Genomic DNA, 57,671 nt, shown 5'->3' with positions numbered 1-57,671 from the left:
AGCCGATTAGTTCGCGCGATTCGCAAGGACACACGGCAGCTCTATACTGGCATGAGTGAGGTCTCTCGATCCCTGAATGATGGGGCCCGTCAGGTGGATACCATTGTCGAAGGGCTCAACCGCCGCCTTCTTATCCGCACGGGCCAGTTCGTTCAAACGCCTGTGGAAGAAGCTCTAATCGCCCGTGTAGTTCGTGACCCCGGCATTCGCGTCAAGTTCCTTTGGAGAGAGAACACCGAAAACGCGGCGTTCTGCAAGCGGGTGGGCCTCGCGATCGGCGAGTGGGTCGACGAGATTCCAGACGTTCCTGTCGCTCAAAAGGTAGCTGCCGCCCTGCGTCCTGCCAGCGTCTCGCCCACGAACGTATCAATCTCGGCTCAATTGGCCCTAGTTCGGGTCCCACAACAAGAAGTGGGGCGCGCTATCGGAAAGCGCGGCAGCAATGTTTCCCTTGCCAGCCGCCTTGTGGGTGTACGCATTAAAGTGATTGGAGAGGACCGCGCACATGGCTGACAGAGCTTCCTTCGAATTTGGCGAAATCCTCTCAGCAACCCGGCAACTTCAGAGTGATCTGCGCGCGGCCACCGCGTGCTCCGAGGATCCAAAGGTCAAAGCTCTCGAACGCGAGGTGGATGAGGTTCGGATCACTGGGATGTCGAGCGACGCGCCCCCTCTTACCATAGCCTTCGTCGGCCAGTATAATGCGGGAAAGTCAACGATCCTTCGCGTCCTCACTGGCCGCGAGGACATTGTGATCGATTCTGACGTCTGCACCGACGCAGTCACAGCTTACGACTGGAAGGGTGTCCGGCTCCTTGACACACCGGGTGTACATGCGGGACACCCCGACCACGACGAGAAGACCTATGCGATCATCGATCGCGCCGATCTCATCGTGTTCGTCGTTACGAACGAGCTGTTTGACGACACGATCGGGCGGCACTTCCGAGAGCTCGCATTCGCGCGTCAGCACGCGCGTCGGATGCTCCTTGTCGTAAACAAAATGGGCCAAGATCCAGGCTCACCTGAGACGAAGCAAGGCGACATCGAGAAGGTCACGGCGCCGCTCGTTCTTGAGGATTTCCGCGGTGTCTTCGTCGACGCCCGGTCATGGATTGAGGCACAAATCGCTGACGAAGAGGATCGCGTGGACCTCCTCGAACTTGCCAACGTCGGAGCGCTTACGGATGCGCTCAACGGATTTATAGCGGAGCGTGGTTTGACAGGTCGCTTGTCGGCACCGCTCTTCACGATGCGTGGCATTGCAGAACAAGCGTCGGCGCTGCTGTCAACGGATTTTCCCCAAGAGCGCGCCGCGCTCGAACTCCTCCACCGCAAGCGAAGCATCTTCCTAGCGTCGCGAGGTCGCTTGCGCACAACGATGAGTGGTGTCATCGCAAGAGCTGTTGTCACCATCGGGAGTTACGGCGACGAGGTCGCGGAGTCGATCGAGCCAGGCAAAACCGAGAAGGATGTCGAAGCACTCCATACCCGTGCCCAAGCCAATGCCAGCGCTCGCAGTAAGGCGCTTTCTGACGAGGCCCGCTTATGCATCGAGACCGAATTTAGCGAGCTTCGCCGTCAGTTGGAGGCCCTTCGTGATGGCGTACTCGCGCGTGAACTGACTGGACAGGTTGAAAGCGGAACACCTAGCGACGTCGGGCTCGGCGACTTCGCATCGCTCGCATGGCACGCGCGTTCAAAGGAAGAAGGTCTTGCCGATTGGCCCGCCAAGGCAAAGAAGGTCGGGAGCATTGCTAAGGACATCGGAAATTGGGCAGCTCGATGGGCCACGGGGCCTGCTGCTGAGGGAGCTTCTGCATTCAGTGCCACGGCGGCTCGCGGGAGTGACGCGCATACGGTTGTCTACAACGTTGGGAAGTTCTTTGGCGTGAAGTTCCAGCCTTGGGGAGCCGTCAAGGTAGCCCGAACAATCGGAAATGCCGGCCGGGTTGTTTCCGCAGTCGGCGGTGTCCTGGCAGTCGTCGCGCAGATCGCTGAGGACCGTCAGCAGGAACGATACCACCTACAGCTCCGCGACGCACGCGACGGCGTGCGCTCTGCCTATCGGGACTCTGCTCTATCAGTTCAGACTGCCTTCTGGGAGCAGTTCGAGTCATTTTCCAAAGACTTTTATGACTCTGAGTTGCTTGCCATCGATGAGACCGTCGAAGATCTCATCGGAAAGCGCAGTGAGCGGAAGTCTGGAGCGGAGGGTTTCCAGAATCTGGAGCGACGTGCTGAAAAATTAATCGAATTGATTACTTTGAGGCGATTGCCGGCCCCATAGCGCAGTGTTGTGCAAGTCCAATTACAGCATTCGAGGACTAAAGTGCCCAAGGCTCAGGTCTCATAGCCAGAACATGACGGTTGCTGCGAGACAGATAGCTGAGAAGAAGCCGGTCGGGCATCTGTCGTAGCAGGTGGCGACACGCCGCCAGTCCTTGAGCCTGCCGAACATGATCTCGATGCGATTGCGGCGTTTATATTTTCTCTTGTCGTATCTGACCGGTTTTTCGCGAGATTTCCGTCCTGGAATGCAGGGCTTTATACCTTTCTTTTCTAGGGCGTCCTTGAACCAGTCGGCGTCATACCCGCGATTTCCCAGTATCCATTGTGCAGCAGGAAGACTGTCCAGTAGGGCAGCGGCACCGGTATAATCGTCGATCTGTTCAGCAGTCATAAAAAAGCTCAGTGGTCGTCCGTTCTGATCCCCGCGCGTGCGAACGCAGCCTTGCCACAAGGTAGAAGCGGACATTCCGTCCCAATTGTCATTTTGACCGCCATCTTGGCTACGTGAATGTACGTCTATCCACTAATTCACACGACTATGCGCAAGACGACCTATTGATAACCGTCGATTATCACTCTACGGTTTCAGCAATGGAGGAGCAGACGTGACCCATCCCGGAATCCTTGTTCGCCAAGAGTGCCTTGATCCCAACGGCTTGTCCGTCACCAATGCCGCCCAGGTGCTCGGGTGCAACCGTCAGACTCTCAGCAACCTCCTGAATGGGCGGTCCGGCATTTCGCCGGAGATGGCGCTACGCCTTGAAAAGGCATTCGGCACCTCCGCCCGGTCCTGGATGGAACGGCAAATGGACTACGAACTGGAAACGGTCATGGCCCGCGCCCATGAAATCGAAGTCCGGTCATTTACAAGGCGCTCCTCATGCACATGAACCGCGCGACAATTACAGCAGGCAGCAAGTGATCACAGGCACAATCAAAGCCCAGATCGACCAGATCTGGAACGCGTTCTGGTCCGGCGGGGTCTCCAACCCGCTTTCCGTGATCGAACAGCTCACCTTCCTCATGTTCATCAAGCGGCTCGACGACCTCCAGACGGTCGAAGAGCGCAAGTCAGAAGACCTCGGCCTCCCCATCGCCCGCCGCATTTTCCCCGAAGGGGCCGACGATAAGGGCGAGCCCTACGACAATCTCCGCTGGTCCCGCTTCAAGCATTTCGAGGCCCGAGAGATGATGCGCATCGTGGATGAGCACGTCTTCCCCTTCCTGCGCCAGCTAGGTGAGGAAGGATCATCCTACGGCACCCACATGAAGGACGCGCGGCTTGGTTTCTCCAACGCCAACCTGCTGGCCAAGGTCGTGCAGATGCTCGACGACATCCCCATGGACGACCGTGATACGAAGGGCGACGTCTACGAGTACATGCTGGGCAAGATCGCCAGCGCAGGCACGAACGGCCAGTTCCGCACGCCCCGCCACATCATCGAGCTGATGGTCAGCATCATGAAGCCTCAGCCCGGCGACACCATCTGCGACCCGGCGGCTGGCACCTGCGGCTTCCTCGTGGCAGCGGGCGAATACCTGCGCGACTACCACCCGGAGATGTTGCGAAAAAAGCAAACCCGCGACCACTTCCACAACGGCATGTTCCATGGCTTCGACTTCGACGCGACCATGCTGCGGATCGGCGCGATGAACATGACCCTGCACGGGGTCGAGAACGCCGATGTCTCCTACCGCGATAGCCTGGCCGAGGAACATGGCACCGACGAGGGCGCCTATTCCCTGATCCTTGCTAACCCGCCCTTCGCCGGATCGCTCGACTATGACACCACGGCCAAGGACCTTTTGAAGATCGTCAAGACCAAGAAGACCGAACTTCTCTTCATGGCGCTGTTCCTGCGGCAGTTGCGGATCGGTGGGCGCGCAGCGGTGATCGTGCCGGATGGGGTGCTGTTCGGCTCTTCGACCGCCCACAAGGACATTCGCAAGATGCTGGTCGAGGATCACAAGCTCGATGCCATCATCAAGCTGCCCTCGGGCGTCTTCCGCCCTTACGCCGGTGTGTCCTGCGCCATCGTGATCTTCACCAAGACTGGCGTCGGCGGCACCGAGGGCGTGTGGTTCTACGACATGACGGCGGACGGCTTCAGCCTTGATGACAAGCGCACGCCGCTTCTGGACGCCGAAAAGCTGGGCGTCTGCCCGACGCAGGCGCTTTCGCCTGAGGAGCATGCGAAAAACAACCTGCCCGACATCCTTGCCCGCTGGGGCGATTGGGAAGCCGAGACCGCGCGGCCCCGCACCGCGCAAAGCTTCATGGTGCCCGCAGAGGACATCATCGCCACCGGATCATGGGATCTGTCGCTGAACCGCTACAAGGAGATCGAACACGAGGAGGTCACCCACGCCGCCCCCGCGGACATCATCGCCGAACTGCGTGCGCTGGAGGCCGAGATCGCCGAGGGCCTGGATCGGCTTGAGGGGATGCTGGGATGAACTGGCCGGTAGTATCCTTTGGAGATGTTCTGACAGACGCCACAGGCGGCAACGTCAAAACCAAACAGTCCAACTACTTAGCAAAAGGGCTGTTCGCAATTGTAGATCAGGGGCAGTCGAGAGTCGGAGGCTACACCAACGACGCATCCAGTCTTTGCAAGATGGACGGCCCTGTCATCATATTCGGTGACCACACAAAGTCTCTCAAGTATGTCGACTCCCCATTTTGCTTAGGGGCTGACGGAACCAAGGTTCTGAAACCCAAGCCCGGTACACATCCGAAGTATCTCTATTATGCGCTGCACCAGGTGCCGATCCCCGAGGCCGGGTACAGTCGACATTTCAAGTATCTCAAGGCAGGCGAAATCCCCCTCCCGCCGCTGGAGGAGCAGAAGCGGATTGCGGGGATACTGGATCAGGCAGCAGAGCTCTGCCGCCTCCGCACCCGCGCCCTCGACAAACTGGGCACTCTCGGTCAGGCCATCTTTCATGAGATGTTTGGGGACCCGGTCACACACGCCACTGCCACACTGGTCGACATTGTGACGAAGGGTGACAAGATCAATTACGGCGTCGTTCAGCCGGGTGACGATGTCGTGGAAGGTATCCCACTGCTTCGGGCTGGCGACATCCTTTCACCCGGGCTGGACCCGAAGGACTTCCGCCGGGTGGCTGCGGAGGTTGATGCCAAACATAAGAAGTCGCGACTGAAGGGCGATGAGATATTAATCGCGTGCGTTGGCTCTATCGGTTCAGTAGCGCTCGCGCACCAAGGCTTGAAAGGCGTGAATATTGCTAGGGCTGTCGCGCGAGTGCCTGTCGATAAAAAGGTTGCGAACCGAGTTTTCATCGCCTCTCAGCTCAAATCTCAGGCTGTGCAGAACTACTTTCAACGTGAAATCCGGCTCGTCGCTCAACCCACGTTGAACATCAAGCAGATCACTGAAGCCCCTATCTTCCTGCCAAGCCTAGCTTCGCAAGAAAAGTTTGCGGCGCGCTTGTCCGCGCTTGATGGCAATATTGGAAAAGCGGTCTCTTCTCTGCGGCGAGCAGAAGCCCTCTTCGCTTCCCTCCAACACCGCGTCTTCCGGGGAGAGCTTTGATGCGTGATGAATTTCTGGGTGTCCAAAGTCTGCTGATGGCCGAGGTCTTCGAACCTTTGTTTGAGTTCATTGAAGAGAACGAAATCGAGGTCGAAGACCTTTGGCTGGACATTTTTCAGTCGGCATTGCCAAGGCCCGCGCCACCAGTCGAACCAACCTACCAAGATTATAATGATACCGGCGCAATTTATCTGCCTGAAGATATTGATAAATGGATCGCATTTGAGGAGGCCATGGAGCGATATCGGGCTGCTCTCGAACCCTTTAACAACTCCAACCCAGACGACGAGCTCGCCCGGGATTATATCTGCGATTTCTTCAACGACGCCCCCTCGGAGTACGCCATCGTCGAAACTCTGGAAAAGGCCTTCAAACCCTTTGACGACGCCGGTGGTGATCAACTGTCGAACACGTACTTCGTTGCCGTCCAGACTTTCATTGAGAAGTTCAGCCTTCGCTACGACGTCCGCCGACCGTCCTTCAACCGTAGGATGTCGATATATCCAACGCTTCCAGGGCTATTCACAAAGATGCTGCGAGATCTGAGGTTATCCAGCGCTCAAGATGCCGCTCTGGCCGAGCTAATGGCTTCCTTCGAGGAGACGATCCGAGATCTGCACGATGAGCGGTCGCCTCGAAGAGTGAAGCAATGCATTGCGGCTCAGTTCAATCTGCTCGAAGCTATGTTATCCCAGCACCCAAATATACTTGCCTATAATGCCGCTATGGAAAACCGCATTCCGCAAGGCCAGAAGGCGAACACCTTCGGTGCAATGTGCAACAAGGCGGGTGTGTGGCCTCACAACAAGGTCATGGAGTCCGCAAAAGCCATCTATAGCTTTGCGTCCGACTATCCCGGAATTCGTCATGGCGGTAATCCGGCCAACCAATTGCGTGAAGTTGATATGCGCGATCTCCTTTCGATATCTGTGATTTTGACAGGATTTTCCCCTTATTTGAGTCCCACCATGGATCCAGAGAAGATTTATTTGGATTGAGGATTGCATGACCACCAGTTTTACCAGTGCCACCAAAATTTATTCCATCCAAAGAGACATGCGTCAGCTCGTAACCACAGGAGCCGATTTCTCTCTTGATCAAGCTATTCTGGGTGAAACGGAATTCGATTTTCAGAGGGCTAATACATGAGCCAGTTCAGTTTTCTGTCAGCAGACTTTCCAGCCCTCTTCAAAACGGCCAGCAAAGCCGAGACACATGCGCTGTCCGACCCGCGGGGAGCCTGCTTCTGGGCGCGGCTGACGCTTGAGACGGCGCTGAAATGGCTCTACCGGACCGACCCGGCGCTGCGAACCGTCTACACCGATACACTGGCCGCGATGATTGCTGAGCCGAGCCTGCAGGCGCTGACCGGCCCCGCCATCGTCATCAAGGCCCGCTACATCAAGGACCAGGGCAACCGCGCCGCCCATGACACCGGCAAGCCGCTGAGCGCCTACGATGCCAGTGCCTGTGTGCGAGAGCTGTTCCATGTCTGCTACTGGATTGCCCGGACCTACGCAAAGATCAAGCGCCCGGACCCGGCGCTGACCTTCGACGCCGGGAAGTTGGAAAAGTCGCTGACAATCACCGCCAGCACCGTGGCGCAGATCCAGAAGGTCGAGGCGGACATCAAGGCCGAGCGCAAGCGCGCGGCGGAGGCCGAGGAAGCCCTTCGTGCCTCTGAAGAGGGACGCGCCAAGCTGGATGCGGAGCTAGCCGCCGTTCGGGCGGAGATGGCCGCACTGCGCAAGGCCAACAGCACGGTGCAGGACGACCACGACTACGGCGAGGCCGAGACCCGCGACAACTTCATCGACCTGCTTCTGAGCGAGGCGGGCTGGCCTCTCGATCAGGAGCGGGACCGGGAGTTCGCCGTGACGGGCATGCCCAACCAGAGCGGTGACGGTTACGTCGACTACGTGCTCTGGGGCGACGACGGGAAGCCACTAGGTTTGGTCGAGGCCAAGCGGACGAAGAAAGACAGCCGAGCGGGGCTGCAGCAGGCGAAGCTCTACGCTGACTGTCTGGAGAAGCGATACGGTCGCCGTCCGGTGATTTTCACCAGTAACGGCTATGAGCACTGGATCTGGGACGACCAAGCCTATCCACCGCGACGGATCTCAGGGTTTCTGAAGAAGGATGAGTTGCAACTGCTCTTGCAGCGTCGCGAGAACGTCCGCCTCTTGGCGAAAGTCGATATAGACCCGGAGATTGCGGGACGCCATTACCAGCAGCGGGCTATTCGCCGTGTGGGGGAGGCCATCGAACGCGACGCTCAACGCAAGGCCCTCCTCGTCATGGCCACGGGCAGCGGTAAGACCCGGACCGTCATCGCCCTGATCGACCAACTGATGCGGGCCAACCGGGTGAAGCGCGTGCTCTTCTTGGCCGACCGGATCGCGCTGGTGAAGCAAGCACACGGGGCGTTCAAGACGCATCTGCCCTCGACGCCCTCGGCCAACCTGCTTGAGCGACACGACACCAAGAAGAACGACCACGCCGGAGCGCGTGTCTGCCTATCGACCTACCCGACAATGATGGGGCTGATCGAGGAGAGCAAGGGCGGCGAAAAGCGTTACGGCCCAGGTCATTTCGACCTGATCGTGATCGACGAGGCGCACCGGTCGGTCTACCGCAAATACCGGGCGATCTTCGAATACTTCGACAGCCTGCTGGTCGGGCTGACCGCGACACCGCGCGATGAGATCGACAAGGACACCTATTCCCTGTTCGGGCTCGAGAAGGGTGTGCCAACTGACGCTTACGACCTCGATGATGCCGTGGGCGATGGTTATCTCGTGCCACCGACCACCATCTCCGTACCGCTGAAGTTCCAGCGCGACGGCATCGACTACGATCAGCTGACCGATGAAGAGAAGGAAGCCTGGGACGCCATCGAGTGGGACGAGGAAGGCACAGAGCGGGACCGCGTCGAAAGTGCCGACCTGAACAAGTGGCTTTTCAACAAGGACACGGTCGACAAGGTGCTGGAGCACCTGATGCGCAACGGGATCAAGGTCGAGGGGGGCGACCGGCTGGGCAAGACGATCATCTTCGCCAAGAACAGCAAGCACGCCCGGTTCATCGTCGACCGCTTTAATGAGGCCTATCCGTACTACAAGGGGCAATTCGCCCAGCTGATCGATTACAGCGTCAGCTACGCCCAGTCGCTGATTGACGACTTCTCCGAGGCGGAGCAAGCCCCACACATCGCGGTTTCGGTCGACATGCTGGATACTGGCATCGACGTGCCCGAGGTCGTGAACCTCGTCTTTTTCAAGATCGTCAGGTCCAAGACCAAGTTCTGGCAGATGGTCGGTCGAGGCACCCGCCTGTGCCCCGATCTGTTCGGGCCGGGTGAGGACAAGCAGCAGTTCGTCATCTTCGACTACTGCCAGAACCTTGAGTTCTTCCAAGAGAACCTCAACAAGACTGATGGTCCCACAGCCAAGCCGCTAGGCGAGAGACTATTCGGCTCACGCGTCGAACTGATCGAGGCCTTAGCAGACGCTGGCGAGCCGCACGAGGCGCTAATCAAGGACATCAAAACGCGGCTCCATGACGAGGTACTTGGCATGCCGCTGGGCAACTTTATCATCCGGGCCAAGCGGCGGAGTGTCGAGAAGTTCCGCGACCCGAGGGGCTGGGACAACCTGACCCTTAACGACCAGCTGACACTGATCGAGGAGATCGCCGGGCTGCCAACGGCCTTCGAGGATGGCAACCTATCCGCGAAGCAGTTCGACCTGTTGCTTTTGACCACACAGCTAGAGCTGCTGAAGCAGACCGGAGCCTTCACCCGGCTCCAGAGGCGAATCATCAGCTTCGCTTCAGCGCTGGAAGGCATCGACAACGTGCCTCTCGTAGCGAAGGAAATGGAGCTGATTCTCGACATTCAGACTGACGCCTTCTGGGAAGACATCACACCTGAGCTTCTGGAGAGGGTGCGTCGACGCCTTCGTCACCTAGCTGAGCTCATCAAGCCTGTGGAGCGCAAGGTGGTCGTCACCGACTTCGAGGATGAAATCGGCGAAGGGACCGAGCTCACCATGCCGGAGGTGGGCAGCGGCGTGGATAAGGCGCGCTTCAAGATGAAGGTTCGTCGCTTCATTGACGATCATCGTGACCACATCACCCTGATCAAGGTCCGCCGAGGTGAGCCCCTGACCAAGCTGGATCTCGAAGAACTTCAGCGCATACTAATCGAGCAAGAGATCGCGACTGATACCCTCCTCGCTGACCTCGACGAGGAAGGAGGCCTCGGGCGCTTCTTGAGGTCACTGACCGGCTTGGACAAAGCTGCCGCGAAGGAAGCTTTCAGCACATTCGTGGGGCAACATCAGTTGAACGCCGACCAGACCGAGTTCCTCGACTTGGTTATCAATAGCCTGACGGAGTCAGGGTATGTCGACCCGGCCAGCTTCTACGAGAGTCCGTTCACCGATCTGGACGACATGGGCATCGCCGGCATCTTCGATCGAGATCAGGCTAAAGAGATTATTCAGATTGTAAGAACTCTGAACGACGCTGTTGCTGCGTGACGAGCTATTTCTCATTGTCGCGTATCAAAAACACATCTCTCATGCCCACCAAAGCAGCTGCCCCTAGATGTAAATTCTGGGGCTATTCACTGTGACACATCGATGCGACGCTCATAATCACGCACGAATTGGCGTCAGAGGGTCATGTTAGGCGGGTAGCGTTATAGGATGATGATCGCATCATAATGACGAGACGTTTAGCGTCCGCAGGTGACATTTCGGGTCTCTCCATCTGCCCTGTCGTGCGTTCAGTTCCTGCAATGTTGCCGCGCAGAAATCTACCCATCGATGTCGGCTTACGGGAACGTCGCTTACGGACGGAATGTCTAGGATGAGGCGAAAGTGGACGAGCTAACGTTTAAAGATGAGTCTCTGCTCATCTCTCGGGAATTGCTAGATCAAGCGTCTCGTAACTGATCGCTTCGACGACACGCTTGAGGTTGGGGACGTCAATCGCAGAGGTGTAGTTCATGGTCCCCTGGCTGCGATGCGTCGCTTCATGCCCTAGGAGACGATCAATCCAGATCTCCCGTAGTTCATGCCCGGTATTGCGCAGTTTGGTCGAGACTGTGTGACGGAAGCTGTGGAAACAGACTTCCCTGGGGAGACCGGCTCTGCTTCGCAGGCGCGCAAAGGCCTGAGAGAAGCTTGCCGAACGGTCGCCGGTTTTTGTGACGACCAGATCCGGAAACAGCCAGACCTGATCGGGCTTCATGAAAGACAGAATACCCTTTGCAATCAGCTCAGGGTGGATTGGTACGATACGTGTGCCGGCCTGTGTCTTTGGGGACCATCCGCTCTCGCTATGCGGGCGAATCTGGAAACAGGCGACACCTTCCATCATCTCGATATCGGCGCATCGCAGGTTGCAGATCTCGCCCAGTCTCATGCCTGTATAAGCAGCAATATTGATGATCGCGGCTGCAGTGCGTGCAGAGGGCGTGCGGCTCGCCCATGACGTCGCGTTGAGCTGCGCCAGCTCAGCGTCGCTGAAGCAGCGTCGTTCGACCTTCTTCGTGACATGGTAGTCCCAGCCTGCCCAGACATTGCGTGATACCAGATCACGCTGCAACAGGAGCGCCCAAAGAGCGGAGAGACGAGAGAAGTGGTTCTTGACTGTCTTGGCGCTGATGGTCTCGAGCTTCTCGGTTTCAGCGCGCGCGACCTCGTCACGGATTGAGCGGCCGTTGCGTTCCTTGCCGTGGGTGGAGGGAAGACGGAAGAGGAGATCACGGAACTCGCCAGCCGTCTCGCCGGTAATCCGTTCAGCCTCCATGTCGCCGAAGGCATCGATGAACAGGTTAAGCGCTTTGCGCGTGCCGCGTTTCGTATCCTCTGAGCGATTGGTATCTGGGTAAATAAAACGCTCTGCAGCCATGCTGACCGTCAGAAGCTTTGCGCGGGAGCCGGAGCTTGCCAGCTTTTTCTTTGGTATGGTTGGTCCGCGTGGGTCTGGTTCAGCAGTCAGCGGCACTGGGGCGATAGGTTCGCTCTTCCTGGCCGTTCCAATGTCGACGACGATGCTTTTCAGGAGATCGACCTGAGCGGCCAGATTAGCGGCCTCCGCACGCGCTTCAGGCAGATCCTTCTTCACGATTTTCCGTATCGTTTCGAGCCGCTCGGTATCCTTGGCAAGATAGGGGCCGATGATGGAGAGAAAACGCGTCACAAGGTTATTGAACTCTAAGAAGCGTACCTGAACCTCTGTCATTTCCCTCTCATGCTTGAGTTCGAGCAGGCGCATTTCGACGGCATGGGCAGACTCGGTATCGCGAACGAAGCTCTCATAAAAAGTGATGATCTCGTCCGGTGTGGGCGGTCGGGCTTTCGAGTCACTCATGGCGCGCACCTTGTCGAAGAACTGTCCGGTCCGGTCATATAGCTGTGCCGCCCGTCTGCGAGCCTCGAGTTTAGCCGAAGTATCAAGCGAAAGGGAGATCTCGGACCGCCCCATGAGAGGCTGGATATCCTTCGGCACGGCCCTGCGAAAATGATAGCGGGACCCGATCAGACGCAGCATCAAACTTTCCCATTCTGGGAAGAATTCCGGGGAAACCCCGGTTTGACGCGTTGAGAGCCAAAAAACCTATCATTTTCAATGAGATAGTGGTGCGAACTATGGGACTCGAACCCATACGCCCTTACGGACTCGAGATTTTAAGTCTCGTGCGTCTACCATTCCGCCAAGTTCGCACAGCACGGCACTGGCTCTAGCACGGGGGGAGGGGAGTGAAAATCCCCCGGCGGTCATCGGCTTGGTCCCGTATTCAGTTCAGAGCTAGCAGGGTGCTTCCGTGGGCCTTCAGCCACGCCTGTGCAGCAAGCCGGTCCGGGTGGAAGCGATCAACATGTGCCCAGAAGGCGCGGCTATGGTCGAAATGGGTCATGTGCGCCAGTTCGTGGATCATGACGTAACGCTTCACCGGCTCAGGCATCAGGATCAGGCGCCAGTTGAGCATGATCCGCCCGCTGCGGGTGCAACTCCCCCAGCGTGTTCGAGCATTGCCACAGGCAATGGCGCTGGGCTTACAGTCCATGTAGTCAGCGAGCGCCAGAAGTTCACCCGGCAGATCAAGTCCAGCCCGCTTTCTGAGGAAACAGAGCGCACGTTGCTCGAAGCGTTCGCGGTCACCGCCAATCGTCAGGCATGTGTCCTCCAGACGTGCGGGTTGCCGCTGGTCTGGCGCGTGGATGAGCGTCACGGACCGCCCGGAGAATGGCAGGCTTGCTCCCGGCTGCAGCAGAAAAGCGGGAGGCAAATCCGCCAGCCTGTCCTTTACCCAGTCCCGATGCGCGTCGAGAAAAGCCTCAGCGCGCTTGAGCGAAACTGTGTGAGGATAGGTCACGACCACCTGACGTCGCGCCGGATCAAGACGCAGGGAGAGGCGCTTTGCCCGTTTGGTACGGCGCCACAGGACGGGGCAAGGGCCGTCACTCATCAGCGACGTCTGGGGCGTTTTCGCCGCTTGCGGGCCACACCTGCCGGGATCTCGGCAGGCCACTCCACCAGATGGTCCTCAAGCAGCCCGGCATCGCGCTCGCTGATCATACGCCCCCTGCCGGATATGCCTGCCTCATGTACTGAGTCAGGTGAGCCGGAACGCAGAGGATGCCAGTCCGGCAGATCCTGCCCGTCACGTATCAGAATATAGGCGCAGCTCGGTGGGAGCCAGTCGATATCCGCCAGAACCTCAGGCGTCAGAGAGACGCAGTCCGGCACTTTGCGAAAGCGCGTGGCGTAACTCGAGCACTGACATGAGTTCAGATCGAGCAGCCGGCAGGCAACATTGGTGAAATAAATCGCATCCGTGTCCTCATCGCGCAGCTTGTGCAGGCAGCATTTGCCGCATCCATCGCAGAGGGACTCCCACTGTTCGCGGCTCATATCCGCCAGAGAAACTGTCTGCCAGAAAGGGCGAGGCGTATCAGACATGAGCATGTGGGGGTGTGAAAAGGCACGCCACGATCCCGACGGCTAGGACCGCACAGGAGACAACGAAAGGCAGGCGCAGCAAGGGAGCCCAGAGATAGCGCAGCCTGGCCGAGGGGCTCGCGCCCAACCCTGCCGCCGCACGGGCTGCGCCGGCCACGCGTTCACCTGAGAGGCGCAAAACGACTGGCAGCAGGCTCAGCGGTGCGATCAGAAACCCGGCGATCATCCAGGACCCATATTCCCAACGAACGGCAGAGGCATGATGCGCCCAGATTCCCCCCATGAAGGCTCCCGAGGCACAGAGCTGAAGCATAAGAGGGAAAAACGACGCAAGGATCGGACGGATGGCCAGCAGAAGGCCGAGGCACAGCCCCGCTCCACCAAGAAAGCAGAGGATATCAACGATCATGGGGCAGAGGTCAGCCAGGCCTGAAGCCGCTTTTGAAGCGCATCGAAGTTGAGGGCCCAGAACGTGTCATTCATTGACAGGACGCGGACGTCACGCCCGTCCTGAGGGGCATCCTGAGTGTCGTCATGCAAAGGCGTCTGGTCACGCAGCATTCTGATCACCGTATCGGTCTGCTCGGCGGGGACATTGCGAGGGATCGCCCATGAGAGCTTTTGACGCAGGGACTGACGCCATTGCGCCGCGAAGGAGATACGCGGCCCCAGATCGGCCAGGCGGTCATAGGGCGTCGAGAGCATGAGCGCCGCGCCGCTATTCATAATACGGCTCGCCTCTTCCGGCGTGCGCCACCAAACAAGATAGGGCCTCAGCTGTTCGAGCTTTCGAAAGGCGCGATCCACGCCAGCCGGTGTGGCCAGGATGGTATAGACATCTCCCGGTGCCACGCCGTCGGCCATGAGGGCGATCTCGAGCGTGCCGCGCGGGTCGAGGCGCAAGGCACGCTTGCCCGGATGGCGCGCAATATCCCAGAAATCGCCCCAGTCCGGCGCTGCATCTCCCAGGCGGCCGCGATCCCAGGCGAGGACTATCGATTCCTCTCCTGCTTGAATGCCGCAGGGCGATGAGGGCGCAGGTCGCGCAGGCGCAGCTTGGGGTGGGGCAGGCAGGGTCTGTACAATCCCATCACGACAGGCGGCGTAAAGTGTTGTGTTATCAACCATCGCCGCCAGCCAGGGCGAAACACGAGCCGTGGCAGCGTCACGAAGTGCCGAAAGGCTCCCATCCCATTCCTTGAGCGGATAGGGCTGGTCGGGCATCAGAAGCGAATGGGCATCGATGCTGCCCGATACCACAGCAAGCACCGATTTGGGTGAAGCGCTTTTTGCAGGCTTCACCGCATGGGCGTGATGGGCGCTGTGATGGGCATGATGGGTGGTCGCATGTGCAGGCAAAGCAAGCAGGGGCAGGCACAACGTCACCAGCAGCACCCGTGACACGCGTAGGCGCGCACCATGAGAGCCGTCATCCGGTTTTGTGAAGGGGGGGGACGCGTGCAGGAACTGGCCTTTCCGGGCTTGGTTGAGCGTGAGAACGCCTCTTATAGATCGTCTTTCATGGGAAAGGCCACAGCCTGACTGGCCTGCCATGCAAGTTGCAGCGTTGCGCCGGGCTTGATGACCCGCGTGGATTGCAGCAGCGGACGTCGCATATCGATCTCGGCCCCATCGGCAAGACGCAGCCTGAGCCGGATCTGATCGCCAGTATGAAGCACGGACTGGATACTGGCCATGAGGGGCGGCGTTTCGTCATCACCCGCTATCGACGTCCCGAAAAGAGGGGTCATGCGATCAGGACGAACACAGAGTGTGCATAATGAGTCGGCTTCCAGCGCTTCGTCGGCCATGGCCTCCACCACCCCGCCGCAGGCGAGATGGATGCGGGCAACATCGTCGTCGATACTCAGAACGTGCCCAGTCAGGAGATTGGCTTCTCCGAACAGCCCTGCGCTGCGTGCATCGCTCGGGCGTTCGAGCAAGGTGGCGGCGTCGGCGCATTGCACAAGGGTTTCCCGGTCGAACAGGGCAATCCGTCCTCCAAGCCAGACCGCATCTTCACGCCCCCGCGCAGCGTAGACCATGCTCAGCCCGAGAGCGCGTTGAAGGTTGGAGAGGAGTTGACGTGCCTTGGCAGCCCCTCGAAAATCGAGACCGGAAAGCACGTCGTCCAGCACCAGAACGCGCGGAGCATAGGCCAGAGCACGTGCGAGTTTGAGACGCAGATCCTGCTCTGGCGTGAGCCGGTCGGCGCGTGTTGTCGCCAGAGCTTCCAGCCCCGTCAGAGCCATCACGCGCGCTGTGCGCGACCTGATCGTGTCAGTGGCAGCGCCCTGGACGCGCAACGGGAAGGCGATATTGTCCGCCACGTCGAGATGCCCGAACACGGGGTCGCGGGGGGACACCAGCGCGATCGGGCGCCGCTCAGGTGCCGAAGTGGTGATATCCTCACCGGCAATCAGGATGCGGCCCTGAACGGGGCTTCTGAACCCTGCCAAAATATCGCAGAGTCGGCTGAGAACCCCCGGTTCGCCTCCCATCAGGCTCAGAGCGTCGCCCTCGTTTACTGACAACGAGAAGCTATCGCTCCCGTAGAACAGGCAGAGATTATCAAGCAGCAGCACGGGTACGCCCCCTCGCGCAGAAATCGCCATGAAACCTCGCCTCTCCTCCATGCGTTTGTTCCGGAACCACTAATCGCGGCATTGACCGTGCAAGGAGTTGTGACATGAGCAAATCAGACGTCAAGAAATCTCTCGATGTTGCCAACAAGTCTGCACAGGACCAGATCGACACGCTCAAGGCGCAGCTTGAGCAGCTTCTGAAGGATCGTATCAATCCTGCCCTGCTCGATGTTGCCGAACGCGCGGATAATGCTGTCGCGAATGCCCGCGAGATCAAGGATGTGCAGCTTCACAACGCTGAAGCACGCGTGCGCGCCCGTCCGATCGCGGCGGTTTTGATTTCTGCAGTCATTGGCTTTATTGCTGGACGTGTCTCCAAGTAGGCTGTCTCCTGTCTGAAGCAAGGCGGCCTCTCGTTCCAACCCGCTTCGAGGGAAGGGCCATTATCATGGGCATTTCTCCCGCTCTCCTGCCTTTCCCCGCAGCGATCATACGATAAAGGCTAGCAAAACTTCATGAAGGTCATCGACGTCGGGCAGGAAGCCCTGCAGGCTCAGGGCGAAGTCATACAGCGCGTCGCAATGCGAATTGGCCGCCGCGTCGCCTATTTCGTTATCGCAGCCATTTTCGGCCTTTTCGCTTTGATCTCGTTCCACGCCGTTCTGTGGGCTTTTGCCTATAGCGTGCTGCATTTCTCCGCCTTCGCGGCAGCCTGTTCGGTGCTGGGAATCGACCTGCTTTTCGTGATTATTTTCGCCCTGCTGGGCACCCGTAATATCGCGGACCCTGTCGAGTTCGAGGCGCGGCTGCGTCGTGACCGCAAGTTCGGCGAATTCAAGCAGACGCTAGCGCTGTCCACGCTCACGGGGCTGCTGATCGGGCCTGTCGGCCGGTTCACGGGCAAACAGCTTTTCACGGTCCTGCGCAACATCTTCGCGCGCAAGTAATATATCTGACCATGTTGTGACGCCCGTTCTCTGAAACCTAATTTAAAATTCAGGTTTCCCCGCTGGCGGCACTCTGTAGTTTCCCCTATGACCGTCCTGTCACTGCTCCGGGCTTTTGCGCGGAGCTTCTCCGGGATCGGTCGGACCACCTGATGTCTGCGCCCTGGCATCGAAGGCGTGTCATGATCCGCCCTTGATGCCATTGGGCCCTGCTCTCCTCCTCCTGATTCCAACCGGTCGACCCAGGAAGGATGAGGGAGGACGATGCTCGCAGAATTCGATCTTTTCGGCGTCTTCATTTCTCCCATCGCAATCTATTCGGTGGCGGCTATTCCGGTCACGCTGCTCATTCGCTTCCTCCTCTGGCGAACTGGGGCCATCGAATGGTTCTGGCACGTGGCGCTGTTTGAGGTGGCGCTCTATGTCTGCGTGCTCTGCCTGATGGTGCTCTATGTCTGAGCTGTGTGCGCCTCACCGCTCCGCGTACGGCTTCGAGCCACGAACGCGCTTCCTGACCACCAATCCGATCTTCCCCGCTGTACCCAAGGATAATGTTCCGTGCTGCTCGCCCGTACGCTGATCCGACTCCTCCTGACCTTCGCGGTGCTCGGGGTGACGCTCCTGCTGGGCTACACGCTGTGGGAAACCTACATGATTGCCCCCTGGACGCGTGACGGACGTGTGCGCGTCTATGTCGTCGACGCAGCGCCGGAGGTTTCGGGCACGGTTGTGAGCGTGCCGGTTCATGACAATGATTTCGTCCATCGTGGCGACCCTCTTTTCGTGATCGATCCTGTCCGTTTCCGCCTGGCTATAAAGGAGGCAGAGGCCCATCTGGCCAGTGCGGAGGAAGATCTGAAGCTGCGCCGCAATGACGCCAAGCGTCGTATGGGCCTGAACGGCATCGTTTCAGCGGAAGAGCAGGAAATCTATAACTCGAATGTCGAGACCCAGGAGGACGCGGTCAACGCTGCGCGAGCCGCGCTCGATGTGGCGCGTCTGAACCTGCAACGCTCCATCGTGTACTCGCCTGTCGAAGGGTATGTCACGAACCTCAATCTGCGCGTGGGCGATTACGCGCATGAGGGCCAGTCCCGCATGGCGGTGATTGATGCGGACAGCTTCTGGATCAATGCCTATTTCGAGGAAACGAAGATGTGGGGCGTTCATGTGGGCGACGTCGCCCGTGTGAAGCTCATGGGATATCGCGAGATTATTCCCGCCCACGTCGTCTCCATCGCACGTGGTATCAACGACCAGAACGGCTCCCCCGACAAGCTGGGCCTGCAGGATGTGAACCCCATTTTCACCTGGGTGCGTCTCGCGCAGCGCATCCCGGTGCGCATTCACCTGGATCGTGTCCCGCCTGAGGTCATTCTGGCAGCAGGCATGACCTGCACGGTGACGGTGGGCACGCCGCCGCAGGGACAGCGGGGACGTCTGACCACCTGGCTGCAGAATCATCTCTGATCATGGTTCCTCTCCCACGCAAGCTTGCTCCCCTCGCCCTTTCCACCGTCATGCTTGCCGGTTGCACGGTTGGGCCCAGCTACAAGCCCGACCGGATGAAGCTGCCCGACGGCTTTGTGGAAACCGACCATGCCGCAACGGCCGGGGAGATCGCCCGGACCGAAGCCGAAATGAAGGAATGGTGGGGGCAGTATAACGACCCGCTGCTCAACCGCCTGGTCGCCCAGGCCATCAAGGGCAATTACGATCTGCTCATTGCCGATCAGCGGATCATCGCCGGTCGCGCCATGCGCGAGGAGGCCGCCTCGGCCTGGTACCCGCAGCTTGATGTGAATGCGGGAGGCGGGTCCAGCCGCTACTCGATCAACGTCGACAACTGGCCGATCCGCCCCGGCAACCCGCAGAATCGTCCAGAAGCTTCGGTTCTGACGTACGGCGCCCAGGCAAGCTGGGAAATCGACGCTTTCGGTCGCATACGGCGCGAGGTCGAAGCGAGCGAGCGCGCCATCGATGTCAGCATCGAAGACCGACGCGCTACGCTTATGACCCTGCTTTCCGATCTGGTGCGCGCCTATGTTTCCCTGCGTGGGGCGCAGCTTCGCCTTTCCATCGCCCAGGCGAATGTGAAGAACGCGCAAAGCGAGGTCGACCTTGCCAAAAGGCTCTTCCTTGAAGGGATCGGCAATACATTGCAGATCGCCCAGGCTCAAAGCGAACTGGATAGCGAGACAGCCTCACTCGAGCCGCTCAAGGCCCAGATCGACACGCTGAGCCATGGTGTGAGCGTTCTGCTGGGTGACATGCCCGGTGACCTCAAGGCGGAACTCGAAGCTCTGCCCAATGGGGTGGCCTCCCTGCCGGAGATGCCGCGTTTTCCCTCCACGCTCCCTTCGATCGTCGTGGCCAATCGTCCCGATATTCGCGCAGCCGAGCGTGGCTATGCCGAGGCGACGGCGCGTATCGGCGTGGCCGTGGCGCAGCTCTATCCCAAATTCTCGATCCCGCTCACGTTCAACCCGAATGCCTCGGCCATGTATCAGGCGTTTCAGGTCAATGCGATGAGCTGGTCCTTCATGATGCTGGCGACCCTGCCGGTCATGCATGGCGGGCGTTTCACCTCGCAGGTGGTCGAGGCGCGGGCACGCGCCGAAGCCAGCCGCCTGACCTATCGCAAGACGGTCCTCAATGCCTTCCGCGAGGTAGAGGATGCGATGACGTCATGGCTGCATAACGATCACTACGTCGCCCAGCTTCACCAGGCATCGCTCGATAGCGGCCTTGCCGCGGACCGGGCGCGGCGTCTCTACGCAGCCGGTCTGACCGATTACATCAATGTGCTCACCACACAGCGGACGCTGTTGGGCGCTCAGGATCGCGAGGCCATGGCCCGCACGGCGCGGTTGCATGATACGGTGGCGCTTTATACCGCCATGGGGGCGGGTTGGCAGGGTATCGCCTTGCGCGATACGGCCTTGCCAATCGATGCCGCCAAGCAGAGTATTCTGGCCAAGACGTTCTCTCGCTAGCGCTCTTGAAATACAGGGGCTGGACACAACATTAAACGCATGAATTCTGTAGTATTCACGAAAAACAGGGAGAAACTGGCGTGAAAGATCCTTATGCAGCGCTTGGCCTGACGCGCGGCGCCACGGATAAGGAAATCCGGAGCGCCTATCGCAAACTCGCCAAGGAGCATCACCCCGACCACAACCCGAACAACAAGAAGGCCGAGGAAGCGTTCAAGGCGGTCGGTGCCGCCTATGGCATTCTGGGCGACAAGGAAAAGCGCGCTCGTTTCGATCGGGGGGAAATCGACGCCGAAGGTAATGAGCGCGGTCCTTTTGGGGGTGGCGGCTTTGGCGGGCAGGGCGGCTTTCATGGCGGTGGTCCAGGTGGCGCGCAATTCAATCAGGAAGATCTCGGCGCGTTCTTCTCGGACATGTTCAGCGGGGGCGGCACTGGCGCAGATTTTGGCGGCGGTCCTTTTGGCGGGCGTCGGCGCAGCCGCCGCGGAGCCGACCGCTCCTACACATTGACCGTTTCATTCGAAGACTCTGTGCTGGGCACGACCAGCCGCGTCACCCTGCCTGAGGCAGGGACAGTTGAGGTCAAGATCCCAGCCGGGATCGAAGACGGCCAGACCCTGCGTCTGAGCGGCAAGGGCGGTGCCGGCATGGGTGAAAATGCCCCTGCTGGCGATGCGCTGATTACCATTTCGGTCACGCCGAGCGCGGTTTACACGCGCGATGGCCGTGATCTGAGGGCCAATGTGCCGGTCGATCTGTCCACCGCTATCCTTGGTGGCAAGCTCGTCGTGCCCACGCCCAAGGGGCAGGTGACGATGAAAGTGCCCCCTCATTCTGATACCGGCACCGTGCTCCGTCTCGGTGGCCGTGGCGTGGGAGAGCATGGAACACACAAGGCGGGCAATCTCTACGTCACGCTTCAGGTCCGTATCGGCGAGGTCGATCCGGCTCTTGAGGCCTTCTTCGCCGGGCAGCGTGCCCAGGCGGAGCAGGAGGCCTGATTTTTGCCTGACAGACGGGGATTTTTCGACTGGAGGCTCGTTCTCACGCGTGAGGTGCTGGGCGTCCTGACAGCCTTGTTCTTCACGGCTTTGCTCATCGCTCTTTGCTACGATGGGATGAGGGTCTCCGGTATCTGGTCCGGTCTTTAGTCTTTCCATCATGAAGGAGTGTGTTATCTCCGGGCAATCACGTCTCTTTGCCCGGAACCCCTCTTCATGAGTGCATCCCCCCCAACGGAGCTCCCAACGCGACGACAGGCCTTCTCGGTGGTCTTCGCCATAGAGCTGTGGGAACGCTTCGGCTATTACGGCATGCAGGCCGTTCTCACCCTCTATCTGGTTCAAAGGCTCGGGTTGAGCGACGTGGCGGCCAATGTCCTTATTGGCGCCTTTGTCGGCCTGACCTATATCACCCCGGTGCTTGGCGGTTACGCGGGTGACCGCATACTCGGGCCGCGCCGGACCATGCTCATGGGGGCTTTTGCCCTTGTTTTCGGTTATGCTGCTCTGGCGACGGCCGATCAGCATCGTACGCTGCTTTTCTTTGCGATGGCCCTGATTTCGGCAGGTAATGGCCTGTTCAAGCCCAACGCAGCCAATCTTGTGCGGCGCATCTATGAGGGGGACGATGCCGCTCTCGATGCGGCATTCACGATCTATTACATGTCGGTCAATGTGGGCTCGACGGTGTCGATGCTGCTCACGCCATACCTGCAGGATCATTACGGTCCGGCAAGCGCATTTCTGACCTGCTCCGGCGGTTTGGTCATGGGTCTGCTCTATTATTTCTGGCGACGCAACTGGATCCATCATGCGGGCTCGGCGCTCGACAAGGGGCCGTTTCAGCTCAGGCCTTTCCTCGTCGTTCTCGGTGGCTTCGTACTGACCGTGCTTGTCCTGACAGGAATTATTGCGAGCCCCGGTATCGCACGTCTCTGTGTCTGGGCGGCCAGTCTGGCTATCGCGCTGCTGTGGGGACGTCTCTACTGGCGCTCGGCGGAAGCTGCACGCCCGGGTTTGCGCCTGACTTTCCTGCTCTGCCTTGAGAGCATGGCCTATCTGATCTTTTACCAGCAGATGATGACCTCGCTCACCCTTTTCGCTCTGCGTGCGGTGGACGGCGATCTGCGTATCGGTGGGGTAACGCTCGTTCATCTGAGCGCCGGTCAGTTCCAGGCCCTCAATCCGATTTGGATCATGCTTGCAAGTCCGCTTCTGGCCACGTTGTACAACCGCCTGGCCGCGCAGGGGCGCGATCTGTCGCTTGCGCACAAGATGGTGCTGGGCTTCGGGCTCGTCACACTGGGCTTCCTGATCTGGTGGATCGCGGCGGCGCATGCCCAGAATCTTGTTTCGGCCTGGGTGATGGTGCTCGGATACGGTCTGGTGTCGGTCGCAGAGCTTCTCACCATGGCGCTGGGCCTTGCCATCATCGCACGCTACACCCTGCCCGAGAGCAGCGGATTCATGATGGGCTCGCTCTATCTGCTTTGGGGTGTGGCCATGTATGCAGGCAGCCTTGTGGCTAATTACGCAGCCGCTACCGGCGCTTCTGCCACGGGTGCTGCAGCTGCGGCGCTTTACGTCCCGCTCTTCCGCGATCTGTTCGTGGCTGGGCTGATCCTGACTGGATTGCTGAGCGCGTTGTTGCCTCTGGCAAAGCGTTGGGATCGCGCTCATGTGCTGGCGACCGGCCCTCATGCGACGGCCAGTGCGCCTCCCGTCATGCCACTTGAAATGGAAGGCTGAGCGCGGCAATCGCGCCACCCGGGGCGGTGTGCTGGATTTTGCCAAGCGCCCCGGAAGCTGCCTATGATCCCTCTGTTCAGAATGAGCCTGTTCAGAAGGACGACATCATGAAGCCGAACTCCCGTTTTGCCCTCGCCGGTCTTGCCCTCATGGCCGGTACGGCTGCTCTGCCCTGCCTCCCCCAGGTCGGGCTGATGCATGCGGCGCTGGCCGCCAGCGCGCCCGCAGCCGATGCGCCGCTCACGCTCAAGGTCCTCAAGGTCGAGGGAAACAAATCCGTTCCGACCGAAGACATCATGGCCTCATTCCCGTACCATGTCGGTGATACCGTCACGCGTGACCAACTCGACGCCGGGCTGCAAAAAGTAGCTGATCTTTACAAGGCCAAGAATGTCGGGGCGAAGTTCAGCGAGAAAGAGCGCTTCGTGAAAAACACGGTGCAGTTCTATCTGGTGATCGAAGAGCAGGCCCCGCAGGCTGCGGCGGCACCGGCACCCTTCGTGCTCGACAAGGTCGAGTTCGTCGGTAACAAGCAGGTGCCGACCTCCGAACTCGAGGCGGCAACGAAGCTACGCCCCGGCGCCACCGTAACCGCAGAGGCTGCTACTGCAGATACACAGGCGATCCAGAAGATCTACCAGAAGCATAATCTCGGCGTGCAGATCCAGCCGGTGGCCACCCAGCCGAACCACGACAATCATGTTGTGCTGACTTACCAGATTACCGAAAAATAAGCCGCTATGCCCATCCCATTCCTTCAGAGGCGAGAGCCTCCAGGGGATGGGATGGTGCTTATGATGCCCGACCGGAGAGTGCTCTCCGCCTATGCATCGGAAAGGCAGCGTTGATCCAGGGCGATTACGTTGCGGCTTGTGGGCCGTCAGGCCCTGCTCGATGGGCTCGTCAATCTCATTTCGGTAACGTCCCCGATGCTACGTGAGAGCATCAAAGAAATTGTCATCCAGCACATAAGGCTCGAGAGTGCCGGGCAGATAGAGCGGGTGCTCGGGGCGACCGCCCTTGCTGAGCCGCATGACATGCAGTGCGATCCCGGCTCGATGGAGCATCAGGGCCACCTGGTTGCCTCTGTCACGCAGCGAGGGATGGGTGGGCGAGCCATAGGCCAGAATGACCATTTGGGCTTCCCGCGCCATGGCAAGCAATGCCTTGTCGTTACCGGGTCCGTTCGGATCTGCAACCTCGAGCAGGCGTTTCTGGTCGGTGCAGCGATAGCCGAAGCTGTTGCCAACATACATCGATCCATATCCCCACACCCTGGCATAGCGCTGGCATTTGGCAACGGTCCGGTCATCACCATATTCGGTGGCGACCGAGGGGTTCATCATGAGCCACATCACGGCAGGCTTGCTGTCGTCCCATCGACGATGCAGGCGATAGCGGTAGCATTCCGCAGGACCGTCATAGACGGCTGTGCTGACCACATCGTCCTGCAATCGCAGGGCACGCGACGAGCCGACATGATGGCTGGTTTGTTTTTCAGGCATGATGGTCTGCCGATCAGGCTGTGACTGCCTGACCGCCAATGTGGCTCATTTGCGTCGATGTCTCATGACATCGGCCTTGTAGCTTTTCAAAGCCGCGAGGGCTTTCTCGACATGATTGCCCGGCGATTCCGAACTGATCGTGTCGATGATCTGGCCTTCCGGCGCAATCACATAGGTCACGCGCTGGGCAATATCGAGCATGGGCATCTTGGCATCGTAGAGGCGGGTGACCTTGCCCTCGCTGTCGGAGGCAACCGGGAATTGTCCCTTGATCTGGCTGACCGAGAAATCATCCAGCTTGTGGATATTGTCCATCGACACGCCGATAACGCTTGCGCCAAGGGCCTTGAATTGCGGCATGGAGTCAGCGAAGCCATGGGCTTCCATGGTGCAGCCCTTGGTGAATGCCGCAGGATAGAAATAGAGTACCACCGGTCCCTTCGCGAGGGCTTCATGCAAGGTGTACTGCATTTCCTGCCCGTTCTGTGTGGCGGTCAGGGTGAAATCAGGGGCTTCGCTTCCCTGCTTGAGGGCGGCATGGGCAGCAGGGGCCGCAACGGCAAGCGAAAGCGCCAGCAATGTCGCGGGGCGTGTCAGGCTGGGAAAACTGGGCATACGAACTCCGCGAGGGGTCAGAATGACGATCCCGGAGAGACGACCACGCAGGGTGTGTCGCGGCCCATCTTCCGGCAGGCTGCCACGGCGTTGTCATGGGACAGATTGACGAGACGCGCCCGGTAGAGATGCGCTCGCCCTGTCTGGACCGTGGAAACCTGACTACGCGCACCGGAAAGCGAAGTTCCAGCATGATTCTGCGCCTGCGCGACAGCGCGCGTCGCCTGTACGGCCGAGTTATAGGCGCCAACCTGGATTGCCCATTCCCCGGTCTGCAGCGTGCGTGGCGTCGGCTCTACGCTCCGCTGAGGTGAACGCAGGACAGGGCGTGGAGTCATGACGGCCAGCACCGGTTCGGCCGAGAGGCTTCGCCCGACAGGGATGGGCTGTACAGGGGCCCGTCCTGCCCAGGCCTGGGCAACGCTGTCAGGGGTTTCTGTTTCAGCGGGAGTGGTAAGGCTCGCCATCTGGACAGGAGCCGCCGGGGCAGGCGTGCTCGAAGTCACGCCACGAGCGGCCCAGGCTGCACTGACGGAGGAACGCGTAGTGGCTGGTGCCTCGGCCACCTGCATATCCTGCTGGTCGGCGCTGTAGGTTGCCGTCTGGGCCTGTCTGCGCCAGGCGGCACGCACGCTGGATGTTTCGGTATCGGTCTGGGCCACCATGGTCGCGGCATTGGGGTCATGCTGCGATACCAGAAGATCGGCCGCAGAGCGGTTGCGCGGCCAGATACCGGCAATCTGGGGGCCGACATGCGCCACATAGCGTCGTGTTTCGCGGGGCAGGGCACGGCCGCGACGCAGATAGGAGTCAAGGCTGCCGGGGCCGTCATTATAGGCGGCCAGAAAACCGGGCGAACCGTAGATGTCGTACATCTGGCGGATATAGGCCGTCCCCGCCATGATATTGTCATGCGGATCATAGGCGTCATCGCCCAGCGCATATTGCGAGCGCATGTCGTCATAGGTCGGGGGCATGAGCTGCATCAGCCCCATCGCTCCCGGAGCCGAGGTGGTGAACTGACCGTTGCGATCAAAGAGACGACCACCCGATTCCTGCATCATGACCGAGCGAATCCAGGGCGAGGGAACGTCGAAGCGTTCCGAGGCTTCCTCGATATAGGGCCCCCACGGATCTTCAGGCGGCCCTGGCGGGGCATAATAGGATTTCGCATGGTGACGATAATTCGCTGCTTCCTGAGCGACAGGCACCTGCGGACGCTGGGGCGTGTCGGCGCAGGCTGCCAGCAGGGCGGTGGCGCCCGTGATCAGCAGCCATCGTGTCGGAAAAGCTCCCCGGATGCGGAACCTGCCGGATTCTTCGCGTCCGGATCTGGAGTTCGAATGACGGGAAGAAGCCATGATGGGGTTCACCTGATGCAACCGAGCGTTATCCGTGTTCTGGGGCAGGATTGAGGCAAAACTACGGAGCCGCCCCAAGGAAAGAAAGCCAAAAATTCCGTTTTCTTCGTTGTGACAGGGTTTCAGACCGGTCTTGTGCCCCTGCTGTTGCGAAACAAGGGCTTATCCGCTAGGCGAATTGCCTCGCGCATGGGCATATTTTCTGGCCCACGCCTCGTAGGAAACCGACTTGATCCCTCGGAGGGACATGAGCCAGAGTCCACTCGCCCTCGCATGGGACGATATCGTGTCAGGTCTGCGCCGCTGGCGTCTGGCAGCCATGCTGGGATGGACCGATATCCGTCTGCGTTATCGCGGCTCGGTACTCGGGCCCTGCTGGCTCACCCTCTCGGCCCTCGTCATGGTTGCCTCGATGGGTGTGATCTATGCACGCCTCTTCCACATGGTGCTGAAGGATTATCTGCCTTTCCTGTCGCTTTCTCTGGCGCTCTGGCAGGTCGGCCTTGCGAGCCTGCTTCAGGAATCCTGCACCTGCTTCACCGAAGCCGACTCGATGATCCATGCGATGAAGCTGCCCTACACGCTGCAGGCCATCCGGCTTCTGGTACGCAATGCCATTGTGTTCGCCCACAGCATCATCGTCCCGATCGGGGTTTTCATTCTCTACGGCGTCTGGCCGGGGCTGGTGAGCCTTGCCTCGCTGCCCGGATTGTTGCTCTGGTGCGTGAACGGATATGCGGCCTGCCTCCTGCTCGGCCCGTTCTGCGCGCGGTTCCGGGATATCACGCCCGTCGTGGCTGCCTTCATGCAGATCGCGTTTTATGTGACCCCGATCATCTGGCAGCCGGGGCAACTCGGGGCAAGAAGCCGCTATCTGCTACTCAATCCGTTTTATGACATGATGGAGCTGGTCCGCGGTCCGATCCTGGGGCATCTGCCGAGCCTGACGATGATTGGCATCTCCGTCGGGCTGAGCGTGATCTGGTGTGGCCTCGCCTTCATGACCTTCCTGCGTACGCGTGCGCGGCTGGCTTTCTGGGTCTGAGAACGATGGTTTCAATCACCCTGCGCGACTATTCGCTCATCTATCCCATGTTTCATGGGAGCGCCCGCTCCTTCAAGAAAAGCCTGTTCAAGGGCGTCCGGCAGAAGCTGCGCGACCGGCAGGCTGTGGGCGGGAGCATCATCAGCCAGTCCGATACCACCGTCGTCGTGGCGCTCGACACGCTTTCTCTCGATATCGTCTCAGGTGAGCGCGTGGGGCTGATCGGCCATAACGGGGCCGGAAAATCCACCCTGCTGCGTGCCATGGCGGGTATCTATGAATCGTCGCTGGGCACAATGCAGGTAGAGGGCGAGGTTCATGCTTTGCTCAGCCCGCAGGCCGGCATGAATACCGACCTGACCGGGCGCGAAAATATCAGGCTTTATGCACGGGTTCTGGGGCTCTCGGACAAGGCGACGAAACGGCTTGAGGAAGAAGTCGAGTCATTTGCGGAGCTCGGGGCCTTCATGGACCTGCCGGTGCGTCATTATTCTTCCGGGATGGCGATCCGCCTCGGTTTCGGCCTGACCACCTCGCCCCGTCCGGAAATCCTGCTGATGGATGAATGGTTCATGGCCGGTGACAGCCACTTCCAGGAGAAGGCTCGTGATCGCCTCACACGCCTGATCGAATGCGTCCGTATTCTGGTGGTGACGTCGCACTCGCTCCCGATCCTGAGGGAATGGTGCACGCGCATCATATGGATGGAAGCAGGACGCGTCCGCATGGACGGTCCTGCCAATCTGGTGATCGACGCTTACGAAGCTGCAGGTCAGGGCTGAAGCCTCTGGCCCGGGATGATGCATCCCGGACCGAAGCATCGGTGATGCCAGGGATCAGCCCTTGAAGATGCCCGTGATGGAGGCAAGCAGCGACAGGGCTTCGGCCTTGGGGCGCTGGAATGTGTTGCGCCCGATGATCGAACCGTAACCGCCACCCGCATGGATGCCGCGAATGGTGTCGAGCAGGGCTTCGGTGCTTTCGTGTTCGCCGCCGGAGAAGATCACGATACGACGCCCGGCGAAGGTCGACTGGACCACATGGCGCACACGGGCTTCCATGGTGGAGATATCGATTTTCTGTTCCAGATAGACCGCCTTTGCAGCGGGAAGGGAAAGCGCATCGGTGGGCGGCTTGACCTTGATGATATGGGCGCCGCATTCCGCTGCCATATGCGCCGCATAGGCGCAGATATCGATGGCCGTTTCGCCGGCCTTGTCGAGCATGGGTCCGCGCGGATAGCTCCAGACAATCACGACCAGACCGGCTGCCTTGGCTTCCTGAGCGAGCTCGCGCAATTCGTTCATCTGATCGAAACAGTATTCGCTGCCCGGATAGATGGTGAAGCCGATTGCAGAACAACCGAGGCGGAGCGCATCGGCAACGGTGCCGGTCACAGCCTGATTCTTCTCGGTGGCAAGAGAATTCGAGCTGTTGCACTTGAGGATCAGGGGGATTTGGCCCGCAAAGGTGGAGGCGCCTGCCTCGAGCATGCCCAGAGGCGCCGCAAAGGCGTTGAGCCCGGCCTCGATGGCGAGGGAGAAATGATAGTGCGGGTCATAGGCAGGCGGGTTGGCGGCAAAGGAGCGGGCCGGACCATGCTCGAACCCCTGATCGACCGGAAGAATGACCAGCTTGCCTGTCCCGGCGAGCACACCGGTATTCATGAGTCTGACGAGATTGGCCTTCGTGCCGGGATTATCTGCTTCGTAATTGGCGAGAATGGATTCAACCTGCGGGGTTAACGACATGTAATGCTCCTGTTTTACTGTCATCCCTCCGGTTTCTTGCCAAAGGGTTTGTGTCTTACAGTTTCATAACTGTCGTTGCGACTATCCGTTTCTCGCCCATCGGGAACTTCCCTTCACAGATGCGATACCGCTCGGTCGAGCGGTGGATCCGGAGCGCAACAATAACGTTGTGAGCGCGTATCCCTGAGCGGGCCCGGTCGGCAGAACTGCATGCCGACGGCGCCGCCGACGATCAGGGAGGCGGAACGCAGGGCCACAGGAGAATTCATGCACGTTTTTGGCCCCATGAGACGACTGACTGAAAGAGCCCGGCTGATGGTGCTGCCTCTGCTCTGCAGCGTTACCCTTGCCCCTCTGGCGCATGCCGAGCCCGTTGCGCTGACCCATCTGCGCCTCATCGACGGAACAGGCGCACCGGCGCGAGTGGACGAGACAATCCTTATCGATCACGGGCAGATTGTCTCGATCGGCACGACGCCGCCTCCCGGAGCGACAGTGATCGATCTTCACGGCAAGACGGTCATGCCCGCGCTTGTCAGCGATCATAATCATGTCGGGCTGGTGGAAGGCATGAGCACCGCTTCGCGCAATTATACGCGCGACATCATTCTGGCCGCCCTCAATCAGTATGTGCGCTATGGCGTGCTGACCGTGACCTCGCTTGGCCTCAACAAATCTCCCCTTTTCGATCAGCTGCGTCGCGAGCAGCATCAGGGTGTCAATCCGGGGGCCGATCTGTTCGGGGTGGATCAGGGGATCGGCGCGCCGGGCGGAATGCCCCCGGAAGCCATGGTCGACGGCATGGGACGGGATCAGATCTTCCGGCCTGCCACGTCACAGGCTGCCCGTCAGGCTGTCGACATCATGGCGGATGAGGGCACCGATTTCGTCAAGCTGTGGCTCGATGATCTGCGTCTGACCAATCCCGCGAAACCGCCCCTCCCTCTGCTCGGTGCACCTGTGTGGCAGGCCGCGATTGCCGAGGCGCATAAGCGCCATTTGCGGGTGGCGGTTCATATCCACGATCTTGCCCTCGCTCATGAGGCCCTTCAGCACGGCGCTGATATCCTTGCCCATGGTGTTCGGGACAAGCCGGTTGATCCGGCGCTTGTTGCGCAGCTCAAGACGCGTCAGGCGTGGTACATCCCGACATTGTCCCTCGATGAGTCGACCTATCTTTTTGCGGAGCATCCGGAGTTGCTGGACCAGCCTTTGGCGCGTGACGCCATGCCGCAGGCGTTGCGGCAGAAGATAGGGCAGGAAAGCTGGCGTCGTGAAACACTGGAGAAGCCCGCCAGCCGCGCGGCTCATGAGGCGCTTGCCATGAATGAGCGCAATCTGCTCACCCTGTATCGGGCAGGTGTCAGGATCGGTTTTGGGACGGATTCAGGTGCAACCCCGTTACGTCTGCCAGGATATGCCGAGCATCGCGAGCTTGTCCTGCTGGTCGAGGCAGGGCTTACACCACTGGAAGCGATCAATCTGGCTACCCAGAAAGCAGCGGGACTTCTTGGCCTTAAAGATCGCGGTGTGATCGCCCCGGGCAAACGGGCGGATCTTCTCGTCATTGACGGCGTTCCTGATCGAACCATATCTGATATCGACCTGATTTCGCAGGTCTGGCAGCGTGGCAAGCCCGTCTCTGACGGACTGGTTACAAAAGGAAAGACGCCATGAACCGTCACCTCGGGGCCTTTTTCGCGGCAACGTTCCTCGTTCTTCCCGTGCAGGCAATGGCTCAGCAGGGACCGGCATACTCGCCCCGCTATGCGGACGGAACCGGCAATAACATGATCGATCAGCTCAATTCTTCGCAGCTGAACAACAACTACAAGGGGCCCTATTATAACCGGGGTGAAGCGCCCCCGCCATTCAGGCCGGTTCATGTCCAGCCACCGCCGCCACCCCCGCCACCGCCGAGACACTGGCATAGGCATCATCCACGCCCACTCCCCCCTGTACCGGACCGCGGAATGCCTCCGGGCGGGCCGCGCTGACCATATTGCGGCCATGACCGTAGCGGTTATCCTTGCCGGCGGGGCAGGGAGGAGGCTTGGTGGATGCGACAAGCCGCTTCTCTCCCTGGGCAAGAGGACCATACTGGACGAAATCCTCTGCAGAGTTGGGCCACAGATCGACCACGTCGCCCTTTCGGTACGTGAAGATCAGAAGGGATACCGGTCTCTCGATCTGCCCCTGTTGGTCGACCAAAATCGGGACAAAGGGCCATTATCGGGCCTGATCTCGGCTCTACGCTGGGGGCGGGCGAAGGGTGCCTCAACCGTTCTGACGCTGCCCGGCGACACCCCATTTTTTCCATATGACCTCGTTCGCCGTCTGGGTCCTGCTCCGTCATGCGCGTCCAGTCGTGGACGGACACATCCGTTGATTGCATTATGGCAGGTCGCTGCCTTGCCCGAGGCGGAGGCCCATATGCGTCTGGCCCTTCACTCCGGCAATCATCGTGATCTGGCCCTGTGGCCGCTGGCTGAGAGTCTGTCGATGCGCCCTGTTTCGTTCGAGTGCATAGACGGGGATCCGTTTTTCAATATCAACACTGCTGACGACCTTGCCCATGCCCGCAGGGTCATGGGTCGAGCCGGTGATCAGTCGATGCTCTGATCCTGAAGCAGACCGAATTCGCGCATCGCCGGGACGAAATTCTCATTTTCATGACTGGATCGTGCCAGCTTGACGAGGGCAAAGCGCTCTAGTGGGGAAAGGTCATGCCATGCAGCAGGCGTCGGAGAAGCCACGCCGTCCTGATCGGCCTGTCTGACGATGCATTCGGGAATGACCGTTTGATCGCGCCACAGATATGTCTCGTCCGCGACAAGTTTCCTGACAGGTTCGTCGCATCTGAAGCTGATCAGCCCGACAAGCCTGTCATGATAATCCTGGCGCGCATCTGGGGTTGTACACACAGCCCCAAGCAAGGACTGCCTGTCGTCATGAGAAAGCTGGCTCCACTGCCTCAGGGTGAGCTTGATTCCGCATAAATCGAGCTTCAGACGTACGGCCATGGGAATACAGCGCAGACTGCCGGCAAAATCCTGCTCGAAATGGAAAAGCGTGTCATGGGCTGCCGCATCCTGAGGGCCCGCAAGGGAAATAGCCTCTGTATTCATGTGGTCATCATCTCGACAGTTTCAGGTCTGATCAGGCGATGGGCGCCGCAAAAGACTGCCATGCGGTCGGATCGCGCATTGCCTATGAGCGTCATGTCGGCCTTGCGTGCAATCTGGATGGCACGATCGGTCGGCGAGGAGACAGCAACGAGCGTCGAGATTCCGATCGTCAGGGCCTTTTCGACCATTTCATACGAGCATCGGCTGGTCAGGAGGCAAAATCCCCGCCCGGGATCTCGCGGGGACTGGCTCAAGATACCAACCAGCTTGTCGAGCGCGTTGTGACGGCCGACATCTTCGCGCACGTAGTGAATATCCCCGTCAGGCGCTGCCCAGGCAGCCGCGTGCACCATATGGACTTTCTGATTGAGTACCTGATGGGCCGGTAAGGCATTGAGCGCCTTTCTGATGGCGGCAACCGGGATGCTGTAGGCAGGAAGACTGGGTGTGACCGTCGCGATATCCTCCAGTGAGGTGACACCGCACAGGCCGCAGCTGCTGCCCCCTGTGAGAAGGCGCTGTCCTCGCCGGATCAACCGGCTGAAATCGGCGCCCGATATACGAATATGCGCCGTCAGCTGATCCTCGTGCCGCTCGATATGGCAGGAAACAAGATCGGTCGCGCAGGCGATGATTTTCTCGGTCAGGACAAAGCCAGTCACGAAATCATGCAGATCGAGCGGCGTGACCATCATCACGGCATGGACATGAAATTCGTTGAAGATGAGCGTCAGCGGGATTTCTTCGGCAATGCCCAGCTCGATACGTTCTTGTTCGCTATCCGGGCCGATGGCAATGGCGTGACGCAGCACATGAGCAGCTGCGAGGCTGTCCGGGCGTATCGTCATGGTCTTCCTGCCGGTACGATCACGCGCACAGGAATCGATTTCGCAGCAGGCGTGCCGCTGATCTCGTCGAAATGGTTCAGCGGCAGGAGCGGGTTCAGTTCCGGGTAATAGCCTGCGATGGCCCCTCTGGGCATAGGATAGGCGACAGCGACCAGGTTCTCCACGCAGCGCCTGATGCCGTCGGTCGAAAGCGTTTCGAGGTTGACAACCATCTCCTGCTGAATGCCGCGAGCCTCCATGTCCTCATCGTTCATGAACACAACCATGCGGGTGTTGTAGATGCCGCGATACCGGTCATTCATGCTGTAGATCGTGGTGTTGAACTGGTCATGCGAGCGTATGGTGGAAAGACGCAGCATCTCCAAATCCTCCACGCTGTCATCCACGGCCAGACCGGGGAAGAGCAGGAACTGTGCCTTGCCTGTCGGGGTTTTCCACACGCGTCGGCGGGGCGGAATATCGAGATGGAAGCCCTGTTTGTTGCGGATGCGCGCATTGAAATCGGCATAGATCTCGGGATACACCGCCGCGATCTTGTCCCTGATCAGACTGTAATCCGTAGGGTATAATGCCCAGGGGATGGGGCTGTCGGGCAGGGTTGCCTGCGCCATGCCGCAGACGATGGCAACTTCGGAGAGCAGGTCCGGGCTCGCGGGTTCGAGCACACCGCGCGAGGCAGTGACATTCGACATCGCATCCTCGATAGTCACAAATTGCTCGCCCGTGGCCTGACGGTCGATCTCGGAGCGCGCAATGACCGGCAGGATCAGGGCGTCGCGCCCATGGACGATATGCCCGCGATTGAGTTTCGTCGCGATCCCTACGGTCAGATCCAGCCCGCGCATGGCCGCATAGCCACGAGGCGTATCAGGAATGGCATGGACAAAATTGCCGCCCATGCCGATGAAGACCCGCGCCGTACCGGCCAGCATGGCCTCGACCGAGTCCACCGCGTGGTGGCCATGAGCGCGCGGGGGTTCGAAACCGAATACGTCGCGCAGCCGGTCCAGATAGGCCTGGGTCGGCTTCTCGTCGATGCCCACCGTACGGTCGCCCTGCACGTTCGAATGCCCGCGTATGGGCGCTATGCCTGCACCCTTTTTGCCAAAATTGCCGCGCAGCATCAGGAAAGCGGCAATTTGCTGGATCATCCGAGCACCCTGCTGATGCTGGGTGATGCCCATCCCGAAGCAGATGATGGTGGCGCGCGACTGGGCGTAGATGGCGGCGGCCCGCTCGATCTGCGCCCGCTCGATGCCCGAGACGCGCTCGATTTCGGCCCAGTCATGGCGCATCACCTCATCGCGCAGCGCAGCAAATCCCTCGGTGTGCGTTGCGATGAAATCGTGATCCAGCAGGGTTTCGCCCTTGGCCTCGCGTTCGAACAGGCATTTCATCATGCCCTTGAAGAAGGCAAGATCGCCACCGATCCGGATATGGACGAACTCGGTGGCGATGGCGGTCGAGCCGCCCGTTGCCATCTGCACCGGGTCCTGCGGTTCGGTGAAGCGGATGAGCGCGCGCTCAGGCATCGGATTGACCACGACGATAGGCACGTTGCGCTTGCGGGCATGGGCCAGCAGCCCCATCATGCGGGGTGAGTTGGTGCCCGTATTCTGTCCGACGATGAAAATAGCTTCGGCGTGATCGAAATCATCCATCACCACCGTGCCCTTGCCGATGCCGATGGCACCGGGCAGGCCGCGGCTGGTCGGCTCGTGACACATATTCGAGCAATCGGGAAAATTATTCGTGCCATAGGCGCGCACGAAGACGGAATACAGGAAAGCCGCTTCGTTCGAGGTCCGCCCCGATGTATAGAACTCGGCCTGATCGGGAGAGTCGAGCCCGCGCAGATGGGTACCGATCAGTGCGAAGGCTTCCTGCCAGCTGCAAGGAACGTAATGATCCGTCTGCGTATCGTAGCGCATCGGCTCGGTCAGTCGGCCCTGCTCCTCCAGCCAGTGATCGCTTTGGGCCGCAAGCGCCGTCACGCTGTGTTCGGCAAAGAACTCCCGGGTGACGCGCCTCTTGGTGGCCTCGACCGCGAGGCCCTTCACGCCATTCTCGCAGAATTCGATCTTTTTGTGATGGGTCGGGTCCGGGAAGGCACAACTCGGGCATTTGAAGCCGCCCGGCTGGTTCATGGCCAGAAGTGCACGGGAGCCCTTGGTCACGACGGATTGTTCGAGCAGTGCCTTTGCCGTGGCCTTGACCGCCCCCCAGCCCCCGGCGGGATGATGATAGGGCCGGTAGACGGTCTTGCGTTCGGACATGAGGCGGGTCTCCGGTGAAAGGGGCGGCTACCCATCATAAACGCAGGAATCCTGCCAGCGATGAAACCGGCTCGTCATATCTGCGTGAAGCGTGTCAGAAGCTGCTCACAATCGAGAAGAGGGTGCCGCGCCTCTGGCCGTATTGCGCCTGTGTCACGCCTACCCCGCTTCCGTCACGGATCTGGTAGCGATGGTCAAACAGATTGACCACATCGGCCCGTAATTTCAGCGAATGGCCAAACGGGACTTTCGTGAAACTATGCGCGTAGCCGATATTGAATATGGCGTAGGGGGGTTGCTTCTCAAGATTGGCAAAGCCACTGCGCAACCCGTAGCCATAGAGGAAATCGAGATAGGCCATGTCATGCTTGTTGCTGTAGGAAACGCCGGCGGACGAGGTGAATTCCCCCTGGTGATCGAGCTGGATGCCATGGCGGCGCACATAATCGAGCTCAGCAACCTCGAACTGGTACTGCGCCGAGTTGATGTCCTTCGCCCATGTTTTCACGAACGAGAAATTGCCATAGACCGACCAGCCGCCATGGCGCCACGCATTGCCGATTTCTGCGCCATAGACACGCCCCGTGCGATAGCTGAACGGCGCCAGAATGACGGCGCGACCGAATTGTCCCAGATCGCCCTGATCGCGTGCCCATTTGCCAAAGGCATCGAGCGTGACCTGATAGTCACGCGTGACATGCTGGAGGATCCCGACATCGACATAATGCGATTTCTCGACGCGCGTGGGTGTGTTCAGCATGGTTTCGGGCGCATTGGTCGTTCCCGCAAATTTGCGCAGCGTGGCATCAGAAATATATTGCGGTGAGGGTGGTGCAAAATAGCGCGAATAGCCGAAATGCACCGTCGTGGAGGGGCTGGCCTTCCAGACCATGTTCGCGCGTGGGCTCAACTGCCCCTCCTGATGGAAGGACGATGCAAAACGGTCATAGCGCAGCCCGTAATTGAAGGTCAGTTTGGGCGTGATGCGATATTCGTCCTGTAGATAGGCGCCGGCTTCGACCGCCCAGTTCCCTCCATGATCGATGATGCGCCGGGGGATGATCGAGCTCTGGGCACCTGCCTCATCCACCGGGAGGGCGAGCGTATCGGTATCGAGTTTCTCGGAGGTGTATTGCCCGAGAAGCCCGAAACGCAGCACATGATGCGGGGCGATGTCGTATGAGTTATCGATCTGGAGCCCGCCCGTCGTGAAGTCGTTCACTTCGCGCTGTGAAATGCCGGAGAACGCGAGATCGCGGTTCGGATCGTTGCGGTACCCGATACGTCCGTACCGGAAATAGGGAGAAACCTGCGTGTTGAGCTTTTCGCCGCTACGCTGATAGGAGAGTACGGCGTAGTAATTCTGCTCGGTCTGGCCGTCACGCAAGAGGCGGGACTGGATACTCGGATCATCCGGCGCGATAGTGGATGAATGATACAGGATTGGCAGAGCCGTCGTGTTGGGTAGCTGAAAATCGGCATAGGAGGCGCTGGTCAGCAGGCTGATCCGGCTTTCGTCGTCGATCTGATACGCGAGATAGCCGAACCCTTTTTCCTGCTGCGTGAAATCATGCACGGCCCGGAAGGAATTGGTGGGGTTCTCTATCCCGAGATCGTTACGGTTATAGGACGCCGTGACGAAATAATCCCAGCGCCCCTTGGACCCGCCGAGCTGAAGAGACGGAATGAACGTGTTGTAGCTGCCGCCATAGAGCGAAAACTGGTTGTTCCTGAGCGTATCGCCAGTCTTGGTTTTCACGTCGATCACGCCGGACGTACGAAACCCGAATTGGGCTGGCAGGGTGCCCGTGAGCAGATCGACAGACTGGATGATGCGACTGTCGAGCTCCTGTCCGAACCCATTGAGTCCCTCAGGCAGAAGGACGCCATTGACGCGATAGGTCAGCCCGCCATGTTCGCCACGGACATGGACCTCGCCGTAACTGTCCATCACAACGCCAGGCAGGCGGAGCAGGATCTGACTGAAGGCGGCATTCTCCCCCCCGGGTGTCACCTCGATCTGACGCTGGTCGATCCCGTAGGATACCGCACCAAGCCCCGGCGCGATGCGTCCGCGCCTTTGATCCATATGGGCGGTGACGTTGATCGTCTCGGCGATTGTCCCGGCCTGTTTGCGCGGCAGGCGCACAAGGCTCGGTGGCGGAGTGCCGGGTGTGCTGGCTTTATTATGTGCGGGGGGCGTGGCGGGCAGGTGGGGCGTTGTCGCTTCGACCATTCTACGATGAGTCTTCGGTTGCCCGGTACGCGCAGGATAGGCGGAGGTTGGGGCCTGTTCTGGGGCGGATGCGGCATGCGCCGTACCGGCGAGCAGTAGGCAGGCGAAAGTAAGGGCAATGAGCGGCGCGCTTCGACACGCAAAGAGCGAGTGAGTAAATGCTGCACTAATTCTCAAATACTTATCATCATAGCAATTGCTATATTGACTTCTGAATGTTGGCATCGCGGGGTCTGAACCTTCTACGAGAGGGGTGAAGAACATGGAAGAAAGGGCGCGAGCCCGGGCTCTGTAGGCAGTCGGACGGGCAGTAACCCGTCCCTTTCGTCAGCGCTGACAGCACCGTGAAGCTGGCCCGCCAACACGTGATTGGACGGTCAGCGCTGGCTTATGCGTGCTCTCCTGGCCGCCAGCCGGTCGTTTGGCGTGGGTTGATGCCGCATGCGGGGGCTCAACTCATGATCGTGTCATAGAGCAGCTTGAAATTGAGCATCAGGATAATCCCCGCCACGCTCCAGGAGAGCGCTTTCATCGCAGGGGGAACGGTGAAGCTCCCCATCTTGCGTCGATCGGCAACGAACATGACCAGCGGAATGACAGCAAAAGGGAGCTGCAGAGAGAGCACGACCTGACTGAAGATCAGTAATGTCCCCACCCCATGATCGCCATAAAGGGCCGTCACAACCACGACCGGCAGGATCGCCAGACCGCGGGTGATCAGGCGCCTTGCCCAATGCGGTAGCGTCAGATGCAGGAAGCCCTCCATGACGATCTGCCCGGCCAGCGTTCCGGTCACGGTGGAGTTTGTCCCGGCCGCCAGAAGGGCCACGGCAAAAAGCGTCGAGGCGATCCCCATGCCCAGAATGGGTGACAGGAGACGATAGGCGTCCTCGATCTCGGCAACGTCCTGATGACCCGTGTTGTGAAACGCCGCGGCCGATACAATCAGAATCGCGGCATTGATGAACAGGGCAAGCATGAGGGCGATCGTGCTGTCCAATGTCGCCCAGCGCAGGGCTTCTCGTTTGCCGGGTTCCGTGCGCGGATAGGCCCGTGTCTGCACGATGGACGAATGCAGATACAGATTATGCGGCATCACGGTCGCGCCAATGATGCCGATGGCGATGTAGAGCATTGCCGGATTGGTCACGATTTCGGGGCGTGGCAGGAATCCCGCCATCATGGCGCCGAAAGGCGGAGCCGCCGCCACAAGCTGCACGGAGAAGCAGAACGCGATAATGGTCAGCAGCGCGATAATGAAGGCTTCCAGATACCGAAATCCCCGGTTCATCAGAAAAAGCACGATGAGCGCATCGAAGGCCGAGATCAGCGCCCCGAAAAGGAGCGGTATGTGAAACAGAAGCTGAAGCGCCACGGCCGTGCCGATTACCTCCGCCAGATCGCAGGCAATGATGGCGATCTCGCAGGTCAGCCAGAGCATCAGCGTGACCGCAGGCGGGAAATGATCGCGACAGGCCTGGGCCAGATCACGGCCGGTGACAATGCCCAGACGCGCCGCAAGGGCCTGAAGCAGGATCGCCATGAGGTTCGAGATCATGATGACAGAAAGCAGCGTGTAGCCGAACTGCGCGCCGCCTTGCAGATCCGTCGCCCAGTTTCCGGGGTCCATATACCCGACGGCCACCATGTAGCCCGGCCCGACGTAAGCGAGAAAGCGCTGGAACCACCTGGCATGGTCCGGCGCGACCCGCACGGAGGAAAAAACCTCCGGCAAGCTGCGCGTGCCGGAACCTGCCTCATCGACGTGGCGAAGCAGTCGCCTTCGCCCGGTTCGCGCAGGCTCGGTGGGCGCCCCCTCGGTAGGGGCTCGGTGGGCAGGGGGCAGGCTGGACATAAGGTGATACTCAAACCTAATGCTTAGAGATATGCAATATACTATATTCTTCGGCGTGCAGGATTGCGGACCGATAACGTCCTCTTGAGGCAGAAGTTGAGCGTGCTCAGAGTCGCGGGAGGCGAGGAAGGGAGAAAGCGTGGGGAGGCGGGGTAAGCAGGGCGGCGCTAGATTGCCCAGCCTGCCTCAAACGAGCACGATCAGCCTGTGCAGACAAGGTAAAAACGATAATAATAATGAATTGCACATTACCACGCTGCTTCGCAGCTCGCCCCCTGAGGAGGGTATCGCATCATGGCGGCCAGAGAGACTGACCCGGTGATACGCCGTCTCACCGGTGTTCCGGAGACCATGCTCATCACTCTGGCCGCGCGCGTTCTTGCGCCGCGTGATAACCCCGATCTCGGTTTTCGCGACCCAAACGCCGAGGCCATCGCCATGAGTTTCGATTTCGATCCGGCGCGTTTCCGTGCAGATCGCAAATCGATGAGGGGTACCATCCTGCGCGCGCTCTGGTTCGACCAGCAGATTGCCGCCTGGCTCGACCGTTTCCCAAACTCTCTCTGCATCAGTTTCGGCTCTGGCCTCGATATCAGGCGCCCCCGATTGCACAATGCCGGTCGCTGCCGTTGGGTGGATGTGGAGCTTCCTGAAATTCATGCCTTGCGCCGCCGTGTGGCCCTTCAGACGAGCGGTGGCCTCGAACTTGTCAGTGACGCGACAGACCTGACGACGTGGATGGCAGATCTACCGGACGAAACCGGGCGCCCTGTCATCTTTTTCGCCGAAGGGGTCTTCATGTATCTCGAGCCCCGGAAAATCATCGCGCTGCTAAGAGCTCTCGTTTCCTACGCCCATGACCATGACTCGAGGCTTTGCGTGGTCCTCGATTATGTGTCCCCGTTTGCCATGCGTCATTCTCAGAGTAATCCCAGTGTCCGCCAGACCGGGGCCAATTTCGCATGGGCCATGCGATCACCGGGCGATCTGACCAGGGAGGTGCCGGGCTTGCAGTTTCATGAGGGCATCGACCTGACCCGTCGTGTCGATCGCTTTGCCTGGCTGGCAGGGCGGCTTTACACCCTGCTCCATCATGGGGCATCGCTTTGCGGAGCGGCGCGCTACGAGGCTCCCATCATGTCCAAATAATCGAGCAGTTCGCGATCAGTTGTTCGGTTTGAGGAGGTCGGTCAGCCCTGCTGCGAGAGCGCGATCGAACGCATCCAGCGTCTCGTCACTCACATAGTGCTCGATACCTTCTGCATCGACACGCACTGTCTCTTCACTGATCCCGAGGGCACGCAGGAAACTCTCGACGATCTGGTGACGATTTTTCGCCTGATTGGCGACTTCCTGCCCCTTCTCGGTCAGGAACACGCCTCGATAGGGTCGGCGATGCACATAGCCCTCAGTTGAAAGCCGGGTGAGCATTTTGGCGACGGTCGGCTGCGAGACGCCAAGACGGGTTGCAATATCGACCTGACGGGCCTCGTATCCTTCGGCCAGAAGATCGGCGATCAACTCGACGTAATCCTCGATCAGCGCGTTGCGACGGGCTTCGCGGTTGAGGCGGAACCCCTCCGACTGCATGTCGATATCGGGCAGGGTTATGTCGCCCGGGCCCGGTTGGGGCTGGGCTTTCCCGTCTGATCCTGTCTTGTCATCCGTCATGAAAGGTTCATCGCAGATTAGCGGCCCGATCTCAACCGCTGTGGCCCCTGGTGTGATAGCGCAAACATGACCCGTCAGGATCGATCGTCCGGTCGATGACTCTCTCAGGGCTTCATGGCATGCCAGTGCCCGAGATTGTGTGCCAGCGCGCGGCATGTCATGGGGCGTCGTAGACCGGGCCCGGTATCGGTCAATCTGACTCGCTGCTTTCCTCGGGGCTTGAGCAGCATTGCAGCATGGGAGAACAAGGCGATGGCCGATCTCGACAGCATCATTGCCGAAATCGTGCATGAAATGCAGAGGATCACCGAACGTGGTCATGTGGCGGATTACATCCCGCCGCTCGCCTGTGTCGATCCGGGCAAATTCGGCATGGCTGTGATCGATGCGAGCGGGCAGGCCTATGTGGCGGGCGATGCCGACGAAGCCTTCTCGATCCAGAGCCTGTCCAAGGTGTTCGGCCTGACCCTGGCACTCACTCTGGAGGGAAGTGAATTATGGAGCCGGGTGCGTCAGGAGCCATCGGGCAGCGCGTTCAACTCCATCGTCCAGCTCGAGAGCGAGCATGGCATTCCGCGTAACCCGTTCATCAATGCCGGGGCTATCGTCATTTCCGATATTCTGGTTTCGCGTCTGGGGCGGCTCGGTGCGCGTCAGGCGCTACTCGATTTTGCCCTCTCGCAATCGGGCAATCCGGAGGGGCTGCATATTGATGAGAACATGGCAGCCCAGGAGCGCGATACAGGGTTTCGCAACGCCGCCCTTGCCAATTACATGCGGACCTTCGGCAATATCAGAAATCCGATCGAGGACACGCTCGATCTCTATTTCCATCAATGTGCGCTCACCATGTCCTGTCGTCAGCTGGCCGGGATTGGCGGCTATCTCATGACGGGTGGCGTCGATCTGCGTTCCGGTCGCATGATCACAAGCGTACCCGATGCCCGCACGATCATGGCGCTGATGATGATGTGCGGCCATTATGATGGTTCAGGCGCCTTTGCCATACGCGTCGGTCTGCCGGGCAAGTCGGGCGTGGGCGGCGGTATTCTGGCGATTGCGCCGGGTCTGGCCTCGGTGGCGGTCTGGTCGCCGGGTCTGAACAGCCAGGGTAATTCGCTGCTCGGCACGTTGGCGCTCGAGCGTCTTGTCCAGAAGACAGGATGGTCGGTATTCAATCCTTTTCCCCTCTCTGTGCAGACCATTCTCTGATGGATTTCTCAATTCATCGGACAGGGGGGCGGATAAGCCATATGATATCATTCTCCACACTCGGAACGTTCACAGCCGGGCATCCCGGGCAGATACAACGTCATAGGCATGGCGCTTCGAGAGAAGCTGCAGGGCGGTCCCGTCTGTTAGGCCCGGAGCGATGATGAGCTGGCCGGGAAGGGCGCATCTGTAGGGAACGGGCGGGCCCGTGCATGAGCCGACGGCTCGGCAACACATGTCCTTCGTCCAGGTGTCCAGGTTTGTGCCTTGGGCTCGCCATCAGGTGGACGGCATGATGGTGCAAAGCCTCGAAGACGCATCAAGGCGTTTTATGCTGCCGGAAAACCTCCTCTACTCAATCTGTGTCGGGGGCGATTTCAGGCATCGGGCACTCTCATCACGCTGCTGTGGGCTAGGGTGGCCTGCGCGATGTCAAGCGAATTACCGCGGGTCCGTCAGTCTGGACCCAGGCCGACATCGTCAGGCGGCAGGCCGGTTTCTGAATGCCCGCGCGTCGCGGCCACGTCTTCGTGGCAGAATTTCATTCTCCTCTCGTCGATGAGGAGGAAACGATCAGAGGCCATTGGCTCAAAGTTATGGCGGGACGAACGGTCCTTGGGTCTGAGGAAAGAACTGATCATCGATGTGACCGATCCGCGAAACACCACCTTATGGGCTTCGTCGGTCGATCTGAAAAAGCCCGTTGACATGATCGTTTCCCTCGAGAAATGAGAGCGGGCGCGGGAGGCGTCTTGCGCTGAAGCGGTAGCGTGGCATCATGGCCCTTACAGCGCCTCGTTTTCTCCGGGTCACACGCCATGCATCCGCTCGATAGTCTAGTCATCCTGCTCTATTTCATGGGGTTGTCCCTGCTGATCTGGCGCGTCAGCCGTGCCCCGGGCAGTTCAGCGAGCGATTTTCTGTCTGCGCATCACGATCTGCCCTGGTGGGCCTTGTGCCTGTCGCTGGTCGCGACTGAAACCTCGACCCTGACTTTCATCAGCATCCCCGGTATCGGTTACACGCAAGGGCTGGTCTTTCTCGGTGTGGCAGGTGGATATGCCATAGGCCGCAGCGCGGTCGCACTCTGGTTTTTGCCACGATACGCGTCAGGCACCATGACCAGCGCCTATGCGTTGCTCGGCGCGCGCTATGGCGCGCCCATGCAGAGGCTGGCTTCGGGGGCTTTCCTGATCACGAGGTTCCTTGCCGAGAGTATCCGGTTGCTCGCCGGGGCCTTGCCCATTGTCTGGCTGCTGGCGCAGTCCGGTCTGCCGCTGGGGCGCTGGACAGTGCTTGGGATGATTCTTGTCTTCACCCTTGCTTACACCACTCTTGGCGGATTACGGGCTGTTGTATGGTCTGACGCAATACAGCTTGGCGTTTACGGTTTCGGTGCGGTTTTCTGCGTGGCATTTCTGGCCCCGACACTGACCGGCGCGGGATGGCATGGCGCGGCGCAGGCAGGGCTGCTGCGCCTTTTCCACCCCACCACATCGGCTAACTGGCTGAGCGATCCTTTCACGATGGGCGCAGCACTGATCGGCGGGGCAATCCTCTCTCTCGCCTCCCACGGAACCGACCAGCTCATGGTGCAGCGCGTGCTTGCCGCGCGCAGTCTGACCGCCGCGCGTATGGCTCTGATTGGCAGTGCTGTCGTGGTGGCCGTGTTGTTCGGGTTGCTTTCGCTGCTTGGTGTGCAGCTCTGGGTTTCCCGGGCCGGACAAAGTCTTGCCGCGCAGGGTCTTGCGTCGCCCGATGCGCTCTTCCCGCATTTCATGATCGAGAGCCTGCCTGCCGGGATTGCCGGTCTTCTGATTGCCGGCGTGTTGAGCGCCACAATGGGCTCGCTCTCCTCAACGCTCAACGCCATGGCGGGCGCCAGCCTGACGGATTTCGGTGCGGTACCCAGAGAACTGGTCGAGCGCGGCATGAGGGCGCTGGGATATCGACCCGGCCCGCTGTCAGCCCCACGCTTCATGACCCTCTTCTGGGGCGGGGTCCTTCTGCTGGGTGCGGCATTGTTCACCATGGGCAGCAAATCTGCCGTGATCCTGGGGCTGACCGTGGCCGGTTGGTCATATGGCCCGACGCTCGGGGCGTTTCTCTCGGCGCTCTTTCTGCCCGGGCTGGGAACGCGTGCGGTCATGACGGGATTTGTCGTCTCGCTCGGCGTCATGGCTCTGGTATTGATCGTCGGGCAGCTTGGCGGCCCGGCTATTGCCTTTTCATGGCTGGTGCCTCTGGGTATCCTCATCCATCTTGGCGCTGCCGGGCTTGCCCGACTGATCACCCAGGCGCCGGGCACAGCCCACCTCATATCCCAACCCTCATCCCGCCCGGAGTCGCGCCGTGACTGAAACGTCCCCTGTTCTTCAGACCGAGCATCCCGATCCGCGCTATGCGTCGATCGAGCTATGGCCGACCGCAACCATTCTCGATGCTCTGGCTGAGGCCCAAATGGCGGCAACCGCCCTGGTGCGCGCGGCTGTGCCGTCTCTGGAAGTTGCCGTAGAGGCTGCGCTTCCCAGACTGCGCGACGGGGGGCGGCTGTTTTATGTCGGTGCCGGAACGGCAGGACGTGTAGGCATGCAGGACGGCGTGGAACTCACCCCCACCTATGGCTGGCCCGCGGAACGTCTGGTGATGCTCCTCGCAGGGGGGAGCGGCGCCGTTTCACAGGCAGCCGAAGGCGCGGAAGACGACGAGGCAACGGCCCGGGCTGAAATGGCGGCTCATCATGTCGGACCCCATGATGTTGTCTTCGGCATCGCGGCGAGTGGCAATACTCCTTATACTTGCGCTGCCCTGAGTGCCGGTCGCGCAGCGGGAGCACTGACAATCGGGATCAGTTGCGTCCCCGAGGCCCGTCTTCTGCGCGAGGCAGAATGCGGGATCACCCTCCCGACCGGGTCTGAGGCGGTTGCAGGTTCGACGCGACTCAAGGCGGGCACGGCGCAGAAGGCGGCTCTTAATCTGCTCTCGACCACGCTGATGATTCGGTTGGGGCATGTGTATCAGGGGCTGATGGTCGATATGCGCGTCACCAATGCCAAGCTGGCGCGGCGGGCGATTGGCATGGTGCGCCGTCTGGCCGGGGGCAGCGATGAGGAAATTGGCGCCGCCCTGAAGCAGGCAGGAGGCAACGTCAAACGCGCCGTCCTGCTGCGTCACGGCATGAGCCTCGACCAGGCCGAACAGGCGCTTGAGGCCGCCCGGGGCGATCTTCACATCGTTCTGAAATCCCGCACTGCCGGGGGTATCGGGTGAGCGGCTTCGTTTATCGTACCATCGGCATGATGAGCGGCACGTCGCTCGATGGCGTGGATGCCGCCCTGATCGAGACAGACGGGGTCGAGGTCCTGCGGCGTGGCGCCTCGCTGAGCCTGCCTTATCCGGCATCGCTGCGCCGCGACGTCTATGCCCTGTTCGACCGGGCTGCAACGCTGAGAGGCGATGAGCCCGATCTTCTCGCGGCCGAGCAGGAACTGACAGCCCTGCATGTCGAGGCAGTGCGCCAGATCCTCACACGCGAGGGTGAGGCCGATCTGATCGGGTTTCATGGCCAGACTCTCTATCACGCACCAGACCGGGGCAGGACCTGGCAGATCGGCGATGCATCCCTCCTGTCGCGCGAAACCGGTTTGCCGGTCATCCATGATTTCAGGCGTGACGATGTGGCTCATGGGGGGGAGGGTGCGCCATTAGCGCCCTGGTATCATGCCGCCTGTCTGGCTGGGGAGGCAGGACCGGTCGCCATCCTCAATATCGGCGGCGTGGCGAACATCACCTTTGTTGGACGTGATGGGGCCATACTGGCCGGTGACACCGGGCCGGGAAATGCCCTGCTTGATGACTGGGCGTTTCGGCATACCGGGATTGCCTGCGATCGCGACGGGGCGCTGGCCCGCGCGGGAAAACTCGATGAGAGAGTACTCAGCGTCCTGCTCGATCATCCCTTCTTCTCACGCCTGCCGCCGAAATCGCTCGACCGTCAGGAATTTGCTGGGTCGCTTGACAGGATATCCCTGCTTTCCCCGGAGGACGGTGCGGCAACGCTTGTGGCTTTCACGGTGAAGGCGATTGCGCAGACGCAGCTTCCGGAGCCACCACGGGCCTGGTTTGTGTGTGGCGGCGGGCGTCACAATCCAGCGCTGATGACGGCTCTTGCCCATGCTGTGCCCGGTGCTGTGAAGCCGGTCGAGGCGTTGGGATGGGATGGCGATATGGTCGAAGCAGAGTGCTTTGCCTTTCTCGCGGTGCGCAGCCTGCGCGGTCTGCCGCTCTCTGCTCCGGGTATCACGGGAGCGACGGGTTTGTTCACCGGGGGCCGATTGAGTTGCGCCGGTATCAGGCCGGAACTTCTGGTCCGCGGTGCCCTCGCTCGAGCCACGGGGCAGGAAGCGGGCGCGCTCGCCAGGGATTGATTTGCCTGTGCGAGAGGCCAGATTGACACGATCCCCCGGCTGATGCGTTGATGGTCTGTAACACTGAACGGATCGACCATGGCTAAAATCATCGCAATTCTTACAGGTGCCCTTGTCCTGACGGCCTGCAATGGCATCGATCATGCGGCTTGCCCGAATGATCCCACGGCATCGTCCTATCAGGTCACGAGCGCCAAATCGGTCCTGCATACCTGCAACTGATAACGGGGCCGGGTACCGGCCTCTCTGTCGCCCCGCCCCCTGGGTGGGGCTATACCGGCAATATAATTGTCAATATTATTTCATGACGATGCAATATTAACGAATAAGACCTGAATGTGTCATAAAACTATAGTTTGATACAATGAAACCCCTCCGACAGAGTGCGCGCCGATATCGGATGCGTAACGACACGCATGCGGCCAACCAGTCGGATCAGGGTCATGCTGCGTCATATTTCCTCTCGCTCGGCGCTCCTTCTCGCCTGTAGCGCGCTTGTCAGCGCCATTGCCATTTCACCCGGGCTTGCGGCCGCTTCTCATCGTCCCCACCCCCACAACGCAGCGAGCACGAATGCGCCTCGAGCGGGAGGCGCACTTCAATCGGGAGCCAGGAAAAAACCGCGACCCCACGCAGGAGCCGTCGCGGGGAAAGACGAGAATGTGAGTGTCTCGGGCCACCGTGCCGTTCTCGGGGGCGGGCTGATGGCGCGGCAGACCGTGGCACGGTCTGTCTCGATGGTGACGCAGGAATATATCGCCAAGCAATCGCCTCTGGTGAATCCCGGAGTGCTCGTATCGAGCCTGCCTGGTGTCCAGGGGAATAACGAGGGGCCGCTTAGCACAAGCTCGGAAACCGTGCATATTCGTGGTCTGGACCAGACGCAGATCGGCATGATCTATGAAGGCATGCCTCTGGCCGATCCGTTCACCTACAGCGCCTATACCTCGGCGATGGTGGATAATGAGGATCTGGCGAATGTGGCCGTGAGCCAGGGCTCTTCGGATCTGACGGCGCCCACCTATAATGCTGATGGTGCCCAGATGACCATGAGCCTGCGTCACCCGGGGGAGCATTTCGCGCTCTATGCCGAAGGTTCGGGTGGCACGCACAGCACCAACAAGGAGTTCGTACGCGTCGATACCGGAGAACTTGGCCATAGCGGGGTAACGGGATTCGTCTCCGGCTCCTATTCTAGCGGTAATCTCTGGCGCGGGCCGGGAAGCCTTTATCGCTGGCATCTTGATGCGGCGCTCATGAAGCACTGGACCGCCAGAAGCAGTTCCGAGCTCATCTTTGGCTATAATTATGCGAACCAGACTGAGTGGCTCTACCCCAGTCTGGCGCAATGGCACCAGTATGGCACCAGCTATAATACCCACGGCCAGTACACACCGGGCGACACGCTGTACTACAAGCTCAACACCAAGGCGACCAACGCCGTGGTCGGTACGATCAAGAACCATTTCGACCTTGGCAGCGGATGGTCACTCGATGCGCAGCCCTATGCGGTGGAAACCTACGGGCCCAATAATTACGGGGCCAATATTCCGATCACCAACGGGTATCGCGGCACACAGAAATACGCTGTCCTGGACGGGTATACCCCGCAAGCAGGTTCTGTCACGGCGATTTCGATCCATCCCTGGGTGCAGACATCCAGCGGTCTGAACATGATCGCGGCATGGAAGCGCGGTATCAATACCTTGAAATTATCGTACTGGTATTCCTATGCCGTGCATACCGAGTATCAGAACCACTATCCGGTCAATGCACTCGGACAATATACGCAGAATAACGGCTACCTGACCGTAGGCGGCAAGCCGATCACCCAATATGACATCAATGGGTTTCAGCAGCTCAACGCACTCGGGCTCGAGGATCAGATTAAGCTTTTTCATGATCGCCTGACCATCGATGCCGGATTGCGGGCGAACATGATTTCGCGTCAGTTCACCGAGGATCTGCCGGGGTCGACGCCGTATAAATCTGTGAAGAACATGTTCATTCCGGCGCCCCAGCTTCTGATCAGCTATCAGATCGACCCGGATAATCAGGTCTACGTGAATGGGACGACGGGTTATCGCGCGCCCTCTTCCTTCCAGGCGCAGGTGCCGGTCTACACCTTCACTACGCCCGTGCCGGTCACGCAGCCTTTGGCCAATTTCACGCCGGAATACATGATCGGCGAGGAGATAGGCTTTCGCCATTATGGGCCGGTCATGCTGACGGTGTCGGGCTTCAATTACAATCTGACCCATCACCAGATCAGTTCGGTTTCCTATATTCCGGGCACCAGCATCCTGACCTCCCAGCCGATTGATGCAGGAGGGGAATCCGCGATGGGTGTGCAGGCGGAACTTTCTACCCGTCCATGGCACCATTTCAGCGGCTATGCCTCCGGGCAGTACATGCATACGAGCATTGGGAATAACGTCGCCTATATGGGCGATGTGCTTCCCACGAAGGGCAAGCAGGAAGTCGCATCACCCAAGTTTCTGGGATCGCTCGGTCTGACTTTCGATGACGGTACGACATTCGGTAATTTCAATTTCCGCTATTCTGACTCGCAATATTCGACGCTCATGAATGATCAGGGCATTCCGGCCTACTTCACCGCCGATGCATCGATCGGCCGTTATCTGCCGCGCTTTGGCAGGGTCAGGCCCAAGGCGATGCTCAGCCTGATGAATCTGGGTGACGTGCATTATCTTTCCTCCGTGACGGGCTTCACCCCGACGGCGGCCACCAAAATCAAGGGGCTGGGGGGCAAGACCCTGGTCGGATCGCAGCCGAATTATGCTGTCGGCAGCGGCTTCACGGCCATAGCGACGGTGTCCGCCAGCTTTGAGTGAGACCGGAATGGTTTCTGCGGGATTGTCTGCTTGCGTCGATCAAGGGGGCAGCGCGCCGTATCCCAGTGCGCGACTTTCCACTGGAGGAGGATGACGGCAGGTCTCCCCAGAGGTGAGCAGACGAGTATGCCGTCAGCTGGCTATTCGAATTGACCGCACGCGTGATCTGGGCGGGGTCACGCAGCCGTGACATCTCGAAAGATGACGGGGCGGTAATGTTCCTCTAGGCTCACCCGCAGATCAAGATCCATCGGGGCGGGTCCTCCCTCGTCTGGTATTCGCCATTCATGCTGAATGGCGCAGGCTTGAGGAGGGGCCTCCCGCTTGGGGGAATGCCGCCCATGAGTCCTCTGCGCTGGCAGATGATTGCGCTCTGCTTCGTCGCCAACATCATCAATTTTCTGGACCGATCCAATCTCGCCATTGCCGTACCGAAGATCGAGGCCGAACTGCATCTTTCTTCCTTTGAGATCGGGCTGGGGTTGAGCGCATTCTTCTGGACCTACGCGCTCATGCAGGTGCCGGTCGGATGGATGATCGATCGCTTCGGCGTGCGGCGTTGTCTCGCGGGCTCCGTGCTCTGGTGGTCGGTCTTTACGGCCGCGAGCGCCTTTATCACCGGGTTGCCGAGCCTGCTGGCGGCCCGGCTGATGTTGGGTGTGGGAGAGGCAGGCGCGTTGCCCGGTTTTGCCAAGGTGGTGTTCAACTGGTTCCCGCGCCGCGAGAGAGGATTTGCCAGCAGCATCTTCGATAGTGGGTCCCGGGTGGGGTCGGCGCTGGCGCTGCCTCTGGTCGCGTGGCTCGTCGCCGTTGTCGGCTGGCGCCAGTCCTTCATCTGGACGGGGCTGCTCGGTTTCGTCTGGGTCGCTGTCTGGCTGGTCCTGTATCGCGATCCGAAGGACCATGCTCGTGTTACACCGGCCCAGGTCGCGCTTCTGGAACAGGAGCAAGGCGGTGGCGCCAAGGGACCCTCTTCCGCAGTTTCGCTCGGGTTTCTCCTGCGTCAGCGCACGATATGGGGCATGATGATCGGTTTCTTCTGCCTCAATTTCGCGATCTATTTCTTCATTACCTGGTTCCCTACCTTTCTCATCAAGGCGCGGCACTTCACGCTTGAGGATGTACGGCTTTACGGGCTCTTTCCCGCGCTTTTCGCCATTCCCTTCGGATGGATCGGCGGTGCGGTGTCCGATGCCCTGCTCCGCCGTGGGTGGAGCGCCACACGCGCGCGCAAGACCTGCCTGGTGGGGGGCATGCTTGTCTCCTGTGTCATTGCGTTCGCACCTCTGGTTGCGAGTTCCTTCACTGCTCTCGTGCTGATGGGGATATCCTATGCAGCGCTTGCCTTCACAGCGGCCAATATCTGGACTCTGCCCGGCGAGGTCGCTCCTTCGGCGTCCAATGTCGCTTTAATCGGTGCCTTGCAGAATGGTGCAGCCAATCTGGCAGGAATCGGCATCAGCACGTTCACAGGGGCAATGCTGACCCTGACCCATGGATCGTTCGTCCTGCCGCTCGGCATTGCAGGGTTGCTCTGCATCGTGGGCGCCCTGTCCTATCTGTTCCTCATGGGACCGGTCGAGCGGATTGCAGTGCCCGAGGCAGCAGCGCCTTCCACCTGAAAATTCCCACCCTCTGACTTTCGATTGCAAAGGATCTTCCCATGACCGAGGCCCTCGTCATCCATGCCCCGCATGAACTTCAGGTCGAAACCCGTCCTGTCCCGTCACTGACACAGGGTGAGGTGCTTGTGCGCGTCGAGGCAGGAGGCATTTGCGGGTCGGATCTGCATTATTATCACCATGGCGGTTTTGGCGCCGTCAGATTGAAACATCCCATGATCCTCGGCCATGAAATCGCCGGACGTATTGCGGACAAGGCACCGGATGTCACAGGGCTTGAGATTGGGGATCTCGTCGCTGTCAATCCGGGGCTGCCCTGTCAGCATTGTCGCCAATGTCTCGCCGGGCGCAGCAACCACTGCACGGATATGCGTTTCTACGGCAGTGCGATGCGCAACCCGCATATTGACGGGGCCTTCCGTCGGGATCTGGTCTGCAAGGCGCGGCAATGCGTCAGGGCGGAACATAGAACCCCGGCCGAACTCGCCCTGTCCGAGCCCTTTGCTGTGGCGCTGCACGCCGTCAGCCGCGCGGGAGCGTTGATGGGCAAACGCGTCCTCGTCACCGGGGCGGGGCCCATAGGCGCACTCGTGGCGCTCGCTGCACGGCTGAATGGCGCGTGCGAGGTGATCGTGACGGATATTCTGGACGAGCCGCTTGCAGTGGTCCGGCAACTAGGCGCGGATCGGGTCATCAACGGGCGCGTTGCCCCGCAGGCGCTCACTGAACTGGCCGGGTCGATCGATGTGTTGATCGAGTGTTCGGGCAACGAGCAGGCCCTGCGCAGTGGACTGGCGCTGATGCAGCCCTGCGGGACGATCGTCCAGCTTGGTCTGGGGGACGATGTGACCCTGCCTCAAAGCCGTATCGTCACAGGCGAGCTGACATGGACAGGCTCGTTTCGTTTCAAGGAGGAATTTGCGCTGGCGGTCACCCTGATCGATAGCGGCAAGGCCGATCTTTCGGCGCTGGTGACCCATCGTTTCGCGCTCGATCAGGCCAGCGCGGCTTTCGATCTCGCTTCTGACCGGCGCCAGGCCATGAAGATCCTGCTCGAATTCTGAATGAGGCGACGGGGCTCAGAACTGGGCCCCGATCGTGCCGATGAACTGACGGGGTGAGGCAACAAAGAGATTGCTGTTATTATCACCGGATACAGAAGCCGCACCGTACACCCCGCCAATGTAGTTCTTGTCGAACAGATTGGTCACGCCAAAACTCGCCTTGAGATGATCGGCGAAGCCAATGCGCCCGAAATCATGAGCGAGCGTCATATTGGCCAGCCAGTAGGGCGGAATGCTGATATCGTTCAGGAAGGTCATGGGGCGTGCGCTGATATAGTTCACGTTGAAATTGAATATCGTGCTGCGCCAGCTATAGGCAAGGTTCGCCTTGTACATATAGGCCGGGTAATACACCTGCCGCTTGCCCTTGAGGCTGTAGAGGCGGCCGCCGTAATTGATGCCCGTCCCCTGATAGCGCGCATCGTTCCAGCTGAAGCTGTTCGTAATCTCCAGTCCCCTGATTGGGCGTATGGCACCCAGAACATCCACCCCATCCATGGTTTCACGCCCGACATTCATATAGGCGTTGCGGGTGTTATTGGCTGTTCCTTCGGTGATGGAAGCAAGGCGGTTATAATAATCTGTGTGATAATAATCGAGAGTGCCGGTGAACAGGGCATCGTCATAGCGATAGCCGACCACATAATTCCAGGTGCGTTCCGGCTTGAGGATTTTCTTGTTCGCATCGAAAACCTGCTGGGCCGGCTGTGAGGCATTGCCAAGTCCCCCCCAGGCAGTGCCTGACGCAACCTGCGAGTAGTAGTCATAGGCGCGCAGGTTTTCTGCGATATCCCAATAGACCTCGTGATGTTCGAGAAAATGGTAGTCGAAACTGAAATGCGGCAGGAACGCGCCCGAGGCCGTCAGTGAACCGCGCGCCGGGCGTCGATAATAGGTGTTCCAGCCCTCGGATTTGAGCTGTTGGGTAAAGTCGTTCTTGGTACCGCCATGGGTGGTCTGGGTGAGGGATTTGAACCCTGCCAGGAGGGTCATCCCTTTGATGATCGTCCAGCGATCCTGAAGGAAGAACTGGAAGCTGTTCGAGTTATAGGTATCTTCGAACCAGGTCGCGCCCGTACCCTTTTTGAGATCGGACATCATGTTATGCGCGGCAGTCGGTGTGTCTTCATAAAGGCGCGCATTGTAGATCCAGCGGTTGTTCTCGTACCACAACCCGCCCTCGACCAGATTGCGATGCGGGGCTTCATAGGAAAATTTCTGCGTGAAGCCAACACGTTGCATCCCAGCATGCGCTCGTTGCAGGGCCATGGGCACACCGCTGACGCTGCCATCTGCCAGCAGCATGGGCACGCCATAGCTGGGTGAGGTCACGAAGTTGTTGGTGCCCCCATAGACGCCGCTCGAGACGTTGCCATAGGCCACCGTGTCGGAATGCAGAAGCGGGGTAAGGTCGAAATGGCCATTGACCGAAGAGAGATAGCTGCGCTGGATCTGCGAGCCATCCCACGCATAATTCCCGACCTCACTATTGGACAGGATCCCCTCATAACCCGGTGGTACCTTCGAGGTGAATTGCGCGTAATAGGCCCAGAGCTTGGCTTTTTCGTAATCGGGTTTGAGATAGGTGGTGTCCCGTCCAAGGCGCTCCCACATGTTTTTAGTCAGGGACAGATAATTGGCCTGGGTAAAATTCCCATAGCCGAAAAAGCCGGTGATCTTGCCCGTGCTGCCAATCGGCTGAACCAGCTTGGCATCGGCCTGTAACTCGCGCTGATAGCCTTCGCCCTTCCACAGCTTGTTCTCTGTGCGCGCGAAGGACGTATAGAATTTCGTGCCGCTCGGGTTCAGTACCCCGCTATCCGCGCGGGCATAGGTCCGAAAGGCATTATAACTGCCAAAGCTCTGGCTCAATCTCCCTCCAGCCTTGTCCGTCGGGTCCGACGAGGTATAGGTCATGGCCGCCCCCAGAAGCTGGGCAGAGAACGTATCGAGTGAACCGGCTCCCTGCGAGATGGTCATGCCTGCCAGATCATCCTGGATCATGGCCTGGGTGATGGAGACGCCATTCTGGTTGGTAAAGCCCTGCGTCCCCAAGGGAATACCGTCGAGCGTTGCGCCAATTTGGGTCTGGGTGAAACCGCGCACGTAAAAAGTGTTGGCTGCGGTATCGAGGCCGAAGGCATCGGAAGATGTGAAATTGGCACCGGGTGTGGTGAGCGCCAGAATCTGCATGGGGTTCGTGCCGGGTACGAAACGGTTCATGACGTTGCGGCTTATGGCGACTTCAGCCGCATGGGTTCGCAGTCGTTTCCCACTGACAGAAATGGCCTCCCTGCCAGGCTTCATGGTTCTGGCGGTCGGTTTCGGCGCACTCGTATGGTGTGTGACGCCCTCGGAGTGGGGCGCTTTCTCGCGGTAATGGGAATGGGTCGCTGCGAAAGCGGGTCTATAAGTTGTGGTAGAGATGACCAGCAAGAGGGAGAATGCCACCGTAGATCGAGAAATTCCGTAGTTCTCGATAAACTCTCTCATTCCCATGCATCTATCCTTCATCCCAAGAAGTTATAGATGTAATTTTCATATTATAGATGAGTCAATTGTTATTCGTTACGGTTTGTTTTCAAAACATACTATTTTTTGAGGGGTGATCTGTTGATCAGGAGAGGCCGCTCCGTCCGACCAATTTGCCCTGTCTGTCAAACACCACCACATCGAGCGCGCAGCCGGGTGCGTTAAGGGTGCGTCGGGCCGTTGCCGCGGCGGCTTGCGCGATAAGTGTCCCTAACCGTGGGTCCTGAAGGGCGCTGAAAGCCTCGGCGATGCTCGAGGTATGGCGCAGGCTCTCTATCTGGCCGGGAGAAAGTGAAAGGGGGGCGGCCAAGGTCAAAAGGGCGAGAGGATCGGCAAGGCTTCGGCTGGAATGCAGGTCGAGATGGCCCTGAGCCAGCTTGGTCATTTTGGCGATACCCCCGGCGATTGTCAGCCGCGGCACAGAGTGACGATGCAGATATTTGAGCGTGCCCCCGGCAAAATCGCCCATATCGATCAGCGCGGTTTCGGGCAGTTCATAGAGCGCCTGAACCGCATTCTCGGATGTCGAGCCCGTACTGGCGGCGAGATGGGGCAGACCCAGTGCGCGTGCAACATCGATGCCCCGATGAATGGAATGGATCCAGGCCGAGCAGGAATAGGGGATGACGACCCCGGTCGTGCCAAGTACCGAGAGGCCGCCGATAATGCCGAGCCGGGCATTCAGCGTCTTTTCGGCGAGGTTTTCACCGTCGGCAATCGAGATCGTGACAATGGCATCGGCGCCCGCTGGCGTGATTTCTGTCAATGCCCTGCGGATCATGTCTCTCGGCACGGGATTGATGGCCGGTTCTCCCGGCGGCAATGGCAGGCCGGGCCGGGTGATTGTCCCCACGCCCGGCCCGGCGCGGAAGACGATACCAGCACCGGTTGGCGCTGACTCGATTGTGGCGCTGATGAGCGCGCCATGGGTGACATCGGGGTCGTCACCAGCGTCCTTGATCACGCTCGCCCAGGCTGTGTCACCCGTGCGACTGGCGCCGTTCACGGCAAACGCGGCGCTTTTTCCCCCCGGCAACGTAATGTTCACGGGGTCCGGGTAATCCCCGGTCCGGAGAAGGATCCATGCTGCCTTGGCCGCCGCCGTGGCGCAACTTCCCGTTGTCCAGCCGCGACGAAGGGCCGTGTTCGGCGTCATGATCGCTGCGGCTCCTCTTCGTCCTGAGCAGGAAAGGTCGTTCGCGGAGAGGGTGGAGCATGGAAGGTGTCCATACCTCTCGAGAACCGCATCATTCGCATAGCCCGATCCGTCGCACCAGCCGAAGGATGAATGTCGACCCTGCGGTCATGCCTTTATGGGTCACAGGTACCGCCTCATTTGACAGAGCGAGGCCTGCCTGAAGAGACACCGTGATCGTCGCACCTTCTCGAAAGTCCACGAGATCAGGCCTCCGCCGCCATGTCGGTGAGCGGCGTAGTGAAGAATGCGATTGCCCTAGAAAAAGTCTGAGGCAGGTATGGATGGCTATCATGCGCCTCGGTGAATCATCTTTTTTGCCCGCCTCTCTATCCCCGCCCGTAGAGGTTCGATGACTGCGTCATCTGGCATCCCCCGTTACCTGGAAACATGGTCCTGACGGTTCCGGAGGGATGCCCGGTCGGCGTGCAGACCCGCGCCCGGAGGGAATAGCGTCGGTCGATTTCCCGGACTCAGCGTGAGCCGGGGCCTTCTCAGCTTCAGACACATGCTTGCGACAGCGGAGCTGTCGGGACTTCCTTAGGGGAGAGCGCGCAACACAGTATCGGTCAGCCTGTCACTTTTTCGGCCCAGCTTTTACGCCGCAAATGCATGGATGAGAGAACCAGGTGGCAGAGAGGGACCAACTGGGAAAACCCTCGTGGGAGCTACCAGGGAGGGGTAGACCATCGATACTGGCGAGTTTGTCTGGCGCACTTCCCTTTTTCAGAAAGGAAAAAATATCCTTCCGCCCTACGCGTTCTCGAACGTGATAAGTATCTTTGCGGATTGCCTCTTCTGTCTAGGAGCGCATTGGCTCTTGCAGAGGCCTCAGCGGCAGAAGGTCAGGTTCGTTTGGCAAGGGCCCAGATCATGCGGGCTCGATACGCGTTTCACCGGGAGAGGAAACCCATGTTCACCCATGTCATGCTCGGTAGTAATGACCTAGAAAAATCGAAAAGTTTCTATGACGCGACATTTGCCGCATTGGGCGGCGGTCCCGGCAGGATCGATGAAGGCGGTCGTCTGATCTATACGCATGAAGGCGGTCGGTTGATGATCACAACCCCGATCGATGGGAAACCCGCCACCTATGCGAATGGGGGCACCATAGGCATCGCTGCCATCAGTGCTGACCATGTTCTGGCCTGGCACACGGCAGGCGTTGCCCATGGGGGAGCCAGCGTCGAGAGCCCGCCGACCCTGCGCCCCAATGGTATATTCGTCGCCTATCTGCGTGATCCCGATGGCAACAAGCTGACTGCCCGGACGCGCGTGGCGGAATAGTTTGCTGCGCCTGTCCGGCATACGGTCTGCCCGTGTCGGCGTTTCGACAGATTCAGCAGCCTGTCGTGGGATCGTATTGTCG

Annotated in this window: 50 protein-coding genes, 1 tRNA gene and 2 pseudogenes (1 of these 53 running past the window's edge); 33 read left to right on the top strand and 20 right to left on the bottom strand. The window is 59.7% G+C overall.

What is annotated here, in order from left to right; all coding sequences use genetic code 11:
• Together AA0535_RS15695 and AA0535_RS15690 are read left to right on the top strand one after the other, a co-directional pair.
• Positions 1-513, top strand: the 3' end of a protein-coding gene (locus AA0535_RS15695) for a GTPase (RefSeq protein ID WP_264817628.1). 1,449 nt of this gene lie to the left of the window's left edge; only the last 513 of its 1,962 coding nucleotides appear in the window; the start codon falls outside the window, past its left edge; the stop codon is at positions 511-513.
• On the top strand, positions 506-2,290 hold the full coding sequence (locus AA0535_RS15690; protein WP_264817627.1) for a GTPase: 1,785 nt from the start codon (positions 506-508) through the stop codon (positions 2,288-2,290). Before AA0535_RS15695 ends, AA0535_RS15690 begins: the two co-directional genes overlap by 8 nt.
• 60 nt (positions 2,291-2,350) lie before the next feature.
• Here the strand turns inward: AA0535_RS15690 and AA0535_RS15685 are convergent.
• Positions 2,351-2,713: pseudogene (locus AA0535_RS15685) on the bottom strand (IS5 family transposase); the annotation flags it as partial.
• Positions 2,714-2,897: 184 nt separating this feature from the next.
• Here AA0535_RS15685 and AA0535_RS15680 point away from each other — a divergent pair.
• From AA0535_RS15680 to AA0535_RS15655, 6 genes are read left to right on the top strand one after another with little or no spacing between them, the layout of a single operon-like run.
• Entirely contained in the window at positions 2,898-3,182 is a 285-nt protein-coding gene (locus tag AA0535_RS15680; RefSeq protein ID WP_264817626.1) for a HigA family addiction module antitoxin, read from the top strand.
• Positions 3,136-4,749 (top strand): type I restriction-modification system subunit M, encoded by a 1,614-nt coding sequence (locus AA0535_RS15675; protein ID WP_264817625.1) that lies wholly within the window; start codon positions 3,136-3,138, stop codon positions 4,747-4,749. Before AA0535_RS15680 ends, AA0535_RS15675 begins: the two co-directional genes overlap by 47 nt.
• The gene (locus tag AA0535_RS15670; RefSeq protein ID WP_264817624.1) at positions 4,746-5,852 is read left to right on the top strand and encodes a restriction endonuclease subunit S; all 1,107 of its coding nucleotides are present in this window, start codon (positions 4,746-4,748) and stop codon (positions 5,850-5,852) included. The genes AA0535_RS15675 and AA0535_RS15670 overlap by 4 nt, the downstream gene beginning before the upstream one ends.
• Positions 5,852-6,850 (top strand): hypothetical protein, encoded by a 999-nt coding sequence (locus tag AA0535_RS15665; protein ID WP_264817622.1) that lies wholly within the window; start codon positions 5,852-5,854, stop codon positions 6,848-6,850. Before AA0535_RS15670 ends, AA0535_RS15665 begins: the two co-directional genes overlap by 1 nt.
• A 7-nt stretch (positions 6,851-6,857) precedes the next feature.
• A complete protein-coding gene (locus AA0535_RS15660; protein WP_264817620.1) occupies positions 6,858-7,001 on the top strand; it encodes a hypothetical protein in 144 nt (47 codons plus the stop codon).
• Complete coding sequence (locus tag AA0535_RS15655; protein ID WP_264817618.1) at positions 6,998-10,393, top strand: DEAD/DEAH box helicase family protein; 3,396 nt, start codon at positions 6,998-7,000, stop codon at positions 10,391-10,393. Before AA0535_RS15660 ends, AA0535_RS15655 begins: the two co-directional genes overlap by 4 nt.
• 376 nt (positions 10,394-10,769) lie before the next feature.
• Here AA0535_RS15655 and AA0535_RS15650 read toward each other — a convergent pair whose 3' ends face one another.
• From AA0535_RS15650 to AA0535_RS15620, 7 genes are all read right to left on the bottom strand, one after another.
• Positions 10,770-12,413, bottom strand: coding sequence for a tyrosine-type recombinase/integrase (locus tag AA0535_RS15650; RefSeq protein ID WP_264817616.1), 1,644 nt, complete (start codon positions 12,411-12,413; stop codon positions 10,770-10,772).
• An 87-nt stretch (positions 12,414-12,500) separates the two neighbouring features.
• A tRNA-Leu gene (locus AA0535_RS15645) sits at positions 12,501-12,586 on the bottom strand.
• A gap of 74 nt (positions 12,587-12,660) precedes the next feature.
• Positions 12,661-13,332: a M48 family metallopeptidase gene (locus tag AA0535_RS15640; protein ID WP_264817615.1), complete on the bottom strand. Its 672-nt coding sequence runs from the start codon at positions 13,330-13,332 to the stop codon at positions 12,661-12,663.
• Entirely contained in the window at positions 13,332-13,826 is a 495-nt protein-coding gene (locus tag AA0535_RS15635; protein WP_264817614.1) for a YcgN family cysteine cluster protein, read from the bottom strand. Before AA0535_RS15635 ends, AA0535_RS15640 begins: the two co-directional genes overlap by 1 nt.
• Positions 13,819-14,235, bottom strand: a complete 417-nt coding sequence (locus tag AA0535_RS15630) for a hypothetical protein (RefSeq protein WP_264817613.1) — start codon at positions 14,233-14,235, stop codon at positions 13,819-13,821. Before AA0535_RS15630 ends, AA0535_RS15635 begins: the two co-directional genes overlap by 8 nt.
• On the bottom strand, positions 14,232-15,230 hold the full coding sequence (locus AA0535_RS15625) for an extracellular solute-binding protein (protein ID WP_264817612.1): 999 nt from the start codon (positions 15,228-15,230) through the stop codon (positions 14,232-14,234). Before AA0535_RS15625 ends, AA0535_RS15630 begins: the two co-directional genes overlap by 4 nt.
• A 101-nt stretch (positions 15,231-15,331) precedes the next feature.
• The gene (locus AA0535_RS15620; protein ID WP_264817611.1) at positions 15,332-16,441 is read right to left on the bottom strand and encodes an ABC transporter ATP-binding protein; all 1,110 of its coding nucleotides are present in this window, start codon (positions 16,439-16,441) and stop codon (positions 15,332-15,334) included.
• Positions 16,442-16,515: 74 nt separating this feature from the next.
• Between AA0535_RS15620 and AA0535_RS15615 the strand changes: the two genes are divergently transcribed.
• The 9 genes from AA0535_RS15615 to AA0535_RS15575 all read left to right on the top strand — a co-directional run bounded on the left by AA0535_RS15615 (position 16,516) and on the right by AA0535_RS15575 (position 23,838).
• On the top strand, positions 16,516-16,794 hold the full coding sequence (locus AA0535_RS15615) for a hypothetical protein (protein WP_264817609.1): 279 nt from the start codon (positions 16,516-16,518) through the stop codon (positions 16,792-16,794).
• A gap of 132 nt (positions 16,795-16,926) precedes the next feature.
• Complete coding sequence (locus AA0535_RS15610; protein ID WP_264817608.1) at positions 16,927-17,358, top strand: hypothetical protein; 432 nt, start codon at positions 16,927-16,929, stop codon at positions 17,356-17,358.
• A gap of 264 nt (positions 17,359-17,622) precedes the next feature.
• Positions 17,623-17,817, top strand: coding sequence for a DUF1656 domain-containing protein (locus AA0535_RS15605; RefSeq protein WP_264817607.1), 195 nt, complete (start codon positions 17,623-17,625; stop codon positions 17,815-17,817).
• A gap of 99 nt (positions 17,818-17,916) precedes the next feature.
• Positions 17,917-18,828 carry an efflux RND transporter periplasmic adaptor subunit gene (locus tag AA0535_RS15600; RefSeq protein WP_264817606.1) on the top strand — a complete coding sequence of 304 codons (912 nt, stop codon included), beginning with the start codon at positions 17,917-17,919 and terminating at the stop codon, positions 18,826-18,828.
• Positions 18,829-18,830: 2 nt separating this feature from the next.
• Entirely contained in the window at positions 18,831-20,354 is a 1,524-nt protein-coding gene (locus AA0535_RS15595; protein WP_264817604.1) for an efflux transporter outer membrane subunit, read from the top strand.
• A gap of 80 nt (positions 20,355-20,434) precedes the next feature.
• Complete coding sequence (locus tag AA0535_RS15590; protein ID WP_264817602.1) at positions 20,435-21,355, top strand: DnaJ C-terminal domain-containing protein; 921 nt, start codon at positions 20,435-20,437, stop codon at positions 21,353-21,355.
• A 3-nt stretch (positions 21,356-21,358) separates the two neighbouring features.
• Positions 21,359-21,505, top strand: coding sequence for a hypothetical protein (locus AA0535_RS15585; RefSeq protein WP_264817601.1), 147 nt, complete (start codon positions 21,359-21,361; stop codon positions 21,503-21,505).
• A gap of 66 nt (positions 21,506-21,571) precedes the next feature.
• Positions 21,572-23,104 (top strand): peptide MFS transporter, encoded by a 1,533-nt coding sequence (locus AA0535_RS15580; RefSeq protein WP_264817600.1) that lies wholly within the window; start codon positions 21,572-21,574, stop codon positions 23,102-23,104.
• Positions 23,105-23,211: 107 nt separating this feature from the next.
• Positions 23,212-23,838 (top strand): POTRA domain-containing protein, encoded by a 627-nt coding sequence (locus AA0535_RS15575; RefSeq protein ID WP_264817598.1) that lies wholly within the window; start codon positions 23,212-23,214, stop codon positions 23,836-23,838.
• 198 nt (positions 23,839-24,036) lie between these two features.
• On the opposite strand, the gene AA0535_RS15570 is transcribed toward AA0535_RS15575, so the two are convergent.
• Genes AA0535_RS15570 through AA0535_RS15560 form a run of 3 tightly spaced genes read right to left on the bottom strand, consistent with a single transcriptional unit; the run spans position 24,037 to position 26,585 of the window.
• A complete protein-coding gene (locus tag AA0535_RS15570; protein ID WP_264817596.1) occupies positions 24,037-24,609 on the bottom strand; it encodes a DUF1643 domain-containing protein in 573 nt (190 codons plus the stop codon).
• Positions 24,610-24,654: 45 nt separating this feature from the next.
• Positions 24,655-25,224, bottom strand: coding sequence for a peroxiredoxin (locus AA0535_RS15565; protein WP_264817594.1), 570 nt, complete (start codon positions 25,222-25,224; stop codon positions 24,655-24,657).
• Between the two features lie 17 nt (positions 25,225-25,241).
• Entirely contained in the window at positions 25,242-26,585 is a 1,344-nt protein-coding gene (locus AA0535_RS15560) for a lytic transglycosylase domain-containing protein (RefSeq protein ID WP_264817593.1), read from the bottom strand.
• Between the two features lie 247 nt (positions 26,586-26,832).
• Here AA0535_RS15560 and AA0535_RS15555 point away from each other — a divergent pair, with 247 nt between their 5' ends.
• Together AA0535_RS15555 and AA0535_RS15550 are read left to right on the top strand one after the other, a co-directional pair.
• Positions 26,833-27,630 (top strand): ABC transporter permease, encoded by a 798-nt coding sequence (locus tag AA0535_RS15555; RefSeq protein WP_264817592.1) that lies wholly within the window; start codon positions 26,833-26,835, stop codon positions 27,628-27,630.
• Between the two features lie 5 nt (positions 27,631-27,635).
• Positions 27,636-28,412 carry an ABC transporter ATP-binding protein gene (locus AA0535_RS15550; RefSeq protein WP_264817590.1) on the top strand — a complete coding sequence of 259 codons (777 nt, stop codon included), beginning with the start codon at positions 27,636-27,638 and terminating at the stop codon, positions 28,410-28,412.
• Between the two features lie 54 nt (positions 28,413-28,466).
• On the opposite strand, the gene AA0535_RS15545 is transcribed toward AA0535_RS15550, so the two are convergent.
• Entirely contained in the window at positions 28,467-29,381 is a 915-nt protein-coding gene (locus AA0535_RS15545; protein ID WP_264817589.1) for a class I fructose-bisphosphate aldolase, read from the bottom strand.
• 267 nt (positions 29,382-29,648) lie between these two features.
• Between AA0535_RS15545 and AA0535_RS15540 the strand changes: the two genes are divergently transcribed.
• The 4 genes and pseudogenes from AA0535_RS15540 to AA0535_RS15525 all read left to right on the top strand — a co-directional run bounded on the left by AA0535_RS15540 (position 29,649) and on the right by AA0535_RS15525 (position 32,003).
• On the top strand, positions 29,649-31,058 hold the full coding sequence (locus AA0535_RS15540; RefSeq protein WP_306310239.1) for an amidohydrolase family protein: 1,410 nt from the start codon (positions 29,649-29,651) through the stop codon (positions 31,056-31,058).
• On the top strand, positions 31,055-31,378 hold the full coding sequence (locus tag AA0535_RS15535; protein ID WP_264817587.1) for a hypothetical protein: 324 nt from the start codon (positions 31,055-31,057) through the stop codon (positions 31,376-31,378). The genes AA0535_RS15540 and AA0535_RS15535 overlap by 4 nt, the downstream gene beginning before the upstream one ends.
• A gap of 28 nt (positions 31,379-31,406) precedes the next feature.
• Positions 31,407-31,754 (top strand): annotated as a pseudogene (locus AA0535_RS15530) (NTP transferase domain-containing protein); the annotation flags it as partial.
• A 12-nt stretch (positions 31,755-31,766) separates the two neighbouring features.
• Positions 31,767-32,003 carry a glycosyltransferase family protein gene (locus AA0535_RS15525; RefSeq protein WP_264817656.1) on the top strand — a complete coding sequence of 79 codons (237 nt, stop codon included), beginning with the start codon at positions 31,767-31,769 and terminating at the stop codon, positions 32,001-32,003.
• On the opposite strand, the gene AA0535_RS15520 is transcribed toward AA0535_RS15525, so the two are convergent.
• From AA0535_RS15520 to AA0535_RS15500, 5 genes are all read right to left on the bottom strand, one after another.
• A complete protein-coding gene (locus AA0535_RS15520; RefSeq protein ID WP_264817585.1) occupies positions 31,988-32,509 on the bottom strand; it encodes a nitrate reductase associated protein in 522 nt (173 codons plus the stop codon). The two genes, AA0535_RS15525 and AA0535_RS15520, sit on opposite strands and share 16 nt — an antisense overlap.
• Positions 32,506-33,357 carry a formate dehydrogenase accessory sulfurtransferase FdhD gene (gene fdhD, locus AA0535_RS15515; protein ID WP_264817584.1) on the bottom strand — a complete coding sequence of 284 codons (852 nt, stop codon included), beginning with the start codon at positions 33,355-33,357 and terminating at the stop codon, positions 32,506-32,508. The genes AA0535_RS15520 and fdhD overlap by 4 nt, the downstream gene beginning before the upstream one ends.
• Positions 33,354-35,633 carry an FdhF/YdeP family oxidoreductase gene (locus AA0535_RS15510; RefSeq protein ID WP_264817583.1) on the bottom strand — a complete coding sequence of 760 codons (2,280 nt, stop codon included), beginning with the start codon at positions 35,631-35,633 and terminating at the stop codon, positions 33,354-33,356. Before AA0535_RS15510 ends, fdhD begins: the two co-directional genes overlap by 4 nt.
• A 94-nt stretch (positions 35,634-35,727) precedes the next feature.
• On the bottom strand, positions 35,728-37,869 hold the full coding sequence (locus AA0535_RS15505) for a TonB-dependent receptor (protein ID WP_264817582.1): 2,142 nt from the start codon (positions 37,867-37,869) through the stop codon (positions 35,728-35,730).
• Positions 37,870-38,320: 451 nt separating this feature from the next.
• Positions 38,321-39,724, bottom strand: coding sequence for an Nramp family divalent metal transporter (locus AA0535_RS15500; RefSeq protein WP_373319357.1), 1,404 nt, complete (start codon positions 39,722-39,724; stop codon positions 38,321-38,323).
• Between the two features lie 294 nt (positions 39,725-40,018).
• On the opposite strand from AA0535_RS15500, the gene AA0535_RS15495 reads away from it, so the two are divergent.
• Complete coding sequence (locus AA0535_RS15495; protein ID WP_264817581.1) at positions 40,019-40,873, top strand: class I SAM-dependent methyltransferase; 855 nt, start codon at positions 40,019-40,021, stop codon at positions 40,871-40,873.
• Positions 40,874-40,888: 15 nt separating this feature from the next.
• Here AA0535_RS15495 and mntR read toward each other — a convergent pair whose 3' ends face one another.
• On the bottom strand, positions 40,889-41,395 hold the full coding sequence (gene mntR, locus AA0535_RS15490) for a manganese-binding transcriptional regulator MntR (RefSeq protein WP_264817580.1): 507 nt from the start codon (positions 41,393-41,395) through the stop codon (positions 40,889-40,891).
• Positions 41,396-41,647: 252 nt separating this feature from the next.
• Between mntR and AA0535_RS15485 the strand changes: the two genes are divergently transcribed.
• The 8 genes from AA0535_RS15485 to AA0535_RS15450 all read left to right on the top strand — a co-directional run bounded on the left by AA0535_RS15485 (position 41,648) and on the right by AA0535_RS15450 (position 52,575).
• Positions 41,648-42,607 (top strand): glutaminase, encoded by a 960-nt coding sequence (locus AA0535_RS15485; protein ID WP_264817579.1) that lies wholly within the window; start codon positions 41,648-41,650, stop codon positions 42,605-42,607.
• A gap of 818 nt (positions 42,608-43,425) precedes the next feature.
• A complete protein-coding gene (locus AA0535_RS15480) occupies positions 43,426-44,967 on the top strand; it encodes a sodium:solute symporter (RefSeq protein ID WP_264817577.1) in 1,542 nt (513 codons plus the stop codon).
• A complete protein-coding gene (locus tag AA0535_RS15475) occupies positions 44,960-45,877 on the top strand; it encodes an N-acetylmuramic acid 6-phosphate etherase (RefSeq protein ID WP_264817576.1) in 918 nt (305 codons plus the stop codon). Before AA0535_RS15480 ends, AA0535_RS15475 begins: the two co-directional genes overlap by 8 nt.
• Entirely contained in the window at positions 45,874-47,034 is a 1,161-nt protein-coding gene (locus tag AA0535_RS15470) for an anhydro-N-acetylmuramic acid kinase (RefSeq protein ID WP_264817575.1), read from the top strand. Before AA0535_RS15475 ends, AA0535_RS15470 begins: the two co-directional genes overlap by 4 nt.
• 78 nt (positions 47,035-47,112) lie before the next feature.
• Complete coding sequence (locus AA0535_RS15465; protein ID WP_264817574.1) at positions 47,113-47,256, top strand: hypothetical protein; 144 nt, start codon at positions 47,113-47,115, stop codon at positions 47,254-47,256.
• Between the two features lie 221 nt (positions 47,257-47,477).
• A complete protein-coding gene (locus tag AA0535_RS15460) occupies positions 47,478-49,889 on the top strand; it encodes a TonB-dependent receptor (protein ID WP_264817573.1) in 2,412 nt (803 codons plus the stop codon).
• 341 nt (positions 49,890-50,230) lie between these two features.
• Positions 50,231-51,511, top strand: coding sequence for an MFS transporter (locus tag AA0535_RS15455; RefSeq protein WP_264817572.1), 1,281 nt, complete (start codon positions 50,231-50,233; stop codon positions 51,509-51,511).
• Between the two features lie 41 nt (positions 51,512-51,552).
• On the top strand, positions 51,553-52,575 hold the full coding sequence (locus AA0535_RS15450; protein WP_264817570.1) for an L-idonate 5-dehydrogenase: 1,023 nt from the start codon (positions 51,553-51,555) through the stop codon (positions 52,573-52,575).
• Positions 52,576-52,590: 15 nt separating this feature from the next.
• Here AA0535_RS15450 and AA0535_RS15445 read toward each other — a convergent pair whose 3' ends face one another.
• Both AA0535_RS15445 and AA0535_RS15440 read right to left on the bottom strand, forming a co-directional pair.
• On the bottom strand, positions 52,591-54,882 hold the full coding sequence (locus AA0535_RS15445) for a TonB-dependent receptor domain-containing protein (protein WP_264817569.1): 2,292 nt from the start codon (positions 54,880-54,882) through the stop codon (positions 52,591-52,593).
• A gap of 310 nt (positions 54,883-55,192) precedes the next feature.
• Positions 55,193-56,263 carry a cobalt-precorrin-5B (C(1))-methyltransferase gene (locus tag AA0535_RS15440; RefSeq protein WP_264817568.1) on the bottom strand — a complete coding sequence of 357 codons (1,071 nt, stop codon included), beginning with the start codon at positions 56,261-56,263 and terminating at the stop codon, positions 55,193-55,195.
• Positions 56,264-57,214: 951 nt separating this feature from the next.
• Here AA0535_RS15440 and AA0535_RS15435 point away from each other — a divergent pair.
• Positions 57,215-57,589 carry a VOC family protein gene (locus AA0535_RS15435; RefSeq protein ID WP_264817566.1) on the top strand — a complete coding sequence of 125 codons (375 nt, stop codon included), beginning with the start codon at positions 57,215-57,217 and terminating at the stop codon, positions 57,587-57,589.
• Positions 57,590-57,671: the final 82 nt, after the last annotated feature.

It is taken from the genome of Asaia krungthepensis NRIC 0535 (assembly GCF_025995175.1).
Lineage (GTDB): Bacteria > Pseudomonadota > Alphaproteobacteria > Acetobacterales > Acetobacteraceae > Asaia > Asaia krungthepensis.
This window is presented reverse-complemented; position numbering and strand designations above follow the sequence as displayed.

Bases quoted from the DNA above. Each gene is read 5' to 3' on its own strand.
- AA0535_RS15690 (WP_264817627.1), top strand. From the start codon at position 506: ATGGCTGACAGAGCTTCCTTCGAATTTGGCGAAATCCTCTCAGCAACC.
- AA0535_RS15675 (WP_264817625.1), top strand. From the start codon at position 3,136: ATGAAATCGAAGTCCGGTCATTTACAAGGCGCTCCTCATGCACATGAA.
- AA0535_RS15670 (WP_264817624.1), top strand. From the start codon at position 4,746: ATGAACTGGCCGGTAGTATCCTTTGGAGATGTTCTGACAGACGCCACA.
- AA0535_RS15665 (WP_264817622.1), top strand. From the start codon at position 5,852: ATGCGTGATGAATTTCTGGGTGTCCAAAGTCTGCTGATGGCCGAGGTC.
- AA0535_RS15660 (WP_264817620.1), top strand. From the start codon at position 6,858: ATGACCACCAGTTTTACCAGTGCCACCAAAATTTATTCCATCCAAAGA.
- AA0535_RS15655 (WP_264817618.1), top strand. From the start codon at position 6,998: ATGAGCCAGTTCAGTTTTCTGTCAGCAGACTTTCCAGCCCTCTTCAAA.
- AA0535_RS15650 (WP_264817616.1), bottom strand. From the start codon at position 12,413: ATGCTGCGTCTGATCGGGTCCCGCTATCATTTTCGCAGGGCCGTGCCG.
- AA0535_RS15640 (WP_264817615.1), bottom strand. From the start codon at position 13,332: ATGAGTGACGGCCCTTGCCCCGTCCTGTGGCGCCGTACCAAACGGGCA.
- AA0535_RS15635 (WP_264817614.1), bottom strand. From the start codon at position 13,826: ATGTCTGATACGCCTCGCCCTTTCTGGCAGACAGTTTCTCTGGCGGAT.
- AA0535_RS15630 (WP_264817613.1), bottom strand. From the start codon at position 14,235: ATGATCGTTGATATCCTCTGCTTTCTTGGTGGAGCGGGGCTGTGCCTC.
- AA0535_RS15620 (WP_264817611.1), bottom strand. From the start codon at position 16,441: ATGGCGATTTCTGCGCGAGGGGGCGTACCCGTGCTGCTGCTTGATAAT.
- AA0535_RS15615 (WP_264817609.1), top strand. From the start codon at position 16,516: ATGAGCAAATCAGACGTCAAGAAATCTCTCGATGTTGCCAACAAGTCT.
- AA0535_RS15610 (WP_264817608.1), top strand. From the start codon at position 16,927: ATGAAGGTCATCGACGTCGGGCAGGAAGCCCTGCAGGCTCAGGGCGAA.
- AA0535_RS15605 (WP_264817607.1), top strand. From the start codon at position 17,623: ATGCTCGCAGAATTCGATCTTTTCGGCGTCTTCATTTCTCCCATCGCA.
- AA0535_RS15595 (WP_264817604.1), top strand. From the start codon at position 18,831: ATGGTTCCTCTCCCACGCAAGCTTGCTCCCCTCGCCCTTTCCACCGTC.
- AA0535_RS15580 (WP_264817600.1), top strand. From the start codon at position 21,572: ATGAGTGCATCCCCCCCAACGGAGCTCCCAACGCGACGACAGGCCTTC.
- AA0535_RS15575 (WP_264817598.1), top strand. From the start codon at position 23,212: ATGAAGCCGAACTCCCGTTTTGCCCTCGCCGGTCTTGCCCTCATGGCC.
- AA0535_RS15570 (WP_264817596.1), bottom strand. From the start codon at position 24,609: ATGCCTGAAAAACAAACCAGCCATCATGTCGGCTCGTCGCGTGCCCTG.
- AA0535_RS15565 (WP_264817594.1), bottom strand. From the start codon at position 25,224: ATGCCCAGTTTTCCCAGCCTGACACGCCCCGCGACATTGCTGGCGCTT.
- AA0535_RS15560 (WP_264817593.1), bottom strand. From the start codon at position 26,585: ATGGCTTCTTCCCGTCATTCGAACTCCAGATCCGGACGCGAAGAATCC.
- AA0535_RS15555 (WP_264817592.1), top strand. From the start codon at position 26,833: ATGAGCCAGAGTCCACTCGCCCTCGCATGGGACGATATCGTGTCAGGT.
- AA0535_RS15550 (WP_264817590.1), top strand. From the start codon at position 27,636: ATGGTTTCAATCACCCTGCGCGACTATTCGCTCATCTATCCCATGTTT.
- AA0535_RS15545 (WP_264817589.1), bottom strand. From the start codon at position 29,381: ATGTCGTTAACCCCGCAGGTTGAATCCATTCTCGCCAATTACGAAGCA.
- AA0535_RS15540 (WP_306310239.1), top strand. From the start codon at position 29,649: ATGCACGTTTTTGGCCCCATGAGACGACTGACTGAAAGAGCCCGGCTG.
- AA0535_RS15535 (WP_264817587.1), top strand. From the start codon at position 31,055: ATGAACCGTCACCTCGGGGCCTTTTTCGCGGCAACGTTCCTCGTTCTT.
- AA0535_RS15520 (WP_264817585.1), bottom strand. From the start codon at position 32,509: ATGAATACAGAGGCTATTTCCCTTGCGGGCCCTCAGGATGCGGCAGCC.
- fdhD (WP_264817584.1), bottom strand. From the start codon at position 33,357: ATGACGATACGCCCGGACAGCCTCGCAGCTGCTCATGTGCTGCGTCAC.
- AA0535_RS15510 (WP_264817583.1), bottom strand. From the start codon at position 35,633: ATGTCCGAACGCAAGACCGTCTACCGGCCCTATCATCATCCCGCCGGG.
- AA0535_RS15505 (WP_264817582.1), bottom strand. From the start codon at position 37,869: ATGGTCGAAGCGACAACGCCCCACCTGCCCGCCACGCCCCCCGCACAT.
- AA0535_RS15500 (WP_373319357.1), bottom strand. From the start codon at position 39,724: ATGTCCAGCCTGCCCCCTGCCCACCGAGCCCCTACCGAGGGGGCGCCC.
- AA0535_RS15495 (WP_264817581.1), top strand. From the start codon at position 40,019: ATGGCGGCCAGAGAGACTGACCCGGTGATACGCCGTCTCACCGGTGTT.
- mntR (WP_264817580.1), bottom strand. From the start codon at position 41,395: ATGACGGATGACAAGACAGGATCAGACGGGAAAGCCCAGCCCCAACCG.
- AA0535_RS15485 (WP_264817579.1), top strand. From the start codon at position 41,648: ATGGCCGATCTCGACAGCATCATTGCCGAAATCGTGCATGAAATGCAG.
- AA0535_RS15480 (WP_264817577.1), top strand. From the start codon at position 43,426: ATGCATCCGCTCGATAGTCTAGTCATCCTGCTCTATTTCATGGGGTTG.
- AA0535_RS15465 (WP_264817574.1), top strand. From the start codon at position 47,113: ATGGCTAAAATCATCGCAATTCTTACAGGTGCCCTTGTCCTGACGGCC.
- AA0535_RS15460 (WP_264817573.1), top strand. From the start codon at position 47,478: ATGCTGCGTCATATTTCCTCTCGCTCGGCGCTCCTTCTCGCCTGTAGC.
- AA0535_RS15455 (WP_264817572.1), top strand. From the start codon at position 50,231: ATGAGTCCTCTGCGCTGGCAGATGATTGCGCTCTGCTTCGTCGCCAAC.
- AA0535_RS15450 (WP_264817570.1), top strand. From the start codon at position 51,553: ATGACCGAGGCCCTCGTCATCCATGCCCCGCATGAACTTCAGGTCGAA.
- AA0535_RS15445 (WP_264817569.1), bottom strand. From the start codon at position 54,882: ATGAAGCCTGGCAGGGAGGCCATTTCTGTCAGTGGGAAACGACTGCGA.
- AA0535_RS15440 (WP_264817568.1), bottom strand. From the start codon at position 56,263: ATGACGCCGAACACGGCCCTTCGTCGCGGCTGGACAACGGGAAGTTGC.
- AA0535_RS15435 (WP_264817566.1), top strand. From the start codon at position 57,215: ATGTTCACCCATGTCATGCTCGGTAGTAATGACCTAGAAAAATCGAAA.